Annotated in this window: 45 protein-coding genes, 2 pseudogenes and 1 riboswitch (1 of these 48 cut by a window edge); of the genes and pseudogenes, 22 read left to right on the top strand and 25 right to left on the bottom strand. The window is 52.7% G+C overall.

The features are described from left to right. Positions 1-113: 113 nt before the first annotated feature. Together murI and btuB are read right to left on the bottom strand one after the other, a co-directional pair. Positions 114-965 (bottom strand): glutamate racemase, encoded by an 852-nt coding sequence (gene murI, locus OGV38_RS23765; protein WP_046276418.1) that lies wholly within the window; start codon positions 963-965, stop codon positions 114-116. Beyond that, the gene (gene btuB, locus OGV38_RS23770; protein WP_016157937.1) at positions 910-2,748 is read right to left on the bottom strand and encodes a TonB-dependent vitamin B12 receptor BtuB; all 1,839 of its coding nucleotides are present in this window, start codon (positions 2,746-2,748) and stop codon (positions 910-912) included. The genes murI and btuB overlap by 56 nt, the downstream gene beginning before the upstream one ends. Before the next feature lie 64 nt (positions 2,749-2,812). Further along, a riboswitch (cobalamin riboswitch) is annotated at positions 2,813-2,999 on the bottom strand. Between the two features lie 115 nt (positions 3,000-3,114). Between btuB and trmA the strand changes: the two genes are divergently transcribed. Next, positions 3,115-4,215 (top strand): tRNA (uridine(54)-C5)-methyltransferase TrmA, encoded by a 1,101-nt coding sequence (trmA, locus tag OGV38_RS23775; protein ID WP_286475250.1) that lies wholly within the window; start codon positions 3,115-3,117, stop codon positions 4,213-4,215. A 45-nt stretch (positions 4,216-4,260) separates the two neighbouring features. On the opposite strand, the gene OGV38_RS23780 is transcribed toward trmA, so the two are convergent. Together OGV38_RS23780 and fabR are read right to left on the bottom strand one after the other, a co-directional pair. Then, positions 4,261-4,620 (bottom strand): YijD family membrane protein, encoded by a 360-nt coding sequence (locus OGV38_RS23780; protein ID WP_016155292.1) that lies wholly within the window; start codon positions 4,618-4,620, stop codon positions 4,261-4,263. A gap of 15 nt (positions 4,621-4,635) precedes the next feature. Next, positions 4,636-5,271, bottom strand: coding sequence for an HTH-type transcriptional repressor FabR (gene fabR / locus OGV38_RS23785; protein WP_003028862.1), 636 nt, complete (start codon positions 5,269-5,271; stop codon positions 4,636-4,638). Positions 5,272-5,462: 191 nt separating this feature from the next. Here fabR and sthA point away from each other — a divergent pair, with 191 nt between their 5' ends. Continuing rightward, the gene (sthA, locus tag OGV38_RS23790; RefSeq protein WP_016155291.1) at positions 5,463-6,863 is read left to right on the top strand and encodes a Si-specific NAD(P)(+) transhydrogenase; all 1,401 of its coding nucleotides are present in this window, start codon (positions 5,463-5,465) and stop codon (positions 6,861-6,863) included. Here the strand turns inward: sthA and oxyR are convergent. After that, the gene (gene oxyR / locus OGV38_RS23795) at positions 6,846-7,763 is read right to left on the bottom strand and encodes a DNA-binding transcriptional regulator OxyR (protein WP_003028858.1); all 918 of its coding nucleotides are present in this window, start codon (positions 7,761-7,763) and stop codon (positions 6,846-6,848) included. The genes sthA and oxyR overlap by 18 nt on opposite strands. Positions 7,764-8,245: 482 nt before the next feature. On the opposite strand from oxyR, the gene OGV38_RS23800 reads away from it, so the two are divergent. Next, positions 8,246-10,690, top strand: a complete 2,445-nt coding sequence (locus OGV38_RS23800; protein ID WP_047415545.1) for a glycosyl hydrolase family 18 protein — start codon at positions 8,246-8,248, stop codon at positions 10,688-10,690. Positions 10,691-10,746: 56 nt separating this feature from the next. On the opposite strand, the gene argH is transcribed toward OGV38_RS23800, so the two are convergent. From argH to argC, 3 genes are all read right to left on the bottom strand, one after another. After that, complete coding sequence (gene argH / locus OGV38_RS23805; protein ID WP_049040576.1) at positions 10,747-12,120, bottom strand: argininosuccinate lyase; 1,374 nt, start codon at positions 12,118-12,120, stop codon at positions 10,747-10,749. Between the two features lie 116 nt (positions 12,121-12,236). After that, entirely contained in the window at positions 12,237-13,010 is a 774-nt protein-coding gene (gene argB / locus OGV38_RS23810) for an acetylglutamate kinase (protein WP_269519858.1), read from the bottom strand. Positions 13,011-13,020: 10 nt separating this feature from the next. Next, positions 13,021-14,025, bottom strand: coding sequence for an N-acetyl-gamma-glutamyl-phosphate reductase (gene argC, locus OGV38_RS23815; protein WP_016155287.1), 1,005 nt, complete (start codon positions 14,023-14,025; stop codon positions 13,021-13,023). Between the two features lie 155 nt (positions 14,026-14,180). Between argC and argE the strand changes: the two genes are divergently transcribed. The 4 genes from argE (at position 14,181) to OGV38_RS23835 (ending at position 21,217) form a co-directional block, all read left to right on the top strand. After that, a complete protein-coding gene (argE, locus tag OGV38_RS23820; RefSeq protein ID WP_016155286.1) occupies positions 14,181-15,332 on the top strand; it encodes an acetylornithine deacetylase in 1,152 nt (383 codons plus the stop codon). Positions 15,333-15,675: 343 nt separating this feature from the next. Beyond that, a complete protein-coding gene (gene ppc / locus OGV38_RS23825; protein ID WP_016157932.1) occupies positions 15,676-18,327 on the top strand; it encodes a phosphoenolpyruvate carboxylase in 2,652 nt (883 codons plus the stop codon). 209 nt (positions 18,328-18,536) lie between these two features. Continuing rightward, positions 18,537-20,270 carry a phosphoethanolamine transferase CptA gene (locus OGV38_RS23830; protein WP_019077898.1) on the top strand — a complete coding sequence of 578 codons (1,734 nt, stop codon included), beginning with the start codon at positions 18,537-18,539 and terminating at the stop codon, positions 20,268-20,270. 86 nt (positions 20,271-20,356) lie between these two features. Then, the gene (locus OGV38_RS23835) at positions 20,357-21,217 is read left to right on the top strand and encodes a helix-turn-helix transcriptional regulator (protein ID WP_137367549.1); all 861 of its coding nucleotides are present in this window, start codon (positions 20,357-20,359) and stop codon (positions 21,215-21,217) included. On the opposite strand, the gene OGV38_RS23840 is transcribed toward OGV38_RS23835, so the two are convergent. The 5 genes and pseudogenes from OGV38_RS23840 to OGV38_RS23860 form a co-directional block, all read right to left on the bottom strand. Next, a complete protein-coding gene (locus OGV38_RS23840) occupies positions 21,204-21,560 on the bottom strand; it encodes a PTS fructose-like transporter subunit IIB (RefSeq protein ID WP_016155282.1) in 357 nt (118 codons plus the stop codon). The two genes, OGV38_RS23835 and OGV38_RS23840, sit on opposite strands and share 14 nt — an antisense overlap. A gap of 1 nt (position 21,561) precedes the next feature. Further along, a pseudogene (locus tag OGV38_RS23845) lies at positions 21,562-22,441 on the bottom strand ([formate-C-acetyltransferase]-activating enzyme). Next, a complete protein-coding gene (locus tag OGV38_RS23850) occupies positions 22,407-24,704 on the bottom strand; it encodes a formate C-acetyltransferase (protein ID WP_269519864.1) in 2,298 nt (765 codons plus the stop codon). The pseudogene OGV38_RS23845 and the gene OGV38_RS23850 overlap by 35 nt, the downstream one beginning before the upstream one ends. A 101-nt stretch (positions 24,705-24,805) precedes the next feature. Further along, a complete protein-coding gene (locus OGV38_RS23855) occupies positions 24,806-25,126 on the bottom strand; it encodes a PTS fructose-like transporter subunit IIB (protein WP_016155279.1) in 321 nt (106 codons plus the stop codon). Positions 25,127-25,140: 14 nt separating this feature from the next. Further along, positions 25,141-26,220 (bottom strand): PTS fructose transporter subunit EIIC, encoded by a 1,080-nt coding sequence (locus tag OGV38_RS23860; RefSeq protein WP_286475255.1) that lies wholly within the window; start codon positions 26,218-26,220, stop codon positions 25,141-25,143. A 308-nt stretch (positions 26,221-26,528) separates the two neighbouring features. Here OGV38_RS23860 and ptsP point away from each other — a divergent pair, with 308 nt between their 5' ends. The 3 genes from ptsP to gldA are packed head-to-tail and all read left to right on the top strand — an operon-like array spanning position 26,529 to position 30,824. Continuing rightward, complete coding sequence (gene ptsP, locus OGV38_RS23865; protein ID WP_131405505.1) at positions 26,529-29,030, top strand: phosphoenolpyruvate--protein phosphotransferase; 2,502 nt, start codon at positions 26,529-26,531, stop codon at positions 29,028-29,030. A gap of 15 nt (positions 29,031-29,045) precedes the next feature. Continuing rightward, a complete protein-coding gene (gene fsa / locus OGV38_RS23870) occupies positions 29,046-29,708 on the top strand; it encodes a fructose-6-phosphate aldolase (protein WP_016157926.1) in 663 nt (220 codons plus the stop codon). Positions 29,709-29,720: 12 nt separating this feature from the next. Then, positions 29,721-30,824 (top strand): bifunctional L-1,2-propanediol dehydrogenase/glycerol dehydrogenase, encoded by a 1,104-nt coding sequence (gene gldA, locus OGV38_RS23875; protein WP_016155275.1) that lies wholly within the window; start codon positions 29,721-29,723, stop codon positions 30,822-30,824. An 85-nt stretch (positions 30,825-30,909) separates the two neighbouring features. On the opposite strand, the gene katG is transcribed toward gldA, so the two are convergent. From katG to OGV38_RS23890, 3 genes are all read right to left on the bottom strand, one after another. Beyond that, positions 30,910-33,090, bottom strand: coding sequence for a catalase/peroxidase HPI (katG, locus tag OGV38_RS23880; protein ID WP_286475259.1), 2,181 nt, complete (start codon positions 33,088-33,090; stop codon positions 30,910-30,912). A 168-nt stretch (positions 33,091-33,258) separates the two neighbouring features. Continuing rightward, entirely contained in the window at positions 33,259-34,146 is an 888-nt protein-coding gene (metF, locus tag OGV38_RS23885; protein ID WP_016155273.1) for a methylenetetrahydrofolate reductase, read from the bottom strand. A 157-nt stretch (positions 34,147-34,303) separates the two neighbouring features. Then, complete coding sequence (locus OGV38_RS23890; protein WP_131380451.1) at positions 34,304-35,212, bottom strand: LysR family transcriptional regulator; 909 nt, start codon at positions 35,210-35,212, stop codon at positions 34,304-34,306. A gap of 88 nt (positions 35,213-35,300) precedes the next feature. Here OGV38_RS23890 and OGV38_RS23895 point away from each other — a divergent pair, with 88 nt between their 5' ends. Then, on the top strand, positions 35,301-35,678 hold the full coding sequence (locus tag OGV38_RS23895; RefSeq protein WP_016157923.1) for a carboxymuconolactone decarboxylase family protein: 378 nt from the start codon (positions 35,301-35,303) through the stop codon (positions 35,676-35,678). A 37-nt stretch (positions 35,679-35,715) separates the two neighbouring features. Here the strand turns inward: OGV38_RS23895 and OGV38_RS23900 are convergent. Beyond that, a pseudogene (locus OGV38_RS23900) lies at positions 35,716-37,271 on the bottom strand (bifunctional metallophosphatase/5'-nucleotidase). A gap of 133 nt (positions 37,272-37,404) precedes the next feature. Between OGV38_RS23900 and OGV38_RS23905 the strand changes: the two are divergent. Further along, the gene (locus tag OGV38_RS23905; protein WP_269519875.1) at positions 37,405-38,580 is read left to right on the top strand and encodes a cytoplasmic protein; all 1,176 of its coding nucleotides are present in this window, start codon (positions 37,405-37,407) and stop codon (positions 38,578-38,580) included. On the opposite strand, the gene metL is transcribed toward OGV38_RS23905, so the two are convergent. Then, positions 38,555-40,987 (bottom strand): bifunctional aspartate kinase/homoserine dehydrogenase II, encoded by a 2,433-nt coding sequence (metL, locus tag OGV38_RS23910; protein WP_016155268.1) that lies wholly within the window; start codon positions 40,985-40,987, stop codon positions 38,555-38,557. The genes OGV38_RS23905 and metL overlap by 26 nt on opposite strands. A 2-nt stretch (positions 40,988-40,989) precedes the next feature. Beyond that, on the bottom strand, positions 40,990-42,150 hold the full coding sequence (metB, locus tag OGV38_RS23915) for a cystathionine gamma-synthase (RefSeq protein ID WP_016155267.1): 1,161 nt from the start codon (positions 42,148-42,150) through the stop codon (positions 40,990-40,992). A 265-nt stretch (positions 42,151-42,415) separates the two neighbouring features. On the opposite strand from metB, the gene metJ reads away from it, so the two are divergent. Beyond that, a complete protein-coding gene (metJ, locus tag OGV38_RS23920) occupies positions 42,416-42,733 on the top strand; it encodes a met regulon transcriptional regulator MetJ (RefSeq protein WP_003825168.1) in 318 nt (105 codons plus the stop codon). Between the two features lie 53 nt (positions 42,734-42,786). On the opposite strand, the gene OGV38_RS23925 is transcribed toward metJ, so the two are convergent. From OGV38_RS23925 to rpmE, 3 genes are all read right to left on the bottom strand, one after another. Further along, the gene (locus tag OGV38_RS23925; protein WP_019077908.1) at positions 42,787-44,211 is read right to left on the bottom strand and encodes an MFS transporter; all 1,425 of its coding nucleotides are present in this window, start codon (positions 44,209-44,211) and stop codon (positions 42,787-42,789) included. 87 nt (positions 44,212-44,298) lie between these two features. Further along, entirely contained in the window at positions 44,299-44,979 is a 681-nt protein-coding gene (locus OGV38_RS23930) for an oligogalacturonate-specific porin KdgM family protein (RefSeq protein ID WP_016157918.1), read from the bottom strand. A gap of 339 nt (positions 44,980-45,318) precedes the next feature. Further along, on the bottom strand, positions 45,319-45,531 hold the full coding sequence (gene rpmE, locus OGV38_RS23935; protein ID WP_008787040.1) for a 50S ribosomal protein L31: 213 nt from the start codon (positions 45,529-45,531) through the stop codon (positions 45,319-45,321). Between the two features lie 257 nt (positions 45,532-45,788). Between rpmE and priA the strand changes: the two genes are divergently transcribed. The 7 genes from priA to rraA all read left to right on the top strand — a co-directional run bounded on the left by priA (position 45,789) and on the right by rraA (position 53,775). Beyond that, positions 45,789-47,987 (top strand): primosomal protein N', encoded by a 2,199-nt coding sequence (gene priA / locus OGV38_RS23940; protein ID WP_016157917.1) that lies wholly within the window; start codon positions 45,789-45,791, stop codon positions 47,985-47,987. Positions 47,988-48,143: 156 nt separating this feature from the next. Then, positions 48,144-49,169: a DNA-binding transcriptional regulator CytR gene (cytR, locus tag OGV38_RS23945; RefSeq protein ID WP_016157916.1), complete on the top strand. Its 1,026-nt coding sequence runs from the start codon at positions 48,144-48,146 to the stop codon at positions 49,167-49,169. 93 nt (positions 49,170-49,262) lie between these two features. Next, positions 49,263-50,237 carry a cell division protein FtsN gene (gene ftsN / locus OGV38_RS23950; RefSeq protein ID WP_286475267.1) on the top strand — a complete coding sequence of 325 codons (975 nt, stop codon included), beginning with the start codon at positions 49,263-49,265 and terminating at the stop codon, positions 50,235-50,237. A 91-nt stretch (positions 50,238-50,328) separates the two neighbouring features. Further along, positions 50,329-50,859 (top strand): ATP-dependent protease subunit HslV, encoded by a 531-nt coding sequence (gene hslV, locus OGV38_RS23955; protein WP_003028805.1) that lies wholly within the window; start codon positions 50,329-50,331, stop codon positions 50,857-50,859. A 9-nt stretch (positions 50,860-50,868) separates the two neighbouring features. Further along, positions 50,869-52,200, top strand: coding sequence for an ATP-dependent protease ATPase subunit HslU (hslU, locus tag OGV38_RS23960; protein ID WP_286475269.1), 1,332 nt, complete (start codon positions 50,869-50,871; stop codon positions 52,198-52,200). Between the two features lie 67 nt (positions 52,201-52,267). Further along, a complete protein-coding gene (menA, locus tag OGV38_RS23965; RefSeq protein WP_016157915.1) occupies positions 52,268-53,197 on the top strand; it encodes a 1,4-dihydroxy-2-naphthoate polyprenyltransferase in 930 nt (309 codons plus the stop codon). A gap of 92 nt (positions 53,198-53,289) precedes the next feature. After that, positions 53,290-53,775 carry a ribonuclease E activity regulator RraA gene (gene rraA, locus OGV38_RS23970; RefSeq protein ID WP_269519886.1) on the top strand — a complete coding sequence of 162 codons (486 nt, stop codon included), beginning with the start codon at positions 53,290-53,292 and terminating at the stop codon, positions 53,773-53,775. A 42-nt stretch (positions 53,776-53,817) separates the two neighbouring features. On the opposite strand, the gene OGV38_RS23975 is transcribed toward rraA, so the two are convergent. The 3 genes from OGV38_RS23975 to zapB form a co-directional block, all read right to left on the bottom strand. Further along, entirely contained in the window at positions 53,818-54,207 is a 390-nt protein-coding gene (locus OGV38_RS23975) for a hypothetical protein (protein WP_047415575.1), read from the bottom strand. A 43-nt stretch (positions 54,208-54,250) separates the two neighbouring features. Beyond that, positions 54,251-54,628, bottom strand: a complete 378-nt coding sequence (locus tag OGV38_RS23980) for a hypothetical protein (RefSeq protein ID WP_223307973.1) — start codon at positions 54,626-54,628, stop codon at positions 54,251-54,253. 92 nt (positions 54,629-54,720) lie between these two features. After that, positions 54,721-54,966 carry a septal ring assembly protein ZapB gene (gene zapB / locus OGV38_RS23985; RefSeq protein ID WP_019077914.1) on the bottom strand — a complete coding sequence of 82 codons (246 nt, stop codon included), beginning with the start codon at positions 54,964-54,966 and terminating at the stop codon, positions 54,721-54,723. A 428-nt stretch (positions 54,967-55,394) separates the two neighbouring features. Between zapB and OGV38_RS23990 the strand changes: the two genes are divergently transcribed. Then, entirely contained in the window at positions 55,395-56,240 is an 846-nt protein-coding gene (locus OGV38_RS23990) for an MIP/aquaporin family protein (RefSeq protein WP_016155255.1), read from the top strand. Between the two features lie 22 nt (positions 56,241-56,262). Further along, positions 56,263-57,671 carry the 5' portion of a glycerol kinase GlpK gene (glpK, locus tag OGV38_RS23995; RefSeq protein ID WP_016155254.1) on the top strand. It continues 100 nt past the right edge of the window, so 1,409 of the gene's 1,509 nt are visible here — the first part of the coding sequence; its start codon is at positions 56,263-56,265; the stop codon falls past the right edge of the window.

Consider the following 57,671-nt stretch of genomic DNA (forward strand, 5'->3'; position numbering starts at 1 on the left):
GTTTGTAATCCGTTGTTCCGTGTCAGTGGAGGCGCATTATAGGGAGTTATTTCAGGCTGACAAGGGGAAATTTAAAATAATCTTCCGAGTGCTTATTTTTCCACCAAAACAGCCTAAACAGCCAGTTTTTCGAGCGTCTTAAAGCCATAACGCTGCAGCACGGGCAATAATTGTTCGGCTTCTGCCGTCATTGCCATGCAGAATGCGACATTCTCATCAGTTGATTTCGCGTCTGGCGCTTCATGTTCTAATAACCAGGCCGTACGACGCGCAATCGCGGCACCAGAATCCACCAGCCGCGTCCCCTCGGGCAGGACCTGTAAAAGTTCTTCCCGTAATAGAGGGAAATGGGTGCATCCGAGCACCACCGTGTCAGGTGGTTCCGACATCCGCAGCCAAGGGCGCAGGACACGACGCAGTTCTTCCAGAGAAATGGTTTCACCGTGCAGCTTCGCTTCCGCCAGTTCCACCAGCTCAGCGGAACCCAGCATCGCTATCTGACATTCGTTAGCAAACCGTGCAATCAACTCATGGGTATATGAACGCTTCACCGTTGCACGCGTAGCCAGCAGTCCCACCACACCATTCGCCGTGAGTCGCGCCGCCGGTTTAATAGCAGGCACCACGCCCACAACCGGAAAGGCAAATTTCTCACGTAATGCAGGGAGCGATACCGTGCTTGCTGTATTACACGCGATGACCGCAAGAGAGAGGGGATAGCGCTGCTGGACCGCAGTCACAATCTCAACAACACGTTCGACGATAAACTCCTCGCTCTTCTCTCCATAAGGAAAGGCGACGTTGTCGAAAGCGTATATATAGTGGAGATCCGGCAGAAGACGCCGGATCTCGTCATAGACCGACAACCCACCGACGCCGGAATCAAACACCAGCACGGTGGGACGCGGATCAGAAAGTGTAGCTGCCAGACAAGGTGTATTCCCGTCCTGCAGTTGCGTAGCCATAAACTGTCTCGTAATCTTTATCGAACAGGTTGGCGATTTTACCACGAACTGTCAGCTGTGAGGTGATTGGATATGACACGCCAAGATCCCACAGGCTAACCCCACCCATTTTTACCGGCTGGTAGGTTACGTAGTCAGTGTCATAACGCGTTCCCAGGTAATGATACGTCAGGCCCCAGTCAAAATCATAAACCTGCCAGTCGAGCTGGTACTTCACCTGGTTTTTAGAACGCCGTGCGAGCGGCTTGTCCGTAATCGCATTGCGCGAATCGACATAATCGTAGCTCAGCGTATGTGCCAACGGCCCGGTATCAAAGTTTGCGGTCGCTTCCACACCTTTAATACGAACTTTACCTTCGTTAAAGTATTTCTCGGTATGCGGGTCGTAATCGATCATGTCGTCAATATCATTACGATATCCGGATACACGCCAGTTCACGCCCGCCGTTAAGCCTTCAAACGCCCCTTCCCATTGCTTACTTTGCTCAGGATCCAGGTTCGAATTACCGTAATAACCATGCAACTGTCCGAGATTAGGCGCTTTGTAAGATGTACCGTAGGACGCAATAAAACGATAGCCTTCAAAAAACTCCCATCCGGCACTGGTTTGCCATGTGCCATGACGACCAAATTCGGAGTTATCATCACTGCGCGCCGCACCTTCAAAGGTAAAGTCGCCCAGTTGCTGCAACCCGGTCAGGTAGAGACCCGTATTACGCTGATCGTAACCGTCCGTGACATACCCGGTGCCAGGCGTCGTGGTTTGCTTTTGCCAGTCAACGCCTGCGCCTACGTTACCGTGACCAAGCACCATACTGTTGGACCACTGAACATTATATTGCTTCATATCATCCAGTGTGGCCGAGGAGTCATAGCGACCATAATCCGGATCATAGTTGTAATCTTTACTATGGCTATAGCTGGAAACCAGTTGCGACTGGATAAGCTCGCCATTAAAGCGCAGCCCGGCATCCCAACTTTGGCTATAGAGCTGACGGGTATCCACTAACGGCGTCCCAGGATAATAATACGCGTCATAATCTGTTCGGTTATCATAGCCGTAGCCGCGAACAAACCCGCTCCATGTATCGGAAAAGTTATGTTCCAGCGCGCCATACAGCGTCTTACTTAAGAAACCGTCTTTGTCGGGCTGAGCCTGAGAGCCAGTGCTACCGTATGCGACAACATCAAAACCTTTGGTATAGGCATAATCGCCCATTAATGTGACGCGCGTATTTTCGCCAAGCTGTTGTTGGGTTGAGACATCGTAATTCTGATACCCATTGCTCCCCACACCGGCAGTGAGTTCCGTCCCCGGCTTTTCACGCGTGGTAATGATATTCACCACACCGCCAATCGCATCAGAACCATAAACCGCCGAACGCGGCCCACGAATGTATTCGATACGTTGCACTAACGAGACGGGGAACTGGCTAAGATCGGCTGCGCCGCTAACCCCTGCCAGGTTCAGACGCACGCCGTCAATCAACACCAGCACATGGCTGGCGTTGGTGCCGCGAATAGAAATAGACGAATTTTGTCCCATACCACCGTATTGCGCGATATCCACACCCGGCAGGCGACGAAGCACATCATTGACGGAAGTGGATTGCCAGCGATCGATATCCTGACGTGTAACAACGGTGATAGGGGCAAGTACAGCGCTACGAGGCTGCTGAAAACGGTTGGCAGTGACGACGAGAGTATCTGGGCTAGTGTCCTGCGCCCAACCCGAAAATGCTGTGACGGACAGCGCCGTGCACAGCAACGATTTTTTAATCATTGTAAAGCTCCACAATATAAGAAGGATGCCGCAGGTCCCACCGATAGTACGCGATGATGAAAGCCAGATGCGACGTTAGCCGGCAGGTCTTCGGGCTTGGAGGCAACTTAAAGAGATGATGACTTCCCACGGCAAGCCGCAGTGTCTGCACCAGGTGCGCTCATCTCCTACCTTCCTTACCGCTGCGCGTCAGCTCCAGATTCACACTGGATTCCCTTTTAACTCACAGGACCGGAAAACGGATGCTACAGTTTGTTACAACCTGGTGTCCAGACCGCGCATCACAATATCGGAAATCATCAATGACTGGACATCTGTTGAGCAATCCCTACAATCCCCGCGTACTTTTATTTTTCAGGACGCATCATGACCCCCGAACACCTTCCGACAGAACAGTACGACGCCCAGTTAGCTGAAAAAGTAGTGCGTCTGCAGAGCTTAATGACGCCATTTTATGCACAGGCTCCGGAAGTGTTTCGCTCGCCGGTCAGCCACTACCGTATGCGCGCGGAATTTCGTCTGTGGCATGACGGGGATGATCTGTACCACATCATGTTCGACAGCCAGACCAAAAGCCGTATCCGCGTCGACAGTTTCCCGGCGGCCAGCGAGCTTATCAACACGCTGATGACGGCAATGATCGACGGCGTTCGCAACAACCACGTCCTGCGCCACAAACTGTTCCAGATTGATTACCTCACTACCCTGAGCGATCAGGCGGTGGTATCGATGCTGTACCATAAAAAGCTGGATGATGAATGGCGTCAGGAAGCTGAAGCGCTGCGGGATGCGTTACGGGCGCAAAACCTGAACGTGCATCTGATTGGCCGGGCAACCAAAACCAAAATCGAGCTGGACCAGGATTACATTGACGAACGCTTGCCGGTTGCGGGTAAAGAGATTATCTACCGCCAGGTTGAGAACAGCTTCACCCAGCCGAATGCCGCCATGAATATTCAGATGCTGGAATGGGCGATTGATGTCACCAGGGGATCAAAAGGCGACCTGCTTGAGCTGTACTGCGGCAATGGCAATTTCTCGTTAGCCCTCGCACAAAACTTCAACCGCGTGCTGGCCACTGAAATCGCTAAGCCGTCCGTGGCTGCTGCGCAATACAACATAGCGGCTAACCATATTGATAACGTACAAATTATCCGCATGGCGGCCGAAGAGTTTACTCAGGCAATGAACGGGATTCGTGAGTTCAACCGTTTGCAGGGAATCGATCTGAAGAGTTACCAGTGTGAAACCATTTTCGTTGACCCACCGCGCAGCGGTCTGGACAGCGAAACAGAGAAAATGGTGCAGGCGTACCCGCGAATTCTGTACATCTCCTGTAACCCGGAGACATTGTGTAAGAACCTGGAAACGTTAAGCCAGACGCACAATGTTTCACGCCTGGCTCTGTTCGATCAGTTCCCGTATACGCACCATATGGAGTGCGGAGTATTACTGACCGCCAAGTAAATGATGTCCTGGCCGGGGGCGCTTCGCTTGCCCGGCCTACAAATATTACTCCACGATTTCCTGTCTACGGTTACGCACTTTAAAGCCGATCCAGAACACCAGAATCACTGACAGAACCGCCGGGAAGAAGTTAGAGCCAATATCTGGATATTCAGCGCGTACCACAGTGCTGTACAACAGAACGCCGAGAATAAAACAGGCGGCGGCCAGGCCCGGTAACCCCACAGGCATGGTGCGGTTTTGATAGCGTTGATGCAGACAATAAACCGTCAGCACCAGCGAAATAATTGGGAATACTGAGAATGGCACAATGGAGCTAAACAGCGCCGCAAATGTGCCATTGATCGATAAGCCAGCAACCAGCGCCAGCAGCAGCGTACCTTTATCTTGACCTGACTGTTTCATTGCTCGTCCTTCTCGTTACTCGGAGTGATGCGTCATCTTCTCTTGTTCACGGCGGTACCAATAAAATGCGCCCTTCGCGATCATGCGCAGTTGCAATACCAGCCGTTCTTCCAGCTGTCGACGCTGCTCGGCGCCAACATCCAGTGCTTCTGCCCCGGCGCTGAACACAATGGTGACCATGGCTTCGGCCTGCGCTTCAGTAAACGCACGAGGCATATGGTTTTCGAGTTCGAGATAGTCCGCAAGTTCCGCAATGAAGTGCTGAATTTCACGAGCAACCGCTGCGCGAAACGCCGCGGAGGTTCCCGAACGCTCGCGCAATAATAAACGGAAGGCGTTGGGATTGTTGCCGATGAACTCCATAAATGTTGAGACCGAGGTGCGGATCACACTCCCGCCCTTCGCGATACGCTGACGCGCCTGACGCATCAACTGACGCAGCATCAAACCACTCTCATCCACCATCGTCAGGCCGAGTTCATCCACATCGCGGAAATGGCGATAAAACGAGGTTGGCGCAATGCCCGCTTCACGAGCGACTTCGCGTAAACTGAGGCTGGCAAAACTACGCTCAGCGCTGAGTTGACTAAATGCGGCTTCTACCAGCGAACGCCGGGTTTTTTCTTTTTGTTGCGCTCTAACGCCCATCACGATGTCTGAATCCTTCCACATACCTTGCTGGCACTATACCAGAGATTAGGCGGTTGGCATGGCTTTGTGAATGATTGTTTACGCGCAGTTTGTGCTTCGAGTTCGCAAAAAAGCACAACGATAATTGGGTTATCCCGACAACGATGTTACTATTCTGTTGCTTTTATGTATAAGAACAGGTAAGCCTGACCATGTCACATTCCTACGATTACGATGCAATAGTAATAGGTTCCGGTCCCGGCGGCGAAGGCGCTGCAATGGGTCTGGTTAAGCAAGGAGCGCGCGTCGCGGTGATTGAGCGCTATCATAACGTCGGCGGAGGCTGTACCCACTGGGGGACCATCCCGTCGAAAGCCCTCCGCCACGCCGTCAGCCGTATTATTGAATTCAATCAGAACCCACTTTACAGCGACCACTCCCGACTCCTTCGCTCTTCTTTCGCCGATATTCTCAACCACGCTGATAACGTTATTAATCAGCAAACGCGTATGCGGCAAGGATTTTACGAGCGCAACCACTGTGAAATTTTGCAGGGAAATGCCCGTTTTGTTGATGAACACACACTCGCCCTTGAATGCCACGACGGCACGGTGGAAACGCTGACCGCGGATAAGTTCATCATCGCCTGTGGTTCACGCCCCTATCATCCGGTGGATGTCGACTTTTCCCATCCCCGGGTTTATGACAGCGACTCTATCCTGAGCCTGCACCATGAACCCCGCCATGTTTTGATTTATGGCGCGGGAGTAATTGGCTGCGAATATGCGTCGATCTTCCGTGGAATGGACGTCAAAGTCGATTTAATCAACACCCGCGATCGTCTGCTTGCGTTCCTCGATCAAGAGATGTCCGACTCGCTCTCTTACCACTTCTGGAACAGCGGTGTGGTCATTCGCCACAACGAAGAGTACGAGAAGATTGAAGGTTGCGATGATGGCGTCATCATGCATCTGAAATCCGGTAAGAAACTGAAAGCCGACTGCCTGTTGTACGCCAATGGCCGTACCGGTAATACCGATTCGCTGGCGCTGGAAAATATTGGGCTGAAAACCGACAGCCGCGGGCAGTTGAAGGTCAACAGCATGTACCAGACGGCGCTGCCGCACGTGTATGCCGTAGGAGATGTGATCGGCTATCCGAGTCTGGCATCGGCGGCCTACGATCAGGGACGCATTGCCGCCCAGGCATTGGTAAAAGGCGAAGCTACCGCGCATCTGATCGAAGATATCCCGACCGGGATTTATACCATTCCGGAAATCAGCTCCGTCGGTAAAACCGAGCAGCAGCTCACGGCCATGAAAGTTCCATACGAGGTTGGCCGCGCCCAGTTTAAACATCTGGCACGTGCGCAAATCGTGGGTATGAGTGTCGGAACGCTGAAGATCCTGTTCCATCGCGAAACGAAAGAGATTCTGGGGATCCACTGCTTTGGGGAACGCGCGGCCGAAATTATTCACATCGGTCAGGCGATAATGGAGCAAAAAGGTGGTGGTAACACCATCGAATACTTCGTTAACACCACCTTTAACTACCCAACCATGGCGGAAGCCTATCGGGTAGCAGCGCTAAATGGCTTAAACCGCCTGTTTTAACGCACTGTCGAAATGGCCATCCATTGACCCACGGATGGCTTCTGCCAGCTGTTCATAACGGCTGCGCAGCGGCGAACCTGGACGATACACCAGGCCAATCGTACGGCGCGGTTCTGGCTTGATGCAGGGCAAATAGACAACGCCATCACGCTTACGCTCCGGCGGCACGGCCAGCGCGGGCAGTAAGGTAATACCGCTACCTGCCGCCACCATGTTACGCAGCGTTTCCAGACTGGTCGCCCGGAAATGGGTATCCTCATCAGCACCCGCTTCAAAGCAGAAGCCCATCGCCTGATCGCGCAGGCAGTGGCCATCCTCTAGCATCAGCAGTTTCTCACCCGCCAGATCGGACATCGGCACACAGTCGCGGTTTGCCCATGGGTGATCTTCATAGATCGCCAGCAGCATAGGCTCATCAAATAACGGTACTTCGATGAACGCCTCACTCTCTTTCACCAGCGCCAGAATGACGCAGTCGAGCTTACCGCTATCCAGTTGCGCCAACAGCTGATGCGTCTGCGCCTCATGGAGATACATTTCCAGTTTTGGGAAGGTCTGGTGCAACATAGGAATAATATGCGGCAGCAGGTATGGCCCCACCGTTGGGATCAAACCAATATGCAGCGGTCCAGACATTGTCTCGCCTTGTTGGCTTGCCATCTCCTTGAGCACTTTGACCTCGCGCAGCACGGTGCGCGCCTGATCCACCAGCAGTAAACCTGCCTGAGTGAACAGTACTTTGCGACTCGTACGCTCCAGCAGCATGACGCCAAGCTCATCTTCCAGCTTGCGGATCTGCCCGCTCAGCGTTGGCTGACTAACGTGACAGGAGTCTGCCGCTCGTCGGAAGTGACGATGTTCGGCTAGCGCCACCAGGTATTCAAGATCACGAATATTCATTATTCATCCTCCATCGCCACGATAGTTCGTAGCGATAGGTAGAATAGCAACGAACGATTATCCCTATCAAGCTTTCTGTTTAATAATGCACCACAGAAACGGAACGGTACCCCTTTAACCCTTGAAGCTACTGTCCGTTTTGAGAGTTTCTCTCATACTCGAAATAACTAAAGCCAACGTGAACTTTTGCGGACCTTGAGTCCGCATTTTTTTTGCGCCCGGCGCGAATACATTCAAAAAAATATATACAAAATATAAATTACATATTCTCATCCGATTATTTAAATTAAAACCATATTAAATTAAAATAATCAAAAACATTTTGTATCATTTATATATTTGACGCCCTGTCAGGTTCATAAATAATAACCGCGCGATATTCAATATATGGCAAATCGCAAGAACACTCGTTTCTTCGCCACTCTAATTATTTAGAGTACATTCACCCATATTTTTCTAATATTTATCGAATGGAATCTTTTATGAAACTCAATACTATTTCGCGATATTTTCTCGCGGCAGGCCTGATGTCGTGCGCCGCAAACGCATTCGCTCTGGAAGCCTGGAGCGGTCAGGCAGGTGGAAACACCATTGAAGTTATTTTTGACAGTAAAGTTTATAGTAACCGCTGGTATGTAAATGCCGATAATTGCCCACAGGGCGCGTCAGCTGAAAACTGGGATAATCCGTGGAGTTATGTGCGCGATGCCACAAAAGCGGAAATCGATCAATATGGCAACCCAACCACTTGTGAATCCGGGAGCGCCACGCCTGTTGCCCACGACGCATTCAGCGCCGAAAAAGATTATGCCAAAGATGATATTGTCGCTTATCAGGATGTGACATATGAAGCGTCCAGGCCCATTCCGGCTTATTCCTTCACCCCAGGTGCCGACAATCCGTGGAAACTCTATACGCCAGTACCCGACTGGCGTTCCAGCCAGGTTTACAACAAAGGGGACGAGGTCAAAGTTGACGGCCAGTCTTATGAAGCACTGTACTATACCGTTGGCGAAAACCCTTCTATTGCAGGTAACCAGAACCCGACCGGCACCAATGGCCGTCCGTGGAAACCGTTAGGCCCAACGGTCGAATTCACCCAGGAACAATTTAAGAATGCCCCACAGATCAATTCCATTGCGTTTTACGAACCCGGCAAACTGGCGGTGTACAAAGGAACGCCTTTTGTCGCTCAGACGAAAGTCAAAGGCGTTATGCCGTATGATAAAAACCCATGGGCAATTTATACCAACTGGACTGGCACCAAAGAGCGCGTAGGGACGCCGAAGAATCCGTGGCCTGCCCACGTTTATGCACCATACGTCGACTTTAGCCTGAACAGCATTCCGGATCTGGCGAAACTGGCGAAAGAGCAAAACATTACCCACTTCACCATGGCGTTTGTCGTCGCGAAAAGTGGCGAGCAGTGCATCCCAACCTGGGGTACGGCCTATAATCTGCAGGATTACTCACAGTACAGTAAAATAAAAGCGCTGCGTGAAGCCGGTGGCGATGTGATGGTTTCCATTGGCGGAGCGAATAACTCCCCGCTGGCGGCTGCCTGTAAGAATGTGAAAGATCTGCAAAAACTCTACTACGACATTGTTGATAACCTGAACCTGAACGTGCTGGATTTTGACATCGAAGGCACATGGGTGGCCGATCAGGATTCCATCGATCGCCGCAACCAGGCAGTAAAAGAGGTTCAGGCTCAGTGGAAAGAGGAAGGTCGCAAAGTCGGTATCTGGTACACCCTGCCGATTCTGCCGACCGGTCTGACGGCTGAAGGTCTGTATGTGCTGGAAAATGCGCGCCATGTCGGCGTTGAGCTGGCTGGTATTAACGTAATGACCATGGACTACGGTAATGCCGTCTGCCAGTCAGACGGTACCGAAGGGCAGAACATCCACGGTAAATGCGCCACGTCCGCCATCGACAACATGTTCACCCAGTTGAAGAAAATCTGGCCAGAGAAATCTGACAAAGAGATCAACGCCATGATGGGCACCACCCCGATGATCGGTTACAACGATGTACAGGGCGAAGTGTTCTATCTGTCCGATGCGAAACTGGTGATGGACGACGCGAAAAAACGCAACCTCGGCATGATTGGCGCGTGGTCGATGACGCGCGATCAGCCGGGCGTGGCGAAGCAGGTCAGCCCGGAGCACAGCGGCATGACCGCACAGCAGGCACCGATGTACGCATACAGCCAGGTATTTGCGCCGTTTACGCATGACAATTCCGCAGATGAAGCGTCTACCGATCTTGCCGGTGATGTGAAAGCGGTTTATATCGATGTTTTTGATGGTCAGCAGCGCATCAATGTAAATTTCGATACCAGCAAGCTGAGCGGCAGTAACAGTTACTCGGTAGATGTGGATGGTAAATATGCCTTCTCTACCTCCGGCAACAGTGTCTACTACAGCTACCGTTCTAACTACGGTACGCAAAGCACGGTACGGACCGGTGGCATGTCCTACATGTTAGCGCCAGGAAAAGTGATCACCGTTAAACGTACCAATCCGAATCCTGAAATCCTGGCACAGCTCACTGTGACGAGGGATATGCAGGAAGGTAACAATCCGGTCAAGGATGCCGGTGAAGTGAAATCGTTGACGGTTAAAAAAATCAACGGCGTACCGAATGTGGTTGTTGATTTTGACGCCAAAGCGCTGGGCTGGAAAGCAGCGAACGGTTCTGCGTGGGTCGTGAAAGTGATGGGTGACGCGAAAAACGGTAACTACATCTTCAGTTGTGACAACGGTAACTGCTATTACAGCTCTGTCAAAACAGCGGGAGATATCACCACGGTAACGTCTGGTGAAAGAGACATCTCCGAAGGTGAAACCATTGTCGTTGAACGTGTTACACCGAATCCGGCAACCGTCGCCAAACTGGTTGTTACGAAAGATATGCTGAAATAATCCTTTTCGCATAAAGTCAGAACCCCGTCTGCTCACAGCGACGGGGTTCTTTTTTTTTACACCAGCCGCGCCTTCGCGTAGTCGATCGCCTGCGCCACCTGCTGTGGCGACACGCCGCCTTTCGCCGCACGTTTATCCAGGCACGATTGCAACGAGAGGATCGGATAAACGTCATCGCCAATCACCTGACTGAACTTTTGTAAGTCGGCAAGCGACAGCGCTTCCAGCGGTTTGCCCTGACGAATCGCCTCGACCACCGTCTCACCCACAATATGGTGTGCTTCGCGGAACGGGACGCCTTTTGCTACCAGATAATCCGCCAACTCGGTGGCGTTAGCATAACCCTGCTGCGCCGCTTCCTGACAACGCGGACGTTTCACCTGAATGCCATCCAGTACCAGCGCAGCCATATGCAGACAGTCCAGCCAGGTGTCGAGCGCATCGAACAGCCCTTCTTTGTCTTCCTGCATATCTTTGTTGTACGCCAACGGGAGACCTTTTAAGGTCATCATCATGCCGGTCAGCGCACCCTGCACGCGACCGCATTTGCCACGGATCAGCTCCAGCGCATCCGGGTTTTTCTTCTGCGGCATCAGAGATGAACCCGAAGTTACACGATCGGACAGCTCGACAAAGCCCGCTTCGCCGGTATTAAAGAAAATCAGGTCTTCAGCAAAACGCGACAGGTGCACCATGCCGATAGAAGCGTTGGAGAGTAACTCCAACACGTGGTCACGGTCAGAAACACTGTCCAGACTGTTACGCGTCGCCGAGGCAAAGCCCAGCCAACCGGCCAACTGCTCGCGATCGATTTCATACGCCGTACCCGCCAGCGCGCCGCAACCCAGTGGACTGACGTCCAGACGCTTGAGCGAATCCTGCAGACGGCTCTCGTCACGCGCCAACATTTCGACATAGGCCAGACACCAATGAGCAAACGTCACCGGCTGCGCACGTTGCAGGTGGGTGTAACCCGGCATAACGGCGTCCTGGTTATTCTCTGCCGTCACCACCAGCGCACTTTGCAGCTGACGGTTGGCCGACAGTAATTCAATAACCGTGTCTTTACACCACAGTTTAAGATCGGTCGCGACCTGGTCATTACGGCTACGTCCGGTATGCAGTTTTTTACCAAGCTGGCCGACTTTATCAATCAGCTTACCTTCCACCCAGCTATGAATATCTTCGGCATCGCTTTGCAGGATCTGCTGCGGATTAACGCGAACCTCTTCCAACAGAGTGTTCAGCGCCTCTTCCAATTGCAGCTGTTCATCGGCGGTCAGTACGCCGACCGTTACCAGCGCTTTAGACCAGGCCACAGAGCCGACAATATCCTGTTCTGCCAGGCGGTAGTCAAAACGCAACGAGTCGTTGAACTGTTTGAACCGCTGATCTGCTGCCTGTGTAAAACGCCCACCCCAAAGTGCCATAACTTGCTTCCTTAATATCTTGAATTTCAACGCCGGATGGCGCTTAGCTTATCCGGCGTACAGGTTCGGTTCACGTAGGCCCGATAAGGCGTAACCGCCATCGGGTACAAAATAGTTTACGCTAAAATCCGCGTGCCAATTGGCATGCCGTTAAACAGCGCCGGAAGTTGCTCGGCATGACGCCAGGAGGCAATATCCACAGGGCGACCCAGCGTGCGCGCGGCATCCAGCGCCGCATTGACCTTCACGATCATGCCGTCAGTAATAATACCTTGTTCAATCAGTTGTTCCGCTTTCGCGGCGGTCATTTCGGCAATACGCTGGCCTTTACCATCCAGAATACCGCTTACGTCAGAGAGCAGGATCAGATCCGCACCCAGCGTTGCCGCCAGCGCCGTTGCCGCCTGATCGGCATTAACGTTCATCAGCAGTCCGTCTTCAGTAACGCCAATGGAGCTAACTACCGGCAGAAAACCGCCTTCCAGCAGTGTGTTAATCAGCTTAGGCGAACCCGGCTGCGTCAGTCCAACATGACCCAGCGCTTTATCGAGCGGCGTCACTTTTACGCTATCGCCATCACCAAGATACAGACCCACGGATGCGATGTGGTGCTTTTTCGCCCAGGACAGTAAGGTTTTATTCGCTGTTCCCGCCAGGGCACCGGTAATAATGTCAATTTGATCGGCTGGCGTGACGCGCAGACCATTTTTCTTTTTCACCGGCAGGTTCAGCTGCTTCATAAGATCGTCAACCACGCAGCCGCCACCGTGCACAATGACCAGCGGTCGCTGGTGCGACTCACGATAATTCACCAGTGCGGTAAACAGACGCTCCAGCGCCTCTTCGCTATCCAGTAAAACGCCGCCCAGCTTGATAATTAATGGATTCATCGTTGCACCCTTAAATAAGAGACTGCGTTTCAGCAAAGCCAAAACGAATATTTGCGCACTGCATCGCCTGTGCCGCCGCGCCTTTCAATAAGTTGTCTTCAGTTGCCACCACGATCAGGTGCTCACCCTGTACGGCAAACCCGATATCACAGAACGGTAAGCCAACCACGTTCTTCAGCGCCGGAACGCCTTTGTCATACAGACGCACCAGTGGCTTATCGCCATACGCCTGTTGCAACGTTTGAGCCACTTGCGCATGGGTTACGCCCGCTTGCAAACGGCAGGTGATGGTTTCCAGAATTCCGCGCGGGAAGTTGCCCAGATGCGGGGTGAAGATCACCTCCGCACCAAGGTGAGTAGCGATTTCCGGCTGATGGCGATGGGTAAACACGCCATACGGCTGCAGGCTCACCTCACAAAAGCTGTTGGAAATAGCCGCCTTACGTCCCGCGCCGCTCACGCCGCTGGTGGCGTTAATTACCGGCCACTGGCTGAGATCCAGCAGCCCGGCATCAATCAGTGGTTTCAGCGACAGCTGTGCCGCCGTCGGGTAGCAACCCGGCACGGCAATCAGATTCGCGTCTTTCAGTTGGTCTGCGCTCCACTCCGCCAGTCCATAAACCGCCTGCTCCAGCAGGTCGGGATGCTGATGGGTAAAGCCGTAATATTTTTCATAGAACGCGCCGTCGTTTACGCGAAACGCGCCCGAGAGGTCAAACACCACGCATCCGGCCTGCAAAAACTGCGGGGCCAGGTCATGGCTCACCTCATGTGCCGTTGCGAGGAACACAACGTCCACCCCTGCGCTAAACTCGCTGATATCTGACATTGGCTGTAACGGTAAATCGACAATGCCTTTCAACTGCGGATGCAAATCGGAGATTAATTTTCCTGCATCATTGCTTTGCGCTGAGACGGTCAAAGCGGTTATGGTCATATCAGGATGGCGATTTACATAGGTCACAAGCTCTGCGCCGGCATAGCCACTGGCGCCCACAATCAGCGTATTCAACATCGGGGCTGCTCACCTTCTTAGATTCTGTTGCCAGATATAAGCCTTTATCACCTCACCTTACACTTGGTGGGTTTTATTACGCTCAACGTTAATGTATTTTTATTCACAAATACTGCATGAATATTGATACTATCATGACCCGAGGTGTGTCAACAATGAAAAACAATTTACCGCCATTTATCGAGATATACCGCGCTCTGATTGCCATGCCGTCGATTAGCGCCACCGAAGAAGCGCTCGACCAAAGTAATGCAGGTTTAATCACTCTGCTGGCGGGCTGGTTCAAAGATTTAGGCTTTAATGTGGAGGTCCAGCCGGTTCCCGACACGCGCAATAAATTCAATATGCTGGCAAGCATTGGACAGGGAGCCGGTGGTTTGTTGTTGGCGGGCCATACCGATACCGTCCCCTTTGACGACGGACGCTGGACGCGCGATCCGTTCACCCTGACCGAGCATGACAATAAGCTCTACGGTTTGGGTACGGCAGATATGAAAGGCTTCTTCGCCTTTATCCTCGACGCGCTGCGTGACGTCGACGTCACTCAACTGAAAAAGCCCCTGTACATTCTGGCCACTGCCGATGAAGAGACCAGCATGGCGGGAGCGCGTTATTTCTCTGAAACCACCGCTTTACGCCCGGACTGCGCGATCATTGGCGAACCCACTTCTTTGCAACCTGTCCGCGCGCACAAAGGTCATATCTCTAATGCGATTCGCATTTTGGGACAATCGGGTCACTCGAGCGATCCGGCTCGTGGCGTGAATGCCATTGAACTGATGCATGATGCCATCGGCCATATCATGAATCTGCGCGATGACCTGAAAGAGCGCTATCACCATGATGCTTTTACCGTCCCGTATCCGACGTTAAATTTGGGTCACATCCACGGCGGCGACGCTGCTAACCGAATCTGCGCCTGCTGCGAGCTGCATATGGATATTCGCCCACTGCCCGGCATGACGCTTAACGATCTCAATGGCTTACTTAACGACGCGCTGGCCCCGGTCAGCGAGCGCTGGCCGGGTCGCCTGACGGTGTCGGAGCTGCATCCGCCAATTCCAGGCTATGAGTGCCCACCGGATCATCAACTGGTACAAGTGGTTGAGAAACTGCTGGGCGCACAGACTGAGGTGGTGAACTACTGCACCGAAGCGCCGTTTATCCAGACGCTTTGCCCGACGCTGGTGTTAGGGCCTGGCTCCATTAATCAGGCGCATCAGCCGGATGAGTATCTGGAAACTCGTTTTATTAAGCCAACCCGCGAATTGATCACCCAGGTTGTGCATCATTTCTGCTGGCATTAACCGCTTATCGCCTCGCTAACCCTTTAGTGGTAAGCGAGGTAATTTATTAACATTTCCATAAGCAAAGCTTATTTGATTCGATGTGAATTAAATAACGTAAATTCCCGTCATTTTTTCGTTTGCTGAACCGATTTCGCAGCAATTGACGTCACGACTTTTACGTGGCTTTATAAAAGACGGCTAACATACAAAGTCCGAGAGATTTCGTGTCACAGCAAGGCGGCAAGCGAGCTCATACAAGGAGCTTACATAAGTAAGTGACCAGATGGGCAAGCGCAGCCAACGCCGATGTCGCGCGAAAGATACAGGACGCATAAATTAAAGATGGGGTGTCTGGGTTAATATGAACGAACAATATTCCGCGTTGCGTAGTAATGTCAGTATGCTCGGCAAAGTGCTGGGGGAGACCATCAAGGATGCGCTGGGAGAGAACATTCTTGACCGCGTAGAAACAATCCGTAAGTTGTCCAAATCATCCCGCGCCGGCAATGAAGTCAATCGCCAGGAGCTGCTCACTACGCTGCAAAACCTGTCTAACGACGAGCTGCTGCCGGTTGCCCGCGCGTTTAGCCAGTTTCTGAACCTGGCCAACACCGCCGAGCAGTACCACAGCATTTCGCCAAAAGGCGAAGCAGCCAGCAACCCGGAAGTGATTGCTCGCACTCTGCGTAAACTGAAAGAGCAGCCCAACCTCGATGAAGCCACCATCAAAAAAGCCGTCGAATCTCTCTCCCTGGAGCTGGTTCTCACCGCCCACCCAACCGAGATCACCCGCCGTACGCTGATCCATAAAATGGGTGAAGTGAACGCCTGTCTCAAGCAACTTGATAACAAAGACCTCGTCGATTACGAGCGCCATCAGCTGATGCGCCGTCTGCGCCAGTTAATTGCCCAGTCCTGGCATACGGATGAAATCCGCAAGCTGCGCCCAAGCCCGGTTGATGAAGCCAAATGGGGCTTCGCGGTGGTTGAAAATAGCCTGTGGGAAGGCGTACCAAATTATCTGCGCGAGCTGAACGAACAACTGGAAGAGCATCTGGGCTATAAGCTGCCCGTTGATTTTGTCCCGGTTCGCTTTACCTCCTGGATGGGCGGCGACCGCGATGGCAACCCGAACGTAACGGCGGATATCACCCGTCACGTGCTGCTACTGAGCCGCTGGAAAGCGACCGATCTGTTCCTGAAAGACATTCAGTTTCTGATTTCTGAGCTGTCGATGGTGGATGCTACACCGGAACTGTTGGCGCTGGTGGGCGAAGAAGGCGCAGCAGAACCTTACCGTTATCTGATGAAAACCCTGCGTTCACGTCTGATGGCAACCCAGGCCTGGCTGGAAGCCCGTCTGAAAGGCGAGAAATTACCGAAACCTGCGGGACTTCTCACCCAAAACGAACAGCTCTGGGACCCGCTATATGCGTGCTATCAGTCTCTGCAGGCCTGTGGCATGGGCATTATCGCCAATGGCGAATTGCTCGACACCCTACGCCGCGTGAAATGTTTCGGCGTACCGCTGGTACGTATTGATATTCGTCAGGAAAGCACCCGTCACACTGAAGCCCTTGGCGAACTGACCCGTTATCTGGGCATTGGCGACTACGAAAACTGGTCGGAAGCGGATAAACAGGCTTTCCTGATCCGCGAGCTGAACTCCAAGCGTCCGCTGCTCCCACGTAACTGGGAGCCGAGCAACGACACCCGCGAAGTGCTCGACACCTGCCGGGTCATTGCCGAAGCCCCGTATGGCTCTATTGCCGCCTATGTTATCTCAATGGCGAAAACGCCATCGGATGTACTGGCCGTACATCTGCTACTGAAAGAAGCCGGTATCGGTTTTGCTATGCCGGTTGCCCCGCTGTTTGAAACGCTGGACGACCTCAACAACGCCGATGACGTCATGTCCCAACTCCTGAACATTGACTGGTACCGTGGCTTTATTCAGGGCAAACAGATGGTCATGATTGGCTACTCTGACTCCGCAAAAGATGCAGGCGTGATGGCGGCCTCCTGGGCGCAATATCAGGCGCAGGACGCGTTGATCAAAACCTGCGAAAAAGCCGGTATCGAACTGACGCTGTTCCACGGTCGCGGTGGCTCCATTGGTCGCGGTGGCGCGCCTGCGCATGCGGCGCTGCTTTCTCAACCACCAGGCAGCCTGAAAGGCGGTCTGCGCGTGACAGAACAAGGGGAGATGATCCGCTTTAAGTACGGCCTGCCGGAAGTGACCATCAGCAGCCTGTCGCTGTATACCGCAGCAATTCTGGAAGCCAACCTGTTACCGCCGCCAGAGCCGAAAGATAACTGGCGTCATATCATGGATGAGCTTTCCGATATTTCCTGTGAGCTCTATCGTGGATATGTGCGTGAAAACAAAGACTTCGTCCCCTACTTCCGCTCCGCAACGCCAGAGCAGGAACTGGGTAAATTACCGCTCGGTTCACGTCCGGCAAAACGTCGCCCAACCGGCGGGGTAGAGTCTCTGCGCGCCATTCCGTGGATCTTTGCCTGGACGCAGAACCGCCTGATGCTCCCGGCGTGGCTGGGTGCAGGCACCGCACTGCAAAAAGTGGTTGAAGACGGTAAGCAAAGCGAACTCGAAGCAATGTGCCGCGACTGGCCATTCTTCTCCACACGTCTTGGCATGCTGGAAATGGTTTTCGCCAAAGCAGACCTGTGGCTGGCAGAATACTACGATCAGCGCCTGGTCAAAAAAGAGCTGTGGCCGCTGGGTGAAGAGCTGCGTCAGCGCCTGGAAGCCGATATCGATGTCGTGCTGGCGATTGCCAACGACTCACATTTGATGGCCGACCTGCCGTGGATTGCCGAGTCCATTCAGTTAAGAAATATTTATACTGACCCGCTGAATGTCTTACAGGCTGAGCTGTTACACCGCTCACGCCTGGCAGAAGAGCAAGGCAATGCACCGGATCCGCGCGTTGAACAAGCGCTGATGGTGACAATCGCTGGTGTCGCAGCCGGCATGCGTAATACAGGCTAACGTCCCCCCTCGTCGCCTTCGTGCTATTGTACGAAGGCGACAACAAAAACTGCTGTCATAACCGCTTCTTTTTCAATATATTCCCGCCTGAATATATTCACATTGTGAATATATCAACAGCAAAACACGATCCTAAGATCGTGATGCTTAAGTTCCTCTTAATATTAAGTCGCTACTCTTGGCGCTACGATTAAAGACAGGCTCACATTATGCAATCCTTACAACTCCAGTCTAAACCTAAATTTAGCTGGAAAGCCCTGGGTTGGGCGCTCCTCTATTTTTGGTTTTTTTCCACTTTACTCCAGGTCGTTATTTGTTTAACCGGATATAGCGGAACTAATGGATTACGCGACTCCTTGCTATTCAGTTCGCTGTGGTTGATCCCGGTATTTTTATTTCCAAACCGTATCCGTATTATTGCTGCCGTCATTGGCATGGTGCTATGGGCGGCCTCGCTGGCTGCTCTGAGCTATTACGTCATCTACGGACAAGAGTTCTCGCAAAGCGTTCTGTATGTGATGTTTGAAACCAATGCGAACGAAGCCAGCGAATATCTCAGCCAGTATTTCAGCCTAAAAATTGTTCTTATCGCCCTGGCCTATACGGCTATCGCTATTCTGCTGTGGACGCGTCTGCGCCCTGTTCATATTCCATCGCCCTGGCGCTATCTGGTGTCGTTTGCGTTGTTATACGGTTTGATTCTGCATCCGATAGCCGTTAACACCTTCATCAAACACAAGCCGTTTGAAAAAACGTTGAATGGCCTCGCCTCACGTATGGAGCCCGCCGCACCGTGGCAATTCATCTCCGGGTATTATCAGTACCGTCAGCAGTTGACCTCACTCAATAGCCTGCTGAATGAGAACAATGCCCTGCCGCCGCTGGCTAACTTCAAAGATAACTCCGGCGATGCCCCACGTACGCTGGTGCTGGTCATTGGCGAGTCAACGCAGCGTGGTCGCATGAGCCTGTATGGTTACCCGCGCGAAACGACGCCAGAACTGGATGCATTGCATAAATCCGATCCTAACTTCACCGTATTCAATAATGTCGTGACCTCACGTCCGTACACCATTGAAATCCTGCAACAGGCGCTGACCTTCGCCAATGAGAAGAATCCGGACCTGTACCTGACTCAACCGTCTCTGATGAATATGATGAAACAGGCAGGTTATAAAACCTTCTGGATCACCAATCAGCAGACGATGACGGCTCGCAACACCATGCTGACCGTGTTCTCTAAGCAGACGGATAAGCAGTTCTATATGAATCAGCAGCGTACGCAAAGTGCGCGCGAATATGACAGCAATGTGCTGGCGCCATTTAAAGAAGTACTGGCCGACCCGGCACCGAAAAAGTTCATCATCGTGCACCTGCTGGGTACGCATATTAAGTACAAATTCCGCTATCCGGATGGTCAGGGTAAATTCGATAACAATGTCGACAACGTTCCCCCCGGCCTGGATGATGATGAGCTGGAAGCATACAACGATTACGACAGCGCGAATGTCTACAATGACCATATCATTGCGAGTCTGATAAAAGACTATAAAGCGACCGATCCGAACGGCTTCCTGCTCTACTTCTCCGATCACGGGGAGGAGGTATACGATACGCCACCGCATAAAACGCAGGGTCGTAATGAAGACAACCCGACGCGCCATATGTATACGGTACCGTTCCTGCTGTGGACCTCTGAAAAATGGCAGGCTGCACACCCGCGCGACTTCTCACAGGATGTGAATCGTAAATACAGCAGCTCAGAGCTTATCCACACCTGGTCTGATTTAGCGGGATTCACCTACGACGGTTTCGATCCGACCCGATCCATTACCAGCCCGCAGTTCAAAGAGACGACCCGCTGGATTGGCAATCCGTACAAAAAGAATGCCCTGATTGATTACGATAGCCTGCCGTACGGCGATCAAATCGGTAATCAGTAATACTCGTATCGGCCACTCTTAAAGAGTGGCCTTTTTTTATGATGACGGTTACTGTTTCCCCTGTCTGCTGCCTGCAAGGGATTAACATGTATCACGACGTCAGCCATCTTCTCTCCCGCCTGATTAACGGCCCCACGCCGCTGCGCCAGGTTTATTTTGCCAGCAGCAGTAGTTCAACGCCGGAGCTGGCGTATCAGGTCGATTTTCCCCGGCTGGAAATTGTGCTGGAAGGTGAGTTCACCGATAACGGTGTTGCTGGCGCATCCGCGACGTTACTGCCTTGTGATGTGCTATTCGTTCCGGCTGGCGGCTGGAACTTTCCGCAATGGCTCAAACCGGTCACCACGCTCAGCATTCTGTTCGGCAAACAGCAACTGGGTTTCAGCATCGTCCAGTGGGACGGCAAGCAGTATCAAAATCTTACCCGCCAGCACGTCGCGCGGCGTGGGCCACGAATTGGCTCTTTCCTGCTGCAAACGCTCAATGAAATGCAGATGCAACCGCAGGAGCAACAAACCGCCAGGCTAATCGTTGCGAGCTTACTGAGCCACTGCCGCGATCTGCTGGGCAGCCAGATCCAGACCGCATCACGCAGTCAGGCGCTTTTCGAAGCCATTCGCGACTATATTGATGAACGCTACGCTTCGCCGCTCACCCGAGAATCCGTCGCGCAGGCGTTTTACATCTCACCCAATTACCTCTCCCACCTGTTTCAAAAAACGGGCGCTATCGGGTTTAACGAATACCTGAATCACACGCGACTGGAACACGCGAAAACGCTGCTGAAGGGTTATGAACTGAAGATCAAAGAAGTGGCGCACACCTGTGGGTTTGTTGACAGCAACTATTTCTGCCGCCTGTTTCGCAAAAATACCGAACGTTCGCCGTCAGAATATCGTCGGCAATACCACAGCCAACTGACGGAGATAAAAGCTAATCCAAAGTAAGATGTGTGTGCTGTGGTGCAGAAAGCAGCTTTCGCACGGCGCTCATCACCCGCTGCGGCTCACGCAGAAATGCGCTAATGCCCGACTGGACGTATCGGCTCTGCGTAAATCGCTCTGCTCCTGCCAATTCAATATCGGTAATGAGCAACACCGCATCAGCACGGTTAATATCCTCTTCCGTCAGGCGATTTTCGGTACCCAACGCGCCCTGAGTTTCAATCTTGATGCTCCATTTCTCCTGCTGGCAGAGTTTCTCCAGCCGTTCAGCGGCCATATAAGTATGGGCCACGCCGCTTACGCACGCGGTGACAGCAACCAGATATCGTACAGGTGCGATGGCCATACTATCCTCCTACTGTTACCTGAAATCCGGCGCATTCTGCCATCTTACGTATAAAACCTATCTCTTGCGCCGACGGGACGGGCACTTCTTTCATCGACCAGGGTAATCCGAGCAGGTTGTATTTCGGTTCGCCATATTGATGAAACGGTAGCAGGTGTACCTGCTTTATGCCTAATGATGACAACAGCGTCAACGCCTGCTGCGTGTTCTCTACATTCATCGTAAAGCCCGGAATCAGCGGCAGGCGAGGTATGATATTAACCCCTTCAGCGACCATTAGTCGTAAATTCGCCAGCACGCGCGGCAGGTTCATATTAATGGTCTCACGCGCCAAATGGACATCCATAATTTTGAGGTCAAACAGCACCTCATCGCACTCTCTTGCCAGCGATAACAAACGACTGGCTGGCGCATCGCCAGCCGTTTCAATCGCGCAGCGAACATCCCAGCGCCGCAGACGTTGCAGGAATCGTACGGCAAAGGGCGCTTGCATCAGCACTTCACCACCGGAAAGCGTCACCCCCCCCGCCAGAGGTGCGAAAGAAAATATCATCTTTCATCACTTCACGTTCCAGCTCGTCCAGCGAGATATCACGACCGATACGTTCAAACGCACCGGAGGGACACTCATCAGCATCACGTAGGCAGGGTGTACAGTGCAGGCATTTACTCTCCCGCCGTACTGTTTCAATACGTGGGGAGAGAGATTCAGGGTTGGCGCACCACGGGCAGGTATGCGGACAACCTTTAAAAAAGACTACCGTACGAATACCTTGTCCATCATTCAGTGAGTAACGCTGAATATTAAATATACGCGCGACGTCCTCGCCACGTGGGTCAATAACCTCACAGCTGATGCGCGGTGCGGCGAATGATGTCATCCTGGATCTCCTTCGACAGCTCGACAAAGAAGGCGCTGTAACCCGCCACGCGCACCACCAGCCCGGCGAAATCTTGTGGGCGCTGCTGCGCTTCTCGCAATGTGTCGGCATTCACCACATTAAACTGGATGTGCTGGAGCTTGAGCTGGGTAAATGCCCGCAGAAAATCCGCCAGCTTGCGTAAACCAGCCTCACCTTCCAGTGTGGCTGGCGTAAACTTCACGTTCAGCAAAGTCCCATTGGAAAGCAATGTGTTATCCAGCTTGCTGACCGATTTCAATACCGCCGTCGGCCCTTGCATATCCTGCCCCAGCATCGGCGACAGCCCCCCGTCCGCCAACTGTTCCCCGGCGAAGCGACCATCTGGTGTCGCTCCGACGACCGAACCCAGCGGCACGTGCGCAGAGACAGTATATGAACCCGGTGTAAATTGCCCGCCGCGTGGATTCTGGTATTTCTCTACCTCTTTGCAGTAATGACGCAGCAGTTCGGCGCTGATGTTATCTACATCATCAATATCGTTGCCGTATTTTTCGAAGCGGTTAATCAGCCGGGCGCGAATTTTCTCGCCTTCCGGGGTAGCAAAGTTGTCTTTTAGCACCGACAAAAGTTCGTCAAAAGTTAAGCGCTGTTGTTCAAATACCAGTCCATTGAGCGCATGCAGCGAATCGCTCAGGTTCGCAATACCGATCCCCTGTACGCCGGAGAAGTTATAACGCGCGCCGCCGTCGGTAATATCACACCCTTTATCCAGGCAATCGCTAATAAACGAGGAGAGCAGCGGCACCGGCGCCCAGTCGCGATGACCGATATCGCAGATATTACTGCCTTCGACCATCAACGTAATGTAGTGGCTGATTTTGGCACGAATATGCTTCAACAGGTCTTCGTACGTCAGCGCGCGATTGCCTTCGTTCTCATGCAGGCAGATTTCCATTACTTTCAGCAGATTAAACATGGCGATGTCGTGCAAACCGTATGTTCTGCCAGGAATAGACAGCTCGACACAGCCGACTACCGCGTAATCTCGCGCATCTTCCAGCGAGACGCCACGGTTAAGAAATGCGGGCACCACCACTTCATCATTAAAGATTTGCGGGATGCCGGTCCCGAGGCGAATGGTCTGTGCCGTTTTCATCAGGAACGGCGTATCGATCAACGCGTTCGTGCGCACACCGAGATTTGGTTGCGGCAGTTGTACGCTCTGATAAGCATCAAGACAGAGAAACGACAGTACGTTTACCGCACTACGACCATTCTCCGTTAATCCCCCAAGCAGTGCGGTGTAACCCGTTGGGAAGCCAGCGAAATAGCGCGCGCTGCTTGTGGATCGCAGCAGTACAATGTCATTGCATTTCACCCATAGCGATTCGAGGATTTCTTTTAAGAGTGCAGGATCTTCCCCCTGCGTCAGCGAGGTCTGATAAAACGGCAGCATATACTGGTCGAAGCGTCCGAGTGAGAGCGAACTGGCGTTGGACTCATATTGCAAAATAATGTTCATGTACCAGAACAGCTGACATGCTTGCCAGAAGGTTTGCGGCTTATGCTGGGCGTTATGCCGGGAGTTTTCTGCAATCGTCAGCAATTCCTGACGTCGCTGCGCATCCGGGCAGTTTTCCGCCATTTTTTCTGCCAGCAGGGCGTAACGCAGAATGTGGCTTTGCGAAGCCTCAAGCAGCAACAGAGCAGCCTGATAAAAGTGGTTATCCGGCTGCTGCAGACAATGCGCCCGCATCTGCGCTACCAGTTCGCCAAGCCCGAGATTCAACAGGCGCGGATAATCAATAATGATATGCCCCTGACCTTTATCCGTCTGGTTAACGCTAAAAATCTGCGTACGGACAGCGGCTTTTACCTCATCGGTCATCTGACCGTTGATGAAATCTTTCATCGACCGCTTTTCCCAGTACGGATACAGCACATCGCGATAGAGATGTTTATCCTCTTCGCTGATGTCAAAACGGTCCTGCGGACGGGTTGGAAACTGCTCCAGCTCGTTGAGCAGCCAGTAAGGATCCATTTCCGGTGACATTATGCCCGCCCGCGGTTTAACGGTACGGTTCCCGGCTATCAGTTCCTCATCACGAATCGATATTTCAACGTGCTCAAGAATATATGCGGTGGCTTTCGCCCGCCGTAGAATAACCGGCTCTCCCTCCGTCTGCTGGTGGCTGGCGGTATATAGCAGCGCACGCTCAAGCGAAATTTCGCGGTTATTCTGAAACAGAGCGTTTTTTAAACGTTGGATACGGCTAGTCATGAGGAACTCCTGTAGAAAAACTGATGCCAGATGGCGCTGTGCTTATCTGGCCTACGTATCAGTAGGCCGGATAAGTCGCCCCCCCTCCGGCAAACAAACCGTTATGCGGTTTGCGCAAGGTGTGCGCCAATCTTGTTCATGATGGCGTCGGCACGTTTCACTGCATCGCTGATGTTGACACGAACGATAGTTTTGCCCGCAAAACGCTCTTCAAACTTAATACCAATGTCTTTGGTCAGAATCACCATGTCGGCTTCTGCCACATCCGCCGCGGTCAGTTCGTTTTCCAGACCGATCGACCCCTGAGTCTCAACCTTTACTTCCCACCCCTTGGCTTTAGCGGCGCTTTCCAGCGCTTCGGCGGCCATATAGGTGTGGGCAACGCCAGAAGGACATGCAGTTACTGCGATAATCTTGGTCATGACTCATTCCTCGCTTAATTCATTTCAAAATCTAAATCCAGGTCGTCTTCTTTCTGGTCGACCTGAGACACTTTTTTCCGCGCCAGACTTTTCAGTACATTAACGCACACTGCGGTCACTACAGCCCCCACGGCAACCGCCGCGATATAACCCAATTTTCCTTCCACGACCGGCAGAACAATCAGCCCGCCCCAGCCGGCATAACACTGCGCACCAAACAGCGCGGCGGTTACCGTGCCGCAGGCGGAACCCACCATAATGGATGGGATAACGCGCAGCGGATCGGCGGCAGCAAAAGGAATTGCGCCTTCCGTTACGCCAACGCAGCCCATCACCAGCGCGGCTTTACCGGCTTCACGTTCTTCAGAAGAGAAATTCTTACGACCAATCAGCGTCGCCAAACCTAAGCCCAGCGGCGGCACGCAGATCCCTACCGCGGCGATTGCCACCACGGTATAAACACCCTGCGCCACGCAAATCAGCATGAAGGCGTAGGCAACTTTGTTAATCGGCCCACCCATATCGAAGGCCAACATCAGTCCCATAATTACCGCCAGCAGCACGATGCTGCCCTGCTGCATACCCTGCAGCCACTCGGTTAGGCTAGTGGTTAACGCACCAACGGGTTCTCCCAGGCCCCACATCATGATGCCTGCGGTGATAAAGGTGCCGACAATAGGAATAACGAAGATAGGCATTACCGATCGCAACACCTTATGTACGGGGATCTTCTTCAGATAATGGACGACGATACCGCCAATAATCCCGGCAATTAGCGCGCCGAAAAAACCTGCGCCGAAGCTGTTTCCCACCCATGCGCCAATCGAACAAGGGGCGAGAGCAGAACGTTCAGCAATGGAATAACCAATGTAAGCGGCAAGGAATGGCACCATCAACGTCAGCCCTGCGACGCCAATATCAAACAGTTTCTTGAGATTAGGATCGGTCACCGCATCCGGTACCGCGCCCTTGCCATACAACATGACGGAGACCGCCAGCAAAATTCCACCCGCGACTACGAAGGGGATCATATGCGAAACACCTGTCATCAGGTGCTGACGGGTATTTTTCAGGATTTGTACCAACTCTTTCATAAGTCGCTCCCAGGCTGCCTAAAGCCCATATCCATAAACTTGTTGCGGAAAACAATAGGCAATCCGACGCGGCGCAAACAGTGGATAAAAAGGCCATTTGCTGGACTTTTGTAATGTCAGCGCAAAAATGCGATCCGCCTCATAACTTGTAGTTTCTCGGAATTTATAGAGGACATGCTGACTTGTGAGGGATATCTCACTTTGATGGTTACATTACATTTATCCAGTTTTTGGCAGATTTGTCAGATGGCAGGTTCAGGCGCTGCCCTTTTATCCTGTAGCGAGAAATCGTTATGGGAGATGAGGCTATGGCCCTGATTGTGGAATTTACCTGTGAGCTGCCCAATGGCGTACATGCGCGCCCGGCAAGTCACATAGAAACGCAGTGCAACACCTTTACTTCGCACATTGAGTGGCACAACCTGCGTACCGAACGTAGGGGTAACGCCAAGAGCGCATTGGCACTGATTGGCACCGATACTCTGGCGGGTGATAGCTGCCAGTTGCTGATTTCCGGTGCAGATGAACAGGCAGCCCACCAGCATTTAACCCAATGGTTACGTAATGAATTTCCACACTGCGATGCACCGCTAGCGGAAGCCAAAAGCAACGAGCTGGAGCCACTTCCTGCATCCCTCACCAATCTAAACCCACAGCTTTTTCGCGCTCGCACCGTCTGCAGCGGCAGTGCGGGAGGCGTTCTGAGTCTGCTCTCTTCGCTGGATCTCAACGCCCTTAACAATCTCCCGTCCGCTAAAGATATTGAAACCGAGCAGGCGGCACTGGATAACGGCTTAACGCTGCTGATGAAGAATATTGCGTTTCGGTTACTCGACAGCGACGGCGCAACCAGTGCGATTCTGGAAGCACACCGCTCGCTGGCAAGCGACCTCTCACTGCGTCAGCACTTGCTCGCTGGAGTATCTCGCGGGTTAAGCTGCGCCCAGGCGATTGTCGAAAGTGCCGGACATTTTTGTGATGAATTCGCCCGCTCCAGCAGCAGTTATTTACAGGAACGTGCGCTGGATGTGCGCGATGTCTGCTTCCAGCTTCTGCAGCAAATTTATGGAGAGCAGCGTTTTCCTGCGCCGGGAAAACTAACCCAGCCTACGGTCTGTATGGCGGACGAGCTCACACCGAGCCAGTTCCTCGAACTGGACAAAACATTGCTGAAAGGCTTGCTGTTAAAAAGCGGCGGTACCACTTCACACACGGTGATTCTCGCCCGGTCATTCAACATTCCTACGCTGGTTGGCGTGGATATTGAATCCTTAATGCCATGGCTGCAGCAAACGGTTTATATCGATGGTAACGCAGGAGCGGTCATTGTTGCCCCTGATGAATCCGTCGTACGTTACTACCAGCAGGAAGCCCGTATCCAGGATGCCATTCGAGAACAACAACGTATCTGGCTGACCCAGGAGGCGCGCACGGGTGATGGCATCCGCATGGAAGTCGCCGCCAACATCGCCCATTCCGTGGAAGCGCAAGCAGCCTTTGGCAACGGTGCGGAAGCGGTTGGCCTGTTCCGCACGGAAATGCTGTATATGGACCGCACCTGCGCCCCGGATGAGAACGAGCTATACAACATTTTCTGCCAGGCGCTGGAGCCCGCGCAGGGACGCAGCATCATTGTACGCACCATGGATATCGGTGGTGATAAACCCGTTGATTACCTGAATATTCCTGCCGAAGCCAACCCGTTCCTCGGTTATCGCGCGGTGCGTATCTATGAAGAATACGCCGCTTTGTTTACCACACAACTGCGATCGATCCTGTGCGCATCAGCGCACGGTAGCCTGAAAATCATGATCCCAATGATCTCCTCTATGGAAGAGATCCTGTGGGTCAAAGAGAAGCTGGCCGAAGCCAAACAGCAACTGCGTACTGAACACATCCCGTTTGATGAGAAGATCCCGCTCGGTATCATGCTGGAGGTTCCGTCGGTGATGTTCATCATCGATCAATGCTGCGAAGAAATTGATTTCTTTAGTATTGGCAGTAATGACCTGACGCAATACCTGCTGGCGGTCGACCGCGACAACGCCAAAGTTACCCGCCATTACAACAGCCTGAATCCAGCCTTCTTGCGCGCACTGGATTACGCCGTACAGGCGGTACATCGGCAGGGGAAATGGATTGGCCTGTGCGGCGAACTTGGCGCTAAAGGTTCAGTGCTACCGCTGCTTGTGGGACTGGGTCTGGACGAGATCAGCATGAGCGCTCCCTCCATTCCCGCCGCCAAAGCGCGGATGGCGCAACTTGACAGCCGCGCCTGCCGTCAGTTGCTGAATCAAGCAATGGCGTGTCGAACGTCGCTGGAGGTCGAACATCTGCTGGCTCAGTTCCGCATGACTCAACAGGATACCCCTCTGGTTACCGCCGAGTGCATCACGCTGGATAGCGACTGGCGTAGTAAAGAGGAGGTCATCAAAGGGATGACCGACAACCTCCTGCTGGCAGGTCGTTGCCGCTATCCGCGTAAACTGGAAGCCGATCTGTGGGCGCGCGAAGCGGTCTTCTCTACCGGATTAGGTTTTAGCTTCGCCATTCCACACAGCAAATCAGAACATATTGAGCAGTCCACTATCAGCGTAGCGCGCCTGCAAGCGCCGGTACGTTGGGGTGATGATGATGCGCAGTTCATTATTATGCTGACGCTCAACAAACACGCCGCTGGCGACCAGCATATGCGTATTTTCTCGCGTCTGGCACGGCGCATTATGCATGAAGAATTCCGTAACGCGCTGGTTAACGCCGCCTCTGCCGACGCTATCGCCAGCCTGCTGCAACATGAACTTGAACTTTAAAGAGGGTGTTTTTGTATGGAACTTTACCTTGATACCGCCAACGTCGCGGAAGTCGAACGTCTGGCACGCATCTTCCCAATCGCGGGTGTCACCACCAACCCAAGCATTGTGGCAGCAAACAAAGAATCCATCTGGGATGTGCTGCCGCGCCTGCAAAACGCCATTGGCGAAGAGGGCATTCTGTTTGCCCAAACCATGAGCCGCAACGCACAAGGCATGGTGGAGGAAGCCAAACGTCTGAGCAACGCGGTCCCCGGTCTGGTGGTAAAAATCCCGGTGACATCCGAAGGTCTGGCCGCGATCAAGATGCTGAAAAAAGAGGGTATCACCACGCTGGGAACCGCCGTGTACAGTGCCTCTCAGGGGCTGCTGGCAGCGCTGGCGGGGGCGAAATATATCGCACCTTACGTTAACCGTATTGACGCGCAGGGCGGCGACGGAATTCGCACGGTACAAGAACTGCAAACGTTACTGGAACTGCATGCGCCCAACAGCATGGTACTGGCAGCCAGCTTTAAAACCCCTCGTCAGGCGCTGGATTGCTTACTGGCAGGATGCGAAGCAATCACCCTGCCATTAGACGTAGCGCAACAAATGCTCAATACCCCTGCGGTAGAGTCAGCAATAGAGAAGTTTGAACATGACTGGAACAATACATTTGGTCACATCAACCTGTGAGGGAAATAAAGTATGGATCGCATTATTCAATCACCTGGTAAGTACATCCAGGGTGCCGATGTTATTACCCGTCTTGGCAACTACCTCAAACCACTGGCAGAGCGCTGGCTGGTCGTTGGGGACAAGTTTGTCTTAGGCTTTGCCCAGGGCGCACTGGAAAAAAGCTTCCAGGATGCCGGACTGGCGCTCGAGATTGCACCGTTTGGCGGCGAGTGTTCACAAAACGAAATCGACCGTCTGCGCGGCGTGGCAGAAAAAGCGCAATGTGGCGCAGTACTTGGTATTGGCGGCGGTAAAACGCTGGATACTGCCAAAGCGCTGGCGCACTTTATGGGCGTGCCTGTCGCCATTGCGCCAACCATCGCCTCTACCGATGCACCGTGCAGCGCGCTGTCCGTTATTTACACCGATGCCGGTGAATTCGATCGCTATTTGCTGCTGCCCAATAACCCGGACAGGGTCATTGTTGATACCAAAATTGTCGCGGGCGCACCGGCGCGTCTGTTAGCCGCGGGCATCGGCGATGCGTTGGCGACCTGGTTCGAAGCGCGCGCCTGTTCACGCAGCGGCGCAACCACCATGGCGGGCGGTCAGTGCACTCAGGCGGCGCTGGCGCTGGCTGAGCTGTGCTTTAATACGCTGATAGAAGAAGGCGAAAAAGCGATGCTGGCTGCCGAGCAGCACGTGGTAACGCCTGCGCTGGAGCGCGTTATTGAAGCCAACACCTATCTGAGCGGCGTCGGTTTTGAAAGCGGCGGTCTGGCGGCGGCGCACGCCATCCATAACGGTCTGACGGCAATCCCGGATGCGCATCACTATTACCACGGCGAGAAAGTGGCTTTCGGCACGCTGACACAACTGGTCCTGGAAAACGCGCCGGTCGATGAAATTGAAACTGTTGCCGCGCTGTGTCATTCCGTTGGCCTGCCGATTACCCTGGCGCAACTGGACATCAAACAGGATATTCCGGCGAAAATGCGCATTGTGGCTGAAGCTGCCTGTGCCGAAGGCGAAACCATCCACAACATGCCTGGCGGCGCAACGCCGGACCAAGTGTATGCCGCCCTGCTGGTGGCTGACCAGTACGGTCAACGTTACCTGCAAGAGTGGGAATAACCGACCAATAAAAATCCCCGCAATTGCGGGGATTTTTTTGTTCATACTATGCCGGACCCGCACAAGCGATATCCGGCATGGTCTGTTACAGCAGATCGAAACGATCCAGGTTCATCACTTTCACCCATGCGGCAACGAAATCTCTCACGAACTTCTCGTGAGCATCGCTGCAGGCATAAACTTCAGCCACTGCGCGCAGTACAGAGTTAGAACCAAACACCAGATCGGCGCGTGTTGCGGTGTATTTTACTTCGCCGCTCGAACGGTCACGACCTTCAAACAGCTCTTGTGACTCATCAACCGCCTTCCACTCATGACGCATATCCAGCAGATTGACGAAGAAGTCAGTGCTGAGTACGCCAGGGCGATCGGTAAAGACGCCGTGCTGGCTACCATCAAAGTTGGTGCCCAGTACGCGCATACCGCCCACCAGCACGGTCATTTCCGGTGCGGTTAGCGTCAACTGCTGCGCTTTGTCGATCAGCAGCGACTCGGTGGTCGACACGTCAGGACGAGCGCGGTAGTTACGGAAACCATCGGCAATCGGCTCAAGCAGTTCAAACATCTCAATATCCGTTTGATCCTGACGCGCATCCACACGACCCGGCGCAAAAGGTACCTTGATGCTGACACCCGCAGCGCTAGCCGCCTGCTCGATACCGACAACACCGGCCAGCACGATAATATCGGCCAACGAGGCAGTATGAGCAGACTTATAAATACCTTCCAGCACAGGCAGAACGCGTGCCGCAGTGGCATTCACATCCCAGCCGCGTTGTGGGTCCAGCGCCAGACGCGCACCGTTAGCGCCGCCACGTTTATCCCCGCCACGGAAAGTCGATGCCGAAGCCCACGCTACCGATACCAGTTCGCCCACGGACAGTCCGGAAGCAGCGATGGTGGCCTTCAGCTTCAGGATATCTTCTTCGCTTGGGTTGAAGAACGCATGCGGCAGCGGGTCTTGCCAAATCAGATCTTCTTTTGGCACTTCCGGTCCAATGTAACGCGATTTTGGCCCCATATCGCGGTGCGTCAGTTTAAACCACGCACGGGCAAACGCTTCGTTGAACGTTTGCGGATCGTTCAGGAAACGGCGAGAGATCTTCTCGAACTCAGGATCGAAACGCAGCGTCAGGTCGGTAACCAGCATCGTCGGCTTGCGTTTTTTCGACGGATCAAACGGATCGGGAATAATTTCTGGCGCGTCAACCGCTTCAAACTGAATCGCGCCTGCCGGACTGCGAGTCTGCACCCACTCATATTTGAACAGGTTCTCGAAGAAATAATTGCTCCATTGGGTAGGCGTCTGCGTCCACACCACTTCCAGACCAGAAGTAATTGCATCCGCGCCCGCGCCACTACCGTAGCTGCTGGCCCAACCCAGGCCCTGCGCTTCAATCGGTGCGGATTCTGGATCGGCGCCAACGTGCGATGCCGCTGCTGCGCCGTGGGTTTTGCCCAACGTATGACCGCCGCCAATCAGCGCCACGGTTTCTTCGTCGTTCATCCCCATGTTACCGAAGGTCGCGCGAATAGCCGCTGCCGCAGAAAGCGGTTCGCCGCTATGGTCCGGCCCTTCCGGGTTGACATAAATAAGGCCCATTTCGGTGGCGCCCAGCGGCGCTTTTGCCAGCTCTTCCGGGTGACGGTGAGTCAGCCAGGCTTTTTCATCACCCCAGTTTACGTCGAGATCCGGTTCCCAGACATCTTCACGACCGGCACCAAAGCCAAAGGTACGGAAACCTGAGTTTTCCAGCGCCACGTTACCCGCGAGGATAAACAGGTCGGCCCAGGAAATTTTCTGACCATATTTCTGCTTGATTGGCCACAGCAGACGACGTGCTTTATCAAGGCTGACGTTGTCCGGCCAGGAGTTCAGTGGTGCAAAACGCTGCTGTCCGCGACCCGCTCCACCGCGTCCATCGATAGAGCGATAGGTTCCCGCGCCGTGCCATGCCATGCGGATAAACAATCCGGCATAGGTTCCCCAGTCAGCGGGCCACCACGGTTGAGATTCGGACAGAAGGGCTCTGAGATCCCCTTTCAGGGCAGAATAGTCGAGTTTACTAAACTCTTTGCGGTAGTCGAAGTCCTCACCCAGCGGGTTCGAACGGTTGGAATGTTGGTTTAAAAGATCAACGCGGAGTTGATTTGGCCACCAGTCGCGGTTATTCGTTCCTGCTCCCGCGCTCTGATCGTGACCGCCTTGATGAAAAGGACACTTACCGGCAGTTGATGCGTTTTGGCTATCGTCGGACATGCTCATCTATATGCTCCCTTTACAGTGTTCTGACTACGATATACACCACCAGAGATAAGATATAGTCGAAATAACCCACAGATTCGATAGCTAATTCCTTTTATATTTTAAGTTACAGAGATGTAGATCAAAATGATCAACAAAAAGCCCTCCGTAGAGGGCTGGGGCATCTGTTTAGTTAGGTCTTACACCCAGTGTGTGACAAATAGCGTAGCTCATCTCTGCACGATTGAGGGTATAGAAGTGAAAATCCTTCACCCCTTCGCGACTGAGAATTTTCACCATATCCATGGCGATATTCGCGCCTACCAACTTGCGGGTTTCCGCGTCATCATCAAGACCATCAAACATGGTCGACATCCACGCAGGAATGCGGACGTTGGTCATGTCAGCAAATTTTTTCGCCTGCTTAAAGTTAGATACCGGCAGGATGCCCGGAATAATTTCCACATCGATTCCCGCAGACACGCAGCGATCGCGAAAGCGCAGATAGCTTTCTACATCGAAGAAAAACTGGGTGATCGCGCGGTTTGCACCGGCATCAACCTTACGCTTCAGGTTCAGCAAATCGGCCTGAGCGCTTTTCGCTTCCGGGTGCACTTCCGGGTAAGCCGCAACGGAGATATCGAAGTCTGCAACGTCTTTCAGCAGAGTCACCAGGTCGGAAGCATACATATCCGGTTTACCGCTTCCCGGCGGCAGGTCGCCGCGCAGGGCAACAATATGACGAATACCGTTATGCCAGTAGTCCTGAGCAATGGTACGCAGCTCATCACGGGTCGCATCAATGCATGTCAGGTGCGGGACCGCTTCAAGACCTGTGCGATCCTTAATGCCTTTAATAATGCTGTGCGTACGGTCACGCTCACCAGAGTTTGCACCGTAAGTAACTGAAACAAACTTCGGCTTCAGGCTGCTCAGGCGATCGATGGAGTTCCACAGGGTTTGCTCCATTTCACTGGTGCGCGGCGGGAAAAACTCAAACGAAACGTTAATCTGACCCTGCACTTCTGCCAGGCTCTGATTCAGGGCTTCCCGCTGGTTGGCGTGAAAAAAGCTCATACCTTACCTCATCAATCTTTTGTCGTTATATGTTGTGTTGTGAACTGCTATACGTTTAGACGTCTAGATGTAAAAATGACGGAAAAGCATGCTGGCGTCAACACAAAAATCATCGTTAAAGGTGAGGAATACTCAGCCAACGTGAAAAAAATTCACATCAGATTGAAATGGTGAGGGATTGCGTCACGACCGTCTGTAGCCACTCTACTTTTGTTACGTTCTCAGGCAGCGTCGCTAACCCCATGCTAAGCCGCAATTCTGTATCAGTAAGCGGAAGGAAGATCACGCCCTGACGCTGGATAGCGGAAAAGGAGGCCGGAACCAGGCTCAGACCGTCACCCTGCGCGATCCGTGCCAGCAGCACGTCATGTTCCATCGGCTCCTCAATAAGAGCAGGAGAGTAACCAGCACGACGAAAAATGTGTCGAGTGTAATCAAAAAAAGCAGGGTTACGTTCACGTTTGAACCAGAACAGCGGTCGGTGGTTCAGCGACGTTAACGAGAGCGAAGGCAGAGCCGCCTCGGGCCAGAGCGCGGGTAAGGCGGCAATCATCGATTCTTGCCAGCCGAGCGGCGTGACGCTAAGACCCGAATTCTCAAGCGGTAGCGCCACCAGCGCTGCATCCAGTTTTCCCCGACGCACCTGACGCGCCAGTTCAGGCGAACCATGACGGACAATATGTAGCTTCTGTACACACGTAGAAAGCTGCGACTCAAGCGCCGCAAAAACGCCCTGCTCAAACGCCGTACTTAGCCCTAAGCGCAGAGATTGCTCTCCCGTCTTCGCTATCTGACTCAACGCCGTCCAGGTTTTATCCTGTAACGCCAATAGCGGGCGCACGATTTCAAGGACGCGCTGGCCGTCCTCCGTCAGCGTAAGTCCACGGGTATGACGGACAAAAAGCGTCACCCCCAGGCGATCTTCAAGCTGGCGAATGTGGCGACTCAGCGGCGGCTGCGACATAAATAAACGCTGCGCCGCTCGACTCATGTTGTTCTCTTCCGCCACCACGGAAAAATAGCGTAGAAGGCGGATGTCCAGAGAGTGCAAAGGCGATGTTGTCATACCGAAAAGGTATCACGGAAACGGTATTACCCCAATCATTCCGCACGCTCTATCCTCATGCCGTACACGAACTCACGAGGTGATTATCATGGATTCAGAACGCTATTTAACCGGTCAGAGAATGCTGCAACAGGTTGATGGAAAAGGCGGAGATGCGGTAGTCGAAAGTCTGCAGGATATTGCGCCAGACTTCGCCCAATACCTGATTGAATTTCCTTTTGGCGACATCTATTCAAGGCCGGGGCTGGATTTACGCAGTAGAGAAATTGCCACCGTCGCCGCGCTCACCGCCATGGGTAACGCCGCACCGCAGCTTAAGGTACACATCGCCGCCGCGCTGCACGTTGGCTTAACGCAGGAAGAGATTATTGAAGTGATGATGCAGATGGCTGTTTATGCGGGATTCCCGGCAGCACTCAACGGCCTGTTCGCTGCAAAAGAGGTGTTTGCCTCCCACAGAGGTTAAAACAAAGGCCAGCGGAATATCTGCTGGCCTGACCTCACTACGGTTTCACATCTTCCACACGCATGCCTTTGAGTTGCTCATCCGTCAGCGTATTTCCCGCTTTGAAATAATCCACGACCGCATTAGAGACATAGTAACCGCCGGATGTGTTACGCGCTTTGCCTTCAGTAAATGTCGTGAAACCATCACCGCCGTCCGCCAGGAAGCTATTGGTGGCAATGTGATAAACCGTGGCATCCTCAATGGGTTTGCCGTTTAACGTCAATACGCTAACCCGCAGACCAACCGGTTTACTGCTGTCATATTTCATCTCCAGTCCTTTGGACACCTGCAATACACCGTTGCTTAAACCCGCGCCGTGCTCCATCAGGCTACGTAACTGCTTCCCGGTGAGATCCATGGTTGCCAGCTCATTCGGGAACGGGAAGGTGCTAATGACTGCGCCCATGGTGATGACTCCAGCAGGGATTTCATTCCGGATGCCGCCCGAGTTAGTGAGCGCTAACTGGGTATCTTTACCCGCCGCAACCAGCAACGCATCTGCCGCCAGATTTCCCAGCGAAGAAGATTCACCGTAAGCACGCGTCAGCTCAACCGGCGCGTTGGCAACCGTCTGCTGCACCACTTTATCGAGCTTTTTATTCCAGCCATCAATGACCTGTTTCGTCTGCGGGTCTGGCTGCCACTCATCAGCAAAAATGGTTTTCAGCTCGAAGTTCTTCACGGTAAATTGATGCGGTTTTTGCTGGTAATCCAGCACCAGTTTACCCACATCAATGCCGCCGCTGTCGGTAGACAGAATCAGGGTGTTACCTACTTTAATCGGCTCCGGCGTGCCCACATGCGCATGACCGGTGATCAGGATGTCCAACCCCTGCACCTGGCCTGCGGTCTGGATGTCTTTATCCAGCGCACGGCGTACATCGGTGCCCCCAGACTGGACTGACGCGCTGGCGTGCCTTCATGGATCAGCGCCACGGTGAGATCGACTTTGCCTTTCAGCTCATCGATATAGCGTTGCAACCACTTCACTTCATCCCGCGCCTCGATCCCGACACGTGTCGCAGCGGAAACCGTATCATCAAAAGCAAACACGCCGTGCAGGCCAATCACGCCTATCTTTACGCCATCTTTTTCAATAATGGTGTAAGGCTTATCCCAGAACATTTTGCTGCTGTTTTGGTAAAAGATGTTGCCCTGCACGATCGGAAACTTTGCCTGGCTCAGCTGCAGCAGCGTATTGTCCCAACCGTGATCGAATTCATGATTACCCATGGTGACAGCGTCAAAATTCATGGTGTTCATGATATCGATAATCGCCTTCCCCTTGGTCAGGCTGCTGATATATGGCCCGGTGAAATAGTCGCCAGCATCCAAAAACCAGGTGGCGCTATTTTTCGCTTTCTCCTGCTTCACCATCGCCGAGATATTGGCCCAACCGCCAATATCTCGTGTGCCATTGGCAATCCATGGCACTTTATAAGGTTCGACATGGGCATGGAGATCGTTGGTATAAATAATCGTGACATCTTTGGCACTCGCCCAGAGCGGTAAAGATACCAGAACACCGACAGCAAGCATTTTTAGCTTCATAACCAATCCCTTTCAGTCATATAAAGATTCGCTACGTTACGTTCTGAAAGGTTTTTTTATGTGAGAAAACTCACATCCATCGGTGATAGTTGCAGGCCAAAATCAACGACCATTAAAAATCGTTGGTAACAGGATGACGTCACTGTTCACTATCAATTGCTGCAAATCCTTTGGCTGCAAAAATCTGGGGCTGGCGAGTTCAGCTGATTACAGCTGGCCAGAATATCGGCTGGGTTATGCCGCACTGCATTGTCGGGCATGCGGCAGCCTTCCACCGCTGTTTGATGAGGAACAGTTCCGTTGCTGGTTGTCGGCATATTTAGCGGATTTTGCCGCTAATCGTGGTCAGTTTTGCCCATGTTGCTACCAACGAGAAATCATCCGCTATGGGCATAATCCCCAGGGCAGCCAGCGCGTCCAGTGCCGAAACTGCAAAAAAGTGTGGACACCAAAGCAGGCGCCTCCCACCGGCATCGTTTTACCAGAACAAATAGCGACGATTCCCTTGCTCGTCCCTTTTCAGGGCGTTAGTGCAGGCCAGCAACTCTATGTATTACTCTCTTTTGACGCTATTCGCGGCAATGTTCTGCATATTTCCAGCAACTTCACGCCGCACACTGCCGGCATATCATTGCTTTACCGCTGGCGTGGCAGTGCTGAGCCAACAGTCATTCACGACGATATCATTGAGCGAGTGAGTCAGCGGGAAACCCAGTTTTTACGCCGCAGCCAGTTTGATGAAATCCAGTACGGCAGCGCCATACTCAAACGGAACGCCAGCGGCGCGATTTTACGCCCGGTCATTACTGCCCATGGGCATTTCCGCCTGCTGAGCCATCTGTGGCCAGAGGTAAAAACCCATATTATTGCCCACGAATGCTTCCTGCGCGGCGCAGCGATAACCGCATGGGCGGAACAGTTTCGCCATCATCGCGCCTCGCTGTGGTTTATTGATGAAGAAATGAATAGCGATCAGCGCACGCTGCCCTGGCAATTGCTGGGTAAAACGTATCAGGGATGGTGGCGAAATCAGTGGCAAATCTGGCAACGAGGCGATATGCGTAAAATGGTGTGTTTGTTAACGCAGGGGCGGGTTGAAGAAAGCGCGTCAATAACCCTGGCGGCAAGCCATCGTTTTCTCGCCTGGTTGCGGCAACAGACAGAATTTCAGCAAAGTACCCGTTACTCTGCCCATTCGGTGTTTCAGGCGATAAGATCGCTGGCAGATAAATACAACGCCCTCATTGAGGGCGATGTTTACACATGTTATCCGGCAACAAAAACTACAGCAGTTGCGCCAAACGGTTGATGTCTGACTGAATCGCCCCGGCGGTCACATCGCGGCCCGCCCCCGGTCCGCGAATGACCAGCGGGTTATCACGATACCAACGGCTTTCAATGGCGAAGACGTTATCGCACGGCAGTAGTGCCGCCAGCGGGTGCTCAGGGCGTACCGCTTCAACGCCAACGCGTGCCTTACCGTTAGCGTCAAAACGCGCCACATAGCGTAGCACCAGTCCCATTTCACGTGCCGCTTCCAGGCGTTGCACCATCTGCTCGTTCAGCTCATCGCCATTTTCAAAGAAATGGTCAATAGAACCTGCTTCACAGTGCGCAGGCACCAGAGATTCTACGCGTACCTGGTCCGGTTCGATGTCGTAACCCGCTTCACGCGCCAGAATCACCAGCTTGCGCATCACATCTTTGCCGGAAAGATCCACGCGCGGATCAGGTTCAGTCAGACCCTGCTGCCACGCCTGATCCACCAGATCGGTGAACGGGACCGTGCCATCAAATTGCAGGAACAACCACGACAACGTGCCGGAGAAGATCCCACTGATAGACAGAATAGTATCTCCGCTATCAATCAGATCGCGCACGGTATGGTTGATCGGCAAGCCTGCGCCGACGGTGGCGTTATACAGCCAGTGGCGACCGGTTTTTTCAAAGGCGTCATGAATCTGGCGGTAATTATTACTGCTGCTCGCCCCCGCCAGCTTGTTGGCGCTGATAACGTGGAAGCCATGACTGGCGAAATCCAGATACTGCTCCGCCAACTGCTCGCTGGCAGTGACGTCCAGCACCACTAAATCATCATACGGGTGGGCACGCATCCACAGGAACAATGACTCTTCATCCTGTTCTACCGCCTCGTCATCGAAGAAGGCCAATGCGCGACTGGCATCCAGCCCTTCGTAATTCAGCAGGCTACGGCGACTATCAACCACTCCTGCCAGCACGAACTCTAATCCGGTACGCGCCGAGAGCGTGCTCTGCTCGCGGGCAAACAGCTCCAGCCAACGCGACCCAATGTTGCCTTTGCCGAACAGCACCAGACCAATGCGTTTTTCCGCGCGGAAGATTGACTGGTGCAGACCCTGAATCAGGCTCTCCGTTGGCCCGGTACGCAAGACGGCGACCAGACTAATGCCCTCTTCCGACTGCCAGGTGAATTCGACCGGCTGACCTTTCAGCTGTTGCCAAAAGCGATGGCAGTGCAGCGGGTTACGGGTGACGCCCGCCCCAACCATCGCCACCAGCGCCAGCCCCTGGCGCAGACGCAGCTCGCCCGGCAGGCCAGCTTCATCCAGAATTTTCAGTGCGCCATCAGCGACTTCGGAGGTATAGCAAAATTGCAGCAGTTGGCGGTCAGGATGCACACCCACTGCCAGCGGACGCACCTGGGTGCGTTTTAAAATCTGATCAATCTCTTTATAGGCCAGTTTAAAGTCCTGGCCAGTGGGAACCTGAAACTCAATCAGGCAAACGTCGTCATGGCTGGTCACAATACGTGCCCCGGTACCGGAAGCCAGCACGCGTTCAATACGCGTCGATCCCTGCTCCGGCGTATAGCTACAACGCAACTGGAGATCGATATCGCTGCCGGAAACTGGTTGGAGGGTGCGGGCATGGAGAACCGGAGCCGCCAGACGCGCCAGCTCGCTGGCTTCATCCAGACGCAGCAGCGGCAGCAGACAGGCATCTTTTACTTTACGCGGATCCGCGCTGTAAACCCCGGCGACATCGCTCCAGATGGTTACGCGGGAAACCCCCGCCAACGCGCCAACCTGCGTCGCCGAGTAGTCGGAGCCGTTACGCCCCAGCAGTACCGTCTCACCGGCGTTGCTGCGACTAATGAAACCGGTAACGACCAGGCGTTTGCCCGGATGCTGCGCCAGCAGTTGCTGCAGCAATGGGTAAGAAAGACCTTCATCCACCTGCGGCTGAGCGCCGCGCTCGGCACGTAAAAAATCGCGCGCATCCAGCCAGGCTGACTCCAGCCCCTGTTGGTTAAGGACGGCAGACATCAAACGCGCCGACCACACCTCGCCATGCCCGACGACTTCAGCATAGACGGCATCATTCACGCCGCTGTCGAGTAATCCGGCCAGGCGCTCCAGATCGTGAATAAACGCGCCGATCAGCCCATCCGCCACCTCAGGAGGTAACAAACCGCTGATAAGCTCACTCTGATAGCGACGTAACGCCTGTTGAACCTGATGCGCAGACAGACGATCGGTCTGGCTTAATTTTAGCCAGCTAATCAACTGGTTAGTGGTACTGCCTGCGGCTGAAACAACCATCATGTCATCAGGCTGCGAGTACTCCGCCATAATGCCTGCGACACGCAGATAACATTTCACATCAGCCAGACTACTACCACCAAATTTGTGCAGTTGACGACCCTTCGTCCCTGCCTGCGCAATCACACTCATGTTTACCCCTTGTTTGCAGCCCGGAAGCCATTTTCCAGGTCGGCAATTAAATCTTCGCCATCTTCAATACCGGTGGAGATACGCAACAGCGTTTCCGAAATTCCGGCAGCAGCACGCGCTTCTGGCGCCATTCCCGCGTGTGTCATGGTTGCGGCATGGGAGATCAGACTTTCAACGCCCCCTAACGATTCCGCCAGCGTAAACAATGACAACCCGCCGAGGAAGCGACGCAGCGTTTGCTCATCGCCATCCAGCTCAAAACTCAACATCGCGCCAAACCCTTTTTGCTGACGCGCGGCAATCTCATGGCCCTGATTATCCGGCAATGACGGGTGATACAATTTTTTCACCAGCGGCTGAGTTTGCAGATAATCCACAATCGCCTGAGCATTACGTTGCGCCACCTCCATACGAGGTGACAGAGTACGCAGGCCGCGCAACAGCAGATAACTATCAAACGCGCCGCCGGTCACACCAATATTATTCGCCCACCATGCCAGTTCAGTGACCATTTCCGGATCTTTTGCTATCACCACACCAGCCACTACGTCGGAGTGACCGTTTAAATATTTCGTGCATGAATGCAACACCAGATCGGCGCCTAATGCCAGTGGATTTTGCAGTGCCGGGCTTAAAAAAGTGTTGTCCACCACGCTGACCGCACCAGCCTCGCGCGCCAGCTGGCAGATTTTCGCGATATCCACCACGCGCAACAGCGGGTTGCTTGGGCTTTCTACCAGCACCAGCTTCGGTTTTTCCGCCAGTGCCGCCTGCAACGCCTGCTCATCTCCTTGATCGACAAACAGTACGCGATAACAGCCACGCTTTGCCAGGCTGTCAAACAGACGATAGCTTCCGCCGTAGCAGTCGTGCGGTGCGACCAGCAGATCGCCAGGCTTGAGGAATACCGTAGTCACCAGATGAATCGCCGACATGCCGGTATTGGTCAGTACTGCCCCCGCCCCACCTTCCAGTTCCGCCAGCGCACGCTGAACGACATCACGCGTTGGGTTACCGCGGCGCGAATAGTCATGGGCGCGAGGCTCATTAAAACCGGTAAAGTTATAGGTGCTGGAGAGGTGGATCGGCGGGACAACGCAACCGTACTGTTCGTCGTCATTTAACCCGCTACGCACTGCGATGGTGGCCTGTTTACGCGTCATATTGAGGAGATCCTGGCTGAGTCGGTGAAAAGTCAGACACCAGAGTAATCATAGTTACGATAGCCGTCAATACATCTGGACATCTAAACTTCTTTGCGTATAGATTGAGCAAACCGGAAATAGCCGTTAAAATTATATGCATTAGCGTACATCTGCGTCGGCTTACTTCGTGTCAGGGCCACGCCACTACGATAAACTACGCGCAATTATGGTCCGGGCTCAGGTTCTGGCCTCAATATTAATGACAAAGAGGATTAGGTATCTCATGGCTGAATGGAGCGGCGAATATATCAGCCCATACGCTGAGCACGGTAAGAAGAGTGAGCAAGTCAAAAAAATTACGGTTTCCATTCCTCTGAAGGTGTTAAAAATCCTTACCGATGAACGCACGCGTCGTCAGGTTAACAACCTGCGTCACGCCACCAACAGCGAACTGCTGTGTGAAGCGTTTCTGCATGCTTTTACCGGGCAACCATTACCCAACGATGACGACCTGCGTAAAGAGCGCAGCGATGAAATCCCGGAAGAAGCAAAGGTAATTATGCGTGAACTGGGTATCAACCCGGAAACGTGGGAATACTGATTTTTCAAGACAGATGAGAAAAGGCGGGATTACTCCCGCCGCTTCTCACTACGTTACTTACTGATACCATTAATCTTATTCAATGTTTCTTCCATTTTGAGCGTCTCTTTACGGTTCAATGGATAGAAATAAATCAGAATGACCGCTGCCAAGAACAGGCATAAAGCCGGTAACAGATTTGCCATCGTATAGATGTTTTCCTGCACAATGCTGGTTTGCACAGCGCCGCCCGTTGACGAAGATTGATAACCAATGATGGCCAGCATAAAGCCGCCAATAGCCCCTGCGCACGCCTGGCCAACCTTGCGGGCGAAGAAGTTCACGCCATAGACGGTCCCATCTTCACGATCGCCGGTGACATACTGGTGATAATCACACACATCGGTCATAAACGCCCAAATCATCAGGTTGAATAACCCGGCCCCCAGCGTCGCCAGGAACAGGAAAACCAAATAAACCTTCGCGTCGGTAATGTGGGTGAAGTACATAATCACATACATGGCTACCGCAAAGAGCAGCGCGCCTACGCTGGCTTCTTTCTTACCAAAACGCTTCGTGAGCCAGGATGCTGAGGGTGCCAGCAAAACCAGAGAGCCAAAGGTGAAGAGCAATGCAACGGACATGGCCTCTTTGTTATGGAAATAGTCATTAAACAGGTAAGTCATGTTGGTACCAGACAACCCCTGATTAATCACAATCAGCAGATCCACAACCACTAAAACAATCAGCGCTTTATTGCGTATCAACCCCTTCAGCAGCACAGAAACCGGCATGCTCTCTTTTCTTTCCACCCGCACGCGTTCCGTCGTTAACTGACAGGTCAACGTTAAAAAGATAAACCCCAGCACAGAACAACCAATGGCAATCCAGAAGAAATGCTGCCCAGAGATCACCTGGCTTCCGTCCACCAGAGTGGTGTACATCAGGATCGGAATAAAAAAGCCGGTTGTCCCGCCACCGATGGCGGACCCTACGCTGCGCCAGGTTGACAGCGATACGCGATCTTCCGGATTCGAGCTAATCGCCGCAGACATGGCGCCATACGGAATACTCACTGTCGATAACAGCGAACCGTAAATAAAATAGGAACAGCAGATGTAGATAATTTTCGCCGTATAAGAAAAATCATGCACAAACGGCAGGAACAGAACGACCGCAATGATGCAAAACGGGTACTTCATGCGGCGCACCCAGGGGTTAAATCGTCCATGAGCCGTCAGTTTAGAGGTATCACATAAGCGCCCTACGCCAACGTCGACAAACGCATCAAAGAGTTTGGTCACAAAATAGAGTGAACCAACAATAACACCGGAAATACCGAGTACGTTGGTGTAATAAATCATTAAAAAACTATTTACCAGTCCAAGAATAAAACAGGTTCCGAGGTCACCACATAAATAACCGAATTTATCTCTTAATCCGAAAGGCCTGACGGCAATATTTTGATTGCTTCCGATCATTGTTCCATCATTAGACATGATGTTAACTCCTTAGACACATTATTCACGCAAACTATGCGTATACCGATGCTCAGCGTAATAAATCGATACGAAGTATATTAACGGTCAGAAGTTATAACCGAGACCAACGCGATAGCGGGTCTGACGATCGTCTGTAGTTGTGGTGTTATACCCCGAGGAAACGTTACCTACCTCAACAAATGGAACCCATGAGCCTATTTTATACGCCACACGGAAGTTATATTCGTAATCGTCTTTTCGGTTGTTATATAAATCTTCGCTATCGGCAATTTTATAAATACCGTTCAGCTCAAACATCCAGTCATTGATGTTGTAACCGAGCCATGCTTCCGGACGATAGACCATGCGGTCATCCTTGCCGTCAGTGTTTCTGCGCATGTACTCCTGACGATAGCGGAACGCGGTCCACCAATGGTCATTGATGTTATACTGCACGCGGATATAAGGCTTATAAATCGCGATGTTATCGCCCGTTTCGATCGCAATACCCGGCTGCCAGACAAGGTCCTTCCAGGTGAACTGGTAGCTCGCCGTATACTCGTTGCCATTACTTTCCATATTATTCCACGCATCATTAGATTGCGTATTTTCGGAACGTGAAATGGCCTCGACTGCCACACCAAAACCCGTAGCAAAACGATGCGACATATAAACACGGTCGTAATTACGACCATCATCATAATATTCATGTCGATAATCAACATAACCCGCTTGCGCGGCCGCAGAGAATAATGAAATCAGTAATAACGCGGATTTAAATTTCATGACCATCCCTCTTCACACTAAATCTAGGAAATTGCCCATCTCGCTCCGTCCATAAATGAAGAAACGATGAAGGAATAAGAATAATTTTATATTTCCACGAAAGTGTATTTTAGAAAGAAGGAAGAAACCTTTGGTATTTTGCCAAAGATTGGCATAAGTGGCAAAAACAAGAAGATAAAAAGGACGCAGATCACCAGTTGAAACATTTTATCGTAAAAATAAAAACGCTGTTTTATTTATTAAATAAAAGACATTATTCAATACATCAATACGAATTTCAGTCTGCAGGCGCAGATACAAAAAAAGCGCCATAAGGCGCTTTTTTCTGACAGCTGAAACTTACTTGCTGCCTGGGATGCTGAAACGCTTGTTGAAGCGATCAACACGGCCACCGGTAGCAACATCACGCTGCTTGCCAGTATAGAACGGGTGGCACTGACCGCACACGTCCAGGTTCAGATCGTGACCGACGGTAGAGCGGATTTTCATGACGTTACCGCAAGAGCAGTTTGCAGTAATTTCTTCGTATTTCGGGTGAATATCTTTTTTCATGGGAAAACCTCGGTTTAAGGCCGCGTCGCTCTTCCAGCCCTAACGCCAGACACCACGCGATGTTAATTATTCCCCGTCACCTTTCACGCTGCATCAACAGCCTGAAACTCTCGGGTAATGGTCATTGTTTGACGCAATCAATTTGCATCAAAGGCGGCGAATCATACAGAAATTAACCTGCTCATGCAAACTGATCCGCATTCTACCCTTCACTAATGTGTATACTAACCCGCCAGATTTCAAGTCAGGATGATTCAATGCCCGTTGCGCACGTTGCCTTACCCGTTCCGCTACCTCGCACCTTTGACTACCTTCTGCCAGAAGGCATGAGCGCCAAAGCTGGGTGTCGTGTACGCGTGCCCTTTGGCAAGCAACAGGAGCGCGTGGGCATCGTTCTATCCGTCAGCGAGCACAGCGAACTGCCGCTGAGCGAATTGAAAGCCGTTCTCGAAGTGCTGGACAGCGAGCCGGTTTATTCGACCTCCGTCTGGCGTCTGCTGCTGTGGGCGGCTGACTATTATCACCATCCTATCGGCGACGTACTGTTTCACGCCCTACCGATTCTGCTGCGCCAGGGACGCCCGGCGACAAACGCGCCCATATGGTACTGGTTTGCCACTGAAGAAGGTCAGGTTATTGATCTCAACAGCCTCAAGCGCTCTCCCAAGCAACAGCAGGCGCTGGCTGCGCTACGCCAGGGAAAAATCTGGCGCGACCAGGTGGCTGAGCTCGAATTTAATGACGCCGCATTACAGGCGCTGCGGAAAAAAGGGCTGTGCGATCTGGCGAGCGAAACGCCTGGTTTTAGCGACTGGCGTACCCACTACGCGGTTTCCGGTGAGCGTCTTCGACTGAACACCGAGCAAGCCACCGCCGTCGGAGCAATTCACAGCGCCGCGGACAGTTTTAGCGCCTGGCTATTAGCGGGCGTGACGGGCTCAGGCAAAACAGAGGTCTATCTAAGCGTACTGGAAAATGTCCTGGCCCAGGGCAAACAGGCGCTGGTGATGGTGCCGGAGATTGGCCTGACGCCGCAAACTATTGCCCGTTTTCGCGAACGCTTCAATGCGCCAGTCGAAGTCCTGCACTCCGGTTTGAACGACAGCGAACGTCTTTCGGCCTGGTTGAAAGCAAAAAATGGCGAAGCGGCGATTGTTATCGGCACGCGCTCGTCGCTGTTTACACCGTTTAAAAATCTCGGCGTGATTGTCATCGACGAAGAGCATGACAGCTCTTATAAACAGCAGGAAGGCTGGCGCTATCATGCGCGCGATCTCGCGGTTTATCGCGCCCACAGCGAGCAGATCCCGATTATTCTCGGCTCAGCCACTCCGGCTCTGGAAACGCTGTGCAACGTGCGACAGAAAAAATATCGCATGCTACGCCTGACGCGACGTGCCGGAAATGCGCGCCCCGCCACTCAGCACGTGCTGGATCTCAAAGGTCAGCAGGTGCAGGCCGGACTCGCCCCTGCGCTTATCACCCGTATGCGTCAGCACCTGCAGGCGGATAACCAGGTGATTCTGTTTTTGAACCGCCGGGGCTTTGCTCCTGCGCTGCTGTGCCATGACTGCGGCTGGATTGCCGAATGTCCGCGCTGCGATCACTACTACACGCTGCATCAGGCACAGCACCATTTACGCTGCCACCACTGCGACAGCCAGCGCCCAATACCACGTCAGTGCCCTTCCTGCGGCTCAACGCATATGGTTCCGGTTGGACTCGGCACCGAACAGCTTGAGCAGGCTCTGGCCCCTTTTTTCCCCGGCGTGCCAATCTCACGCATCGATCGCGACACCACCAGCCGTAAAGGGTCGCTGGAGCAGCATCTGGCGGAAGTACATCGCGGCGGCGCACGAATTCTGATCGGCACGCAAATGCTGGCCAAAGGCCACCACTTCCCGGACGTCACCCTGGTGGCGCTTCTGGACGTTGACGGCGCGCTGTTCTCTGCAGATTTCCGGTCAGCAGAACGCTTCGCCCAGCTTTACACGCAGGTCTCCGGGCGAGCAGGACGCGCCGGGAAACAGGGCGAAGTGGTGCTACAAACGCACCATCCTGAGCATCCGCTGCTGCAAACTTTGCTGTACAAAGGTTATGACGCGTTTGCCGAGCAGGCGCTGGCCGAGCGACAAACGCTCCAACTTCCACCGTGGACCAGCCATGTGATCGTGCGTGCAGAAGATCATAACAACCAGCATGCGCCTATGTTCTTACAACAGTTGCGAAATCTGATCCAGGCCAGTCCGCTTGCCGATGACAAACTGTGGGTGCTCGGCCCGGTTCCCGCCCTGACTCCCAAGCGCGGCGGTCGCTATCGCTGGCAAATTTTGTTGCAACATCCGTCGCGAATTCGCCTGCAGCATATCGTCAGCGGCACGCTGGCGCTGATCAATACGTTACCCGATGCACGTAAGGTTAAATGGGTGCTGGATGTCGATCCCATCGAGGGATAATCCCTCACGATGCGAGGCGGATCGTAAAATTAAAGATCCATCACACTTTTTATGAAAATTCTGTAACCGCTTCCATTAACTATCTGATAAAAATGTTTCAGATGAAGGCTATTCAAGGACGAGTCTGTGCCAGCAGCTCTCTGGCGAGGAGAAAGAGTGAAACCGAATAAGCAGGTTGCCGCCGCTACGATGAAAGATGTTGCTCTGAAGGCGAAAGTCTCAACGGCAACCGTATCCCGCGCATTAATGAACCCGGACAAAGTCTCGCAGTCAACCCGTAACAAGGTTGAACAGGCAGCGCTGGAAGTGGGATATTTACCCCAATCAATGGGACGCAACGTTAAGCGTAATGAATCACGTACCATTCTGGTGATTGTGCCGGATATCTGCGATCCGTTTTTTAGCGAAGTGATTCGCGGCATAGAAGTGACCGCCGCTGAGCAGGGATATCTGGTGCTTATCGGCGACTGCGCCCACCAGAATCAGCAGGAAAAGACCTTCCTCAACCTCATTATCACCAAGCAGATCGATGGCATGGTGCTGCTCAGTTCGCGCCTGCCGTTTGATGCCAGCGTGGAAGAGCAGCGCAACTTGCCGCCGATGGTCATGTCCAACGAGTTCGCGCCAGAGCTGGAACTCCCCACCGTGCACATTGATAATCTCACCGCCGCCTTCAACGCGATGAACTATCTGCTGGAACTGGGGCATAAACGCATTGGCTGTATCGCCGGACCAGAGGATATGCCGCTGTGCCATTACCGTCTGCAAGGTTACGTTCAGGCATTGCGCCGCAGTGGAATTACGGTCGATCCGCATTTCATCGCGCGCGGTGACTTTACCTATGAAGCGGGAGCCAATGCGCTTAAGCAACTCCTTGAGCTTCCACAGCCACCTACTGCGGTCTTTTGCCACAGCGATGTCATGGCGCTGGGGGCACTCTCTTACGCCAAACGTCAGGGTCTGAAGGTACCTGACGATTTATCCATCATTGGCTTTGATAATATTTCGCTCACGGAATTTTGTGATCCACCCCTGACAACCGTCGCACAGCCGCGTTTCGATATCGGACGTGAAGCTATGCTGTTACTGCTCGATCAACTACAAGGTCAGAACGTCAGCAGTGGCTCACGTTTACTGGACTGCGAGCTTATTATTCGGGGCACTACCCGGGCACTGACGTAAAGTAAAGTGCTTTCGGACTCCCCTGTCTGGTCAAAGGCCCGCCGCTTAAGTAACATGGCGGGCTGACGAACGAATAAATACAGCGAAACGATAGTGGCACAACGAGATTATGTACGTCGCGGCCAACCGGCACCTTCGCGGCGCAAGAAGAGCACATCACGGAAAAAACAACGCAATACGCCTGCGGTATCGCCCGCTATGGTTGCTATTGCTGCAGCCGTACTCGTGACCTTTATCGGTGGTCTGTACTTCATTACGCATCACAAGAAAGAAGAGTCCGAAACGCTGCAAAACCAGAAAGTCACCGGTAATGGCATCCCGCCAAAACCGGAAGAGCGCTGGCGATACATCAAAGAGCTGGAAAGCCGTCAGCCTGGCGTACGTGCGCCTACCGAACCGTCTGCAGGCGGCGAGGTACTGAACGCCGATCAGCTTACCAATGAGCAGCGCCAGTTGTTGGCGCAAATGCAGGCCGATATGCGCCAACAGCCAACGCAGCTCAACGAAGTACCGTGGAACGAACAAACTGCTGAACAACGCCAGCAAACGCTGCAGCGTCAACGTCAGGTGCAACAGCAGCAGTGGAATAACACCCAACAGCAGGCTCAACAGCCGCGCCAACGGGTAACAGAACAGCCGTACCAGCAGCAGCAAACGCGTACTGCGCAAGCCGCACCGGTACAGCAGCCGAAGGCGCAGCCAAAACCGGCGGCCCAACAGCCGTATCAGGATCTACTGCAAACACCTGCGCATACCACCGCCGCTCAGCCGAAAACGCAGCCGGCCGCGCCGATAACAAATGAAACGCAGCCGCCAAAACAGACGGCGGAGAAAAAAGATGAACGCCGCTGGATGGTACAGTGCGGCTCATTTAAAGGCGCTGAGCAGGCAGAATCCGTGCGCGCGCAGTTGGCTTTTGAAGGCTTCAACTCACGTATTACCACCAATAACGGCTGGAATCGCGTGGTCATTGGTCCGGTCAAAGGCAAAGAGAATGCCGACAACACCATCAGCCGCCTGAAAGTTGCTGGTCACACAAACTGCATTCGACTCGCCACTGGGGGTTGAAACCCCCAAAATCCCCCCCATCTATACTTGCATTACGCCCCGCATACTGCGCGGGGCCTGTGTTTTGCATTTGTAACCAAGGGGTCTGCTCGTGACAACAATAGTAAGCGTACGCCGTAACGGCCATGTGGTAATCGCCGGTGATGGTCAGGCCACACTGGGTAACACCGTAATGAAAGGCAACGTGAAGAAAGTCCGCCGTCTGTACAACGACAAAGTCATCGCGGGCTTTGCGGGCGGTACTGCGGATGCATTCACGCTGTTTGAACTGTTTGAACGCAAGCTGGAAATGCACCAGGGTCACCTGGTGAAAGCTGCCGTTGAACTGGCAAAAGACTGGCGTACCGACCGTATGCTGCGCAAACTCGAAGCGCTGCTGGCCGTTGCGGATGAAACTGCATCACTCATCATCACCGGTAACGGCGACGTCATCCAGCCAGAAAACGATCTGATTGCCATCGGCTCCGGCGGTCCCTACGCCCAGGCTGCTGCACGCGCTCTGCTGGAAAACACCGAGCTTGGCGCACGCGAGATTGCTGAGAAAGCGTTGGATATTGCAGGGGATATCTGCATTTATACCAACCACTTCCATACCATCGAAGAATTGAACTCCAAAGCGTAAGGATCCCCCATGTCTGAAATGACCCCACGCGAAATTGTCAGCGAACTGAACAAACACATCATCGGCCAGGATAACGCTAAGCGTTCCGTGGCGATTGCCCTGCGTAACCGCTGGCGCCGCATGCAGCTCAACGAAGAGCTGCGCCATGAAGTTACGCCGAAAAACATTCTGATGATTGGCCCAACCGGCGTCGGTAAAACCGAAATCGCCCGTCGTCTGGCAAAACTGGCCAACGCGCCGTTCATCAAAGTTGAAGCAACAAAATTCACCGAAGTCGGCTATGTTGGTAAAGAAGTTGACTCTATCATCCGCGATCTGACCGATGCTGCCATCAAAATGGTCCGCGTTCAGGCCATCGAGAAAAACCGCTTCCGTGCCGAAGAGATGGCGGAAGAGCGCATTCTCGACGTGCTGATCCCACCGGCTAAAAATAACTGGGGACAGTCAGAGCAGCCGCAGGAACCTTCTGCAGCGCGTCAGGCGTTCCGTAAAAAACTGCGTGAAGGCCAGTTGGATGATAAAGAGATCGAAATCGATCTCGCGGCCGCACCGATGGGCGTTGAAATCATGGCGCCTCCGGGAATGGAAGAGATGACCAGCCAGCTACAGTCCATGTTCCAGAACCTGGGCGGTCAGAAGCAAAAACCGCGTAAGCTGAAAATCAAAGACGCGATGAAGCTGCTGATTGAAGAAGAAGCGGCCAAACTGGTGAATCCGGAAGAGCTGAAACAGGAAGCTATCGACGCCGTTGAGCAACACGGAATCGTGTTTATCGACGAAATCGACAAAATCTGTAAGCGCGGCGAATCCTCCGGCCCGGACGTGTCCCGTGAAGGCGTACAGCGCGACCTGCTGCCGCTGGTTGAAGGCTGCACGGTCTCCACTAAACACGGTATGGTGAAAACAGACCACATTCTGTTTATTGCCTCTGGCGCATTCCAGGTAGCGAAACCGTCTAACCTGATCCCGGAACTGCAGGGTCGTCTGCCGATTCGTGTCGAGCTGCAGGCGCTGACCACCAGCGATTTTGAGCGTATCCTTACCGAACCGAATGCCTCCATCACCGTCCAGTACAAAGCGCTGATGGCGACCGAAGGTGTGGACATCAACTTCACCGAATCGGGCATTAAACGCATTGCCGAAGCGGCCTGGCAGGTCAATGAAACCACCGAAAACATCGGTGCACGTCGTCTGCATACCGTTCTCGAGCGTCTGATGGAAGATATTTCCTATGATGCGAGCGATTTAAACGGCCAAAGCATCACAATTGATGCCGAATATGTGAGCAAACATCTGGATGCGCTGGTCGCAGATGAAGATCTGAGCCGTTTTATCCTATAATCGCGTTCAATGCATTTTCATCACTGTTGATGGGGCTGATAAAGCCCCATTTTTATTGGCGCTAAATATGACTGAACAACAAAAAATTAGCCGCTCACAAGCCTGGCTGGAAAGTTTACGACCTAAGACCTTACCGCTCGCCTTCGCGGCGATCATCGTCGGTACGGCATTAGCATGGTGGCAAGGATACTTCGATCCGCTGGTTGCTCTGTTGGCATTGATTACGGCAGGACTGCTGCAAATTCTGTCCAACCTCGCTAACGACTATGGCGATGCCGTCAAAGGCAGCGACAAGCCCGACCGCATTGGACCACTGCGCGGTATGCAAAAAGGGGTTATCACCCAACAGCAGATGAAGCGTGCGCTGATCGTTACCGTGGTGTTGATCTGTCTGTCGGGTCTGGCCCTGGTTGCTGTGGCCTGCCACACGCTGGCGGATTTTGTCGGTTTCCTGGTACTTGGGGGCCTGTCGATTATCGCGGCGATCACCTACACTGTGGGTAATCGCCCTTACGGATATATCGGTCTGGGCGATATTTCCGTGCTGGTATTCTTTGGCTGGCTTAGCGTGATGGGAAGCTGGTATCTGCAGGCGCATACGCTGATTCCGGCGCTGATTCTGCCTGCCACCGCCTGTGGCCTGCTGGCAACTGCCGTGCTCAACGTCAACAACCTGCGCGATATCAACAGCGACAGAGAGAACGGCAAGAACACGCTGGTAGTACGTTTAGGTGCCGTCAATGCCCGCCGCTACCATGCCTGCCTGCTGATGGGTACGCTGGTCTGCCTGGCGCTGTTTAACCTGTTTTCGCTACAAAGTCTGTGGGGATGGCTGTTTATCCTTGCCGCTCCGCTGCTTTTCAAACAGGCGCGTTACGTGATGCGCGAAATGGATCCTGCGGCAATGCGTCCGATGCTGGAACGCACCGTAAAAGCGGCACTATTAACTAACTTGCTGTTTGTCGTTGGAATTTTCTTAAGTCAGTGGTCTCTTTAACTGACAAATATCAATTAACAATTGATGATTTTGCCAACAGTACACATAGCGCGATATACTAAAAATTCTCGCAGCAACTGAACGTTAAGCCTATGAAATACGATACATCCGAGCTTTGTGACATCTATCAGGAAGATGTCAACGTCGTGGAACCGCTGTTCTCTAACTTTGGAGGACGGTTGTCGTTTGGCGGACAAATCATCACGGTAAAATGTTTCGAGGACAACGGGTTGCTGTACGATCTGCTCGAACAAAATGGCCGTGGTCGCATTCTGCTGGTCGATGGCGGCGGTTCTGTCCGTCGTGCGCTAGTCGATGCCGAACTGGCACGACTGGCCGTACAGAATGAATGGGAAGGTCTGGTCATCTACGGCTCAGTCCGCCAGGTAGACGATCTGGAAGAACTGGATATCGGCATTCAGGCGATTGCCGCAATTCCGGTAGGTGCTTCAGGAGAGGGGATTGGGGAAAGCGATGTGCGCGTCAACTTTGGCGGCGTGACATTCTTCTCCGGCGACCACCTGTACGCCGACAACACCGGGATAATCCTCTCCGAAGACCCGCTCGATATCGAGTAAGTGAAAAAGGCCATCAGCAAGTTTGATGGCCTTTTATTTTCTTCATTCATCCGATTTGTAGTGAATGACCTTAACATCATAATTCCCAGCTCTTGCTTCAACAACGACACTCATCATCTCGCGACTTGCAGGATAAGATTCAACGTATGCGTTTAATTTTTCTTCTGCTCTGTGAATATCATTCTTAGGTATCCCCGTAAAAACTATTTCACTGCGTTGAAGATGGCTACCCTCATCTGTATGGCTTACAAAAAACCAGTCGCTGGATACCCTTGGAACCTGTTTAATCAATTTCGGCGTTAATAACTGATAAATTAATAAATCATGCTGCGTATAACATTTTTTTGTAAAGACACTCACCATGAAATAACAATAAAGCAGCGCAAAAAAAAGCATAGATACAATAATAACACCTAATCGTCGAAACGTCATATACGGCGTTCCCGAACATAATTTGGATTCACAACTGGTTTTATTACATCCATAAATAAGTGTAAGGCCAAAAATCCTGTAAGGATTCGAAACGATGTGACGTACTCAAGAATATAGACAAAGCAATACCTTGCAGAATTCGCTCCTGCAATCCTCGTCGCACCATGAATCTACGATATATACCAGTATTAATATTTAGACCGTGAATGCTTTTAGACATACTTTGATGGTAATTTACTTCATAAAATTCACTATCACCACCACGAGGTCTTGTCATTTCAAACCATAATTTTTCAGCGCCTGCCGGATTAGCGTGGCCTAAATCAATCCACCCTAGGTTATCTGTATAGATAAGACCATATCTAATATCTCTGGTGATAAATCGATCCGAATTATCAATAATATCGTTTCTTTTTGTCATATCGTATTCTTTGAAATTTGAGAATTACGATATCCTAAAGTCTACATAGTAAAAAGGCATCCATTATGGATGCCTTTTTAAAGAAATCAGAATTAGACTTCTTCCATACGCCCCAACAGGGCATGCAGACGATCCTGCCAGCCGTTCTGCTGTTCTTTCAGGTTGTTGTTCTCACGCTCCAGCTCTTCACGCTGCTGCTGTGCAGACTGAACTTCCTGCGACAGTGAGTTGTTCTTTTCTTTCAGCTCTTCGATTTCCATCTGCAACAGCGTGATGGTATCAATCGCCTGCTGTACTTTTGCTTCCAGTTTCTCAAACACTTCTAATGACATCGTCATACCTCTCCTGAATTGCAAGGCGTTGATGGATAAAAATCCTCGTCCCGATAACCGGCGACGCCTTAATAAAAACGAGCGCACTCTACTTAACACCGATTGTATGAAGCCGCGTCATCCCTGTCCAGCGGCATCCCGCGCAGATTGCGGTTTGCAACACTTTTCGTCTTTCTCCTGGTGACATTACTATCATAACTCTTAAGTGTTAACGAATTGATCATTGAAATGATTCAGCTCACACTATTTTTGTATAACAAATACCGCGAAATGGCGCGATAACGCTCATTTTGTTGATGGAGTACACACATTTCAATTTCGATACTTCTCGTTTTTGAGCGTTAACGATAAATTAACAGTGTGCCTACCGGCTCCGGGGATGTCAGTGACCTTCTCGCATACAATAAACATTAAACTCTCTTCAGGATCCGATTATGAGTCAAACATCAACCTTAAAAGGCCAGTGCATTGCTGAATTCCTCGGTACCGGGTTGTTGATTTTCTTCGGTGTGGGATGTGTCGCTGCACTCAAAGTTGCTGGGGCTACTTTTGGTCAGTGGGAAATCAGTATCATCTGGGGTCTGGGGGTAGCGATGGCTATCTATCTGACCGCAGGCGTTTCTGGTGCACACCTGAATCCAGCGGTAACCATCGCACTCTGGCTGTTCGCCTGTTTTGATAAACGCAAAGTTGCTCCTTTTATTATTTCGCAAATTGCCGGCGCCTTTTGCGCAGCGGCACTGGTTTACGGGCTTTATTACAATCTTTTCATCGATTTCGAACAAACTAACCATATCGTGCGCGGCAGTACCGAAAGCCTGGGTCTGGCAGGTACTTTCTCGACCTATCCGAACCCGCATATCAATTTTGTGCAGGCCTTCGCGGTTGAAATGGTCATTACCGCTATTCTAATGGGGCTGATTCTGGCTCTGACCGACGATGGTAACGGTGTACCTCGTGGTCCGCTGGCACCACTGCTGATCGGCTTGTTGATCGCCGTTATTGGTGCTTCCATGGGTCCGCTAACAGGTTTTGCGATGAACCCGGCACGTGACTTCGGACCGAAACTCTTCGCCTGGATGGCCGGATGGGGTGAGATTGCCTTCACGGGTGGTCGTGATATCCCTTACTTCCTGGTCCCGGTGTTTGGCCCGATTACCGGCGCGATTTTAGGCGCATGGGCATATCGCAAACTGATTGGTCGCCATTTACCGTGCGATGTCTGCGCGATTGAAGAGAAAGACGTTGCGACCAACACTCAACAAAAAGCTTCGCAGTAATGTGACTACGGGACAAATAATCATGACTGAAAAAAAATATATCGTTGCGCTCGACCAGGGCACCACCAGCTCCCGCGCGGTCGTAATGGACCACGATGCGAATATAGTTAGCGTTTCACAGCGCGAATTCGAGCAAATCTACCCGAAAGCAGGTTGGGTAGAACATGACCCAATGGAAATTTGGGCAACCCAAAGCTCCACGCTGGTAGAAGTTCTGGCGAAAGCCGATATCAGTTCCGATGAAATTGCAGCGATCGGTATTACCAACCAGCGTGAAACCACCATCGTCTGGGAGCGTGAGACCGGTAAACCTATCTATAACGCAATTGTGTGGCAGTGTCGTCGTACCGCGGATATCTGCGAAAAGCTCAAGCGCGACGGTATGGAAGAGTACATCCGTAATAACACGGGTCTGGTAATTGACCCGTACTTTTCCGGCACTAAAGTGAAGTGGATCCTCGACCACGTGGAAGGCTCACGTGAGCGCGCTCGTCGCGGCGAACTGCTGTTCGGTACGGTAGACACCTGGCTTATCTGGAAAATGACGCAGGGACGCGTACACGTAACGGATTACACCAACGCCTCTCGTACCATGCTGTTCAACATCCACTCCCTGGACTGGGATGACACGATGCTGGATGCGCTGGATATTCCGCGTGCAATGCTGCCAGAAGTGCGTCGTTCTTCTGAAGTGTACGGCCAGACCAACATCGGTGGTAAAGGCGGCATTCGTATTCCTATCTCCGGTATTGCCGGTGACCAGCAGGCCGCTCTGTTTGGCCAGCTGTGCGTGAAGGAAGGGATGGCGAAAAACACTTACGGTACCGGCTGCTTCATGCTGATGAACACTGGCGAGAAAGCCGTTAAGTCCGAAAATGGACTACTGACCACCATCGCCTGTGGACCGACCGGGGAAGTGAACTACGCGTTGGAAGGTGCGGTATTTATGGCTGGCGCATCCATCCAGTGGCTGCGCGATGAAATGAAACTCATCAGCGATGCATTCGACTCTGAATATTTCGCCACCAAAGTGAAAGACACCAACGGCGTATACGTCGTTCCGGCATTCACAGGCCTTGGCGCACCGTACTGGGACCCGTATGCACGCGGAGCCATCTTCGGCCTGACCCGTGGCGTAAACTCCAACCACATCATCCGCGCAACGCTTGAGTCTATCGCTTACCAGACCCGCGACGTACTGGAAGCGATGCAGGCTGACTCCGGTATTCGCCTGCACGCCCTGCGCGTTGATGGCGGTGCGGTCGCCAACAACTTCCTGATGCAGTTCCAGTCCGATATTCTCGGCACGCGCGTTGAGCGCCCTGAAGTCCGCGAAGTCACCGCATTGGGTGCGGCGTACCTTGCCGGTCTGGCAGTAGGTTTCTGGCAGAATCTGGATGAACTGCAGGAGAAAGCGGTCATCGAGCGTGA

It is taken from the genome of Citrobacter sp. Cb080 (assembly GCF_030334745.1).
Classification (GTDB): Bacteria; Pseudomonadota; Gammaproteobacteria; order Enterobacterales; family Enterobacteriaceae; genus Citrobacter; species Citrobacter braakii.

What these genes read in the sequence shown, in the direction of transcription:
- OGV38_RS23840 (WP_016155282.1), bottom strand. Translation starts at nt 21,560, where the DNA reads ATGGCCATCGCACCTGTACGATATCTGGTTGCTGTCACCGCGTGCGTA.
- zapB (WP_019077914.1), bottom strand. Translation starts at nt 54,966, where the DNA reads ATGACGATGTCATTAGAAGTGTTTGAGAAACTGGAAGCAAAAGTACAG.
- OGV38_RS23830 (WP_019077898.1), top strand. Translation starts at nt 18,537, where the DNA reads ATGCAATCCTTACAACTCCAGTCTAAACCTAAATTTAGCTGGAAAGCC.
- fsa (WP_016157926.1), top strand. Translation starts at nt 29,046, where the DNA reads ATGGAACTTTACCTTGATACCGCCAACGTCGCGGAAGTCGAACGTCTG.
- OGV38_RS23895 (WP_016157923.1), top strand. Translation starts at nt 35,301, where the DNA reads ATGGATTCAGAACGCTATTTAACCGGTCAGAGAATGCTGCAACAGGTT.
- priA (WP_016157917.1), top strand. Translation starts at nt 45,789, where the DNA reads ATGCCCGTTGCGCACGTTGCCTTACCCGTTCCGCTACCTCGCACCTTT.
- OGV38_RS23850 (WP_269519864.1), bottom strand. Translation starts at nt 24,704, where the DNA reads ATGACTAGCCGTATCCAACGTTTAAAAAACGCTCTGTTTCAGAATAAC.
- metL (WP_016155268.1), bottom strand. Translation starts at nt 40,987, where the DNA reads ATGAGTGTGATTGCGCAGGCAGGGACGAAGGGTCGTCAACTGCACAAA.
- btuB (WP_016157937.1), bottom strand. Translation starts at nt 2,748, where the DNA reads ATGATTAAAAAATCGTTGCTGTGCACGGCGCTGTCCGTCACAGCATTT.
- OGV38_RS23890 (WP_131380451.1), bottom strand. Translation starts at nt 35,212, where the DNA reads ATGACAACATCGCCTTTGCACTCTCTGGACATCCGCCTTCTACGCTAT.
- OGV38_RS23855 (WP_016155279.1), bottom strand. Translation starts at nt 25,126, where the DNA reads ATGACCAAGATTATCGCAGTAACTGCATGTCCTTCTGGCGTTGCCCAC.
- metF (WP_016155273.1), bottom strand. Translation starts at nt 34,146, where the DNA reads ATGAGCTTTTTTCACGCCAACCAGCGGGAAGCCCTGAATCAGAGCCTG.
- OGV38_RS23800 (WP_047415545.1), top strand. Translation starts at nt 8,246, where the DNA reads ATGAAACTCAATACTATTTCGCGATATTTTCTCGCGGCAGGCCTGATG.
- sthA (WP_016155291.1), top strand. Translation starts at nt 5,463, where the DNA reads ATGTCACATTCCTACGATTACGATGCAATAGTAATAGGTTCCGGTCCC.
- argC (WP_016155287.1), bottom strand. Translation starts at nt 14,025, where the DNA reads ATGTTGAATACGCTGATTGTGGGCGCCAGTGGCTATGCCGGCGCAGAG.
- ptsP (WP_131405505.1), top strand. Translation starts at nt 26,529, where the DNA reads ATGGCCCTGATTGTGGAATTTACCTGTGAGCTGCCCAATGGCGTACAT.
- hslU (WP_286475269.1), top strand. Translation starts at nt 50,869, where the DNA reads ATGTCTGAAATGACCCCACGCGAAATTGTCAGCGAACTGAACAAACAC.
- OGV38_RS23860 (WP_286475255.1), bottom strand. Translation starts at nt 26,220, where the DNA reads ATGAAAGAGTTGGTACAAATCCTGAAAAATACCCGTCAGCACCTGATG.
- menA (WP_016157915.1), top strand. Translation starts at nt 52,268, where the DNA reads ATGACTGAACAACAAAAAATTAGCCGCTCACAAGCCTGGCTGGAAAGT.
- OGV38_RS23905 (WP_269519875.1), top strand. Translation starts at nt 37,405, where the DNA reads ATGACGTCACTGTTCACTATCAATTGCTGCAAATCCTTTGGCTGCAAA.
- OGV38_RS23930 (WP_016157918.1), bottom strand. Translation starts at nt 44,979, where the DNA reads ATGAAATTTAAATCCGCGTTATTACTGATTTCATTATTCTCTGCGGCC.
- metB (WP_016155267.1), bottom strand. Translation starts at nt 42,150, where the DNA reads ATGACGCGTAAACAGGCCACCATCGCAGTGCGTAGCGGGTTAAATGAC.
- argE (WP_016155286.1), top strand. Translation starts at nt 14,181, where the DNA reads ATGAAAAACAATTTACCGCCATTTATCGAGATATACCGCGCTCTGATT.
- rraA (WP_269519886.1), top strand. Translation starts at nt 53,290, where the DNA reads ATGAAATACGATACATCCGAGCTTTGTGACATCTATCAGGAAGATGTC.
- ppc (WP_016157932.1), top strand. Translation starts at nt 15,676, where the DNA reads ATGAACGAACAATATTCCGCGTTGCGTAGTAATGTCAGTATGCTCGGC.
- oxyR (WP_003028858.1), bottom strand. Translation starts at nt 7,763, where the DNA reads ATGAATATTCGTGATCTTGAATACCTGGTGGCGCTAGCCGAACATCGT.
- OGV38_RS23975 (WP_047415575.1), bottom strand. Translation starts at nt 54,207, where the DNA reads ATGACGTTTCGACGATTAGGTGTTATTATTGTATCTATGCTTTTTTTT.
- OGV38_RS23925 (WP_019077908.1), bottom strand. Translation starts at nt 44,211, where the DNA reads ATGTCTAATGATGGAACAATGATCGGAAGCAATCAAAATATTGCCGTC.
- rpmE (WP_008787040.1), bottom strand. Translation starts at nt 45,531, where the DNA reads ATGAAAAAAGATATTCACCCGAAATACGAAGAAATTACTGCAAACTGC.
- metJ (WP_003825168.1), top strand. Translation starts at nt 42,416, where the DNA reads ATGGCTGAATGGAGCGGCGAATATATCAGCCCATACGCTGAGCACGGT.
- OGV38_RS23980 (WP_223307973.1), bottom strand. Translation starts at nt 54,628, where the DNA reads ATGACAAAAAGAAACGATATTATTGATAATTCGGATCGATTTATCACC.
- OGV38_RS23780 (WP_016155292.1), bottom strand. Translation starts at nt 4,620, where the DNA reads ATGAAACAGTCAGGTCAAGATAAAGGTACGCTGCTGCTGGCGCTGGTT.
- murI (WP_046276418.1), bottom strand. Translation starts at nt 965, where the DNA reads ATGGCTACGCAACTGCAGGACGGGAATACACCTTGTCTGGCAGCTACA.
- OGV38_RS23835 (WP_137367549.1), top strand. Translation starts at nt 20,357, where the DNA reads ATGTATCACGACGTCAGCCATCTTCTCTCCCGCCTGATTAACGGCCCC.
- katG (WP_286475259.1), bottom strand. Translation starts at nt 33,090, where the DNA reads ATGAGCATGTCCGACGATAGCCAAAACGCATCAACTGCCGGTAAGTGT.
- gldA (WP_016155275.1), top strand. Translation starts at nt 29,721, where the DNA reads ATGGATCGCATTATTCAATCACCTGGTAAGTACATCCAGGGTGCCGAT.
- OGV38_RS23990 (WP_016155255.1), top strand. Translation starts at nt 55,395, where the DNA reads ATGAGTCAAACATCAACCTTAAAAGGCCAGTGCATTGCTGAATTCCTC.
- argB (WP_269519858.1), bottom strand. Translation starts at nt 13,010, where the DNA reads ATGAATCCATTAATTATCAAGCTGGGCGGCGTTTTACTGGATAGCGAA.
- argH (WP_049040576.1), bottom strand. Translation starts at nt 12,120, where the DNA reads ATGGCACTTTGGGGTGGGCGTTTTACACAGGCAGCAGATCAGCGGTTC.
- trmA (WP_286475250.1), top strand. Translation starts at nt 3,115, where the DNA reads ATGACCCCCGAACACCTTCCGACAGAACAGTACGACGCCCAGTTAGCT.